The sequence below is a fragment of the Chitinimonas naiadis genome (assembly GCF_054780835.1).
Window position 1 is genome coordinate 56,648 of the sequence record NZ_BAAGVO010000007.1, and the last position, 56,467, is coordinate 113,114.

Below are 56,467 nucleotides of genomic sequence, written 5' to 3' on the forward strand. Positions count from 1 at the left end.
CAGGCCGTAGCAGACCATGGTACCCCCCTTGGTATTGGTACCGACTGCGGCGCGCATATAGCCGTGGAATTCCAGGTTGTTGTCGGCAAAGGCGGGGGCGGCAAGGCAAGCCAACCCTACTGCAGCTGCACACTGCTTGAGCGTCAATTTCATCGTGTTGTCTCCATTTGTTTTCTGGGAAAAACCGCTTGCGCGGGGAAATGCGCATGGCCTTTGTTGTTCCAGCCATGTTGAAATCGTTTTCATTCCGATCTTGAGATGAGCACGTCCAGGCGCTCGTGAGCGTCTCCTTGTTGTTGAAGGTGGTAGGGGGAGGAGGGGGCTACGTCCCCAGGGCCTGGCCGTGCTTGCCGAACAGCAGTGTTCTGCCGGGATCGGGCTGCAGGCCGATCAGATCGCCCGCCTTGAGGCCGTGGTGGCCTCCTTGCAGCTTGATGGCGACGGTCTGCCTGCTGCCGGCGAGCTCGGTGTAGACGATTTCCGAATCGCCAAGATGCTCGAGCAGATCGACCCGGGCCCTGAGACCCTGGTCAACGGCGACGATCTGCAGGTGTTCGGGCCGTATGCCCAGTGTGATATCGCCTTGTTCGGCGACATGGGAGGGCAGGGTGATACGGTTGTCGTTCGCCACGGCCAGCGTGACCTGTTGCGCTCCGGCAAGACTGAGTTGGCAGTTCACGAAGTTCATCTTTGGCGACCCCAGGAAACCTGCCACGAACTGGTTGTTGGGGCGTTCGTACAGCTCCAGCGGCGCGCCAAGTTGTTCCATGCGGCCCTGATTGAAGACGGCGATGCGATCTCCGAGCGTCATGGCTTCGACCTGGTCGTGGGTGACGTAGATCATGGTGGTACCGAGTTCCTGATGCAGCTTGGAGAGCTCGATCCGCATCTGCACCCGCAAGGAGGCATCCAGATTGGAGAGCGGCTCGTCGAACAGGAAGACCTTGGGCTTGCGGACGATGGCGCGACCGATCGCCACGCGCTGGCGCTGCCCACCCGACAGTGCTTTGGGCTTGCGATCCAGCAAGTGCGATATCTGCAGGATCTCCGCCGCCCGCCCCACTGCCGCGGCGACGTCCGACTTGCTTTTGCCGGAGAGCTTGAGGGCAAAGCCCATGTTCTCGCCCACGGTCATGTGCGGATACAGGGCATAGCTCTGGAAGACCATGGCGACGCCGCGTTCAGCGGGTGGAACATCGTTGGCCAGCTCGCCCGCGATATGCAATTCGCCACCGCTGATCTCTTCGAGTCCGGCGACCATGCGCATCAATGTGGACTTGCCGCAGCCTGAGGGTCCGACCAGGACCATGAACTCGCCGTCCTCGATCTCGAGATTGAGATTTTCGATGACCGGGGCATGCCCTTCGTAGTGCTTGCTGATGTTGCGTAGTGACAGATTGGCCATGATGTCGTCCCCGTTTCAGCGCGCGGTGCTGGTGATGAATTCGCGGTACCAGTGCGCACTGTCCTTCAGCGTGCGCTCCTGGCTGAGGTAGTCGACGTAGACGATGCCAAAACGCTTGGCGTAGCCGGAATTCCACTCGAAGTTGTCGAGCAGGCTCCACAGGAAGTAGCCGCGCAGATCCACGCCCTGCTCGATCGCCGCCTGCATTGCTTCGAAGTGCAGTCGCAGGTATTCGATCCGCTCCGGGTCGTGTACTTGGCCGCCTTGATCCTTGCGATCCGCATTGGCCATGCCGTTTTCCGTGATGTAGAGCGGCGGCAAGGGGTAGTCCCGCTTCAGCATGAGCAGCAGGTCGGTCAATCCCTCGGGGTAGATTTCCCAACCCATATCGTTCACCCCCAGCTTGCAGGGCGCAGGAATGGGCGGTTCGTCCGTGCTGGCCCAGCCGCGGGTGTAGTAGTTGATGCCCAGAAAATCCAGGGGTTGCCCTATGATCACGAAATCGTTTTCAAGAACGCGCGGCGCATGATGTCCGAGGTATTTAAGGGCGCGCTCCGGATAGTGGCCGTGGAACAGCGGATCCATATACCAGCTCACGTAGAGGTCGTAGTCCAGCGCCGCCTTTTCGATGTCGGCCGGCTTGTCGGTAGCAGGGTAGGAGGGCGCTTGGTTCAGGACGATGCCAAGCTGGGCGGGGCAGGAAACGGCGCGCATGGCCTGCATCGCCAGGCCGTGGGACAGCAAGAGGTGATGCGAAACCTGGGCGGCCATGGCCTGACTGGCATAGCCGGGTGCGAACTGGCCGTTGCCGTGCCCCAACTGGGCGGTACACCAGGGTTCGTTGTGCGTGGCGATCGACTTGACCCTGTGCCCGAAGCGGCGAGCGACCTCTGCGGCATAGGTGGCGAAATGACGGCAGGTATCCCGGTTCAGCCAACCGCCCTTGTCCTGAAGGGCCTGGGGCAGGTCCCAGTGGTATAGCGTCAGGTGGGCGTCGAGCCCTTTCTGGTCCAGCTCATCCAGCAGCCGGCGATAGAAGTCAAAGCCAGCTTCGTTCCAGTCGCCTTCGCCCAGCGGCTGAACCCGTGGCCACGCCATGGAGAAACGGTAGGCCTTGCAGCCGAGCGAGGCGATCAGGGCAACATCGTCTGCGTAGCGGTGATAGTGATCGCAGGCGACAAGACCATCGCTGGCATCGATGATCTTGCCGGGTGTGGCGCAGAAGGTGTCCCAGATGGATGCGCCGCGACCATCCTCCTGGCCGGCACCTTCGATCTGGAAGGCGCTGGTTGCAACGCCCCACAGGAAATTCTTGGGAAAACGAGTAACGCTCATGCTTGGGTCTCCGGGGCACTAGGCCCGTACTGATTTAAAGCGGGATGGCTGCGTGAGCCATCCGTCACGATGGGGGTCAGGCTTTGACGGCGCCGGCGGTCAGGCCCTCGATCAGGCGGCGAGAGGTAATGACGAACAGCACCAGCAGGGGCAGTACGGCCACGGCAGAACCCGCGGAAATGGCTCCCCATGGCACCTGGCCGGTGCCGGCCAGTGAGCGTAGCGCTAGCGGCACGGTGTACATCGCCATATCGTTCATGATCACCAGCGGGCCCATGAAGTTGTTCCAGGCGCCGATGAAGGTCACCAGACCCAGGGTGCCAAAGGCCGGCGTGATCAGTGGCACGATGATGCGCCAGTAAATGCCGAACTCGCCGCAGCCATCGATACGGGCTGCCTCGATCAGTTCCTTGGGAATGGCCGAGCCGATGAACTGACGCATCATGAAGACGCCCATGGCGCCGCAGGCGGCGGGAACGATCAAGGCGCGGGGTTCGTTCATCCAGCCCAGGCCGGTCATGATCAGTACCGAGGGGATCATGCTCAGGAAGGCTGGCAACAGCATGGTGCCCAGCACGCCGGCGAACAGGAACTCCTTGTACTTGAAGTCGAACATGGCAAAGGCGTAGCCCGCCAGGCTGCACAGGAACAGGTTCAGCATGGTGGTTGCGATCGCGACATAAAAGCTCATGCCCAGGTTGTGCCAGAAGTAGGGCAGGCGGGTCAGCAGCAGCTTCATGTTGTCGAGAAAGGCGTCGCCGAACCACAGCGGTGGCGGCACGCTCAGGATGTCGGCGTCGCTATGGGTCGCGAACACGAACATGAACCAGAACGGCATCAGCATGATCAGTGCGCCACCCAGCACGATGGTGTAGGCGCCCAGATAGGAGGGGGTGAGCTTGAGTTTCATGTTCAGTCCTTCATGCCGCTCTTGGCGAAGAGCTTGTTGTTCGTCCAGGTCAGCATCGCGATCAGGATGAACAGCAGCCAGGCCACGGCAGAGGCGGTGCCGAAATCCCCGTCGACGAAAGCGGTGCTGTACATATGCATGGCCGCCGTCTTGCCAGCCTGGTCAATGCCACCGGTGCCGCCCGTGATGATGAAGGGCTCCTCGAACAGCTGCAGGTTGCCGATGATGGTCAGCGTGATGGCAAAGAACATCATGGGGCGCAGCATGGGCACGGTGATATGCCAGAACTGCTGGCGCTTGTTGGCCCCGTCCATGGTGGCGGCTTCGTACAGGTCCTTGGGAATGGTCTGCATGGCGGCGAGGTAGAGCACGGTGTTCCAGCCCACGTAGCGCCAGAACACGACGAAGGAAATCATCCAGCGGGTGTATTGCGGTTGACCCCAGTCGATCTTCTGCTGCGGGAAGAACCACTCCAGGACCGGTAGTTGGCCGAGCTGGGTCAGAATCTGGTTGATCACCCCGTAGTCGCGCGAGAACAGCGTGCCGAACACGAGGGCAATGGCGACGGACGAGGTGATGAAGGGCAGGAAATAGAAGCCGACCACGGCGTTGCGCCAGCGTCCGAAGGCGGTATGCAGGAAGAAGGCCAGCGGAATGGCGATCAGGTGCTGGGGTGCACCGGAGACCACGGCGATCCAGCCGGTATTGAACAGCGACTTCTGGAACCAGTCGTCGCTCAGGGTATAGGTGTAGTTCTCTATCCCCACCCATTTCATCGCAGCGAGGCCGGCTGCCGGGTCCCAGCTATGAAACGAGAGATAGATGGAGAACAGCATCGGGAAGACGCCAAACACCGCAAACAGGATGAAGAAGGGGCTGATGAACACATACGGTGCCCAATCCCAGGGGCGCAGCTTGCGGCGGCGAGTTTTGGACGTTTCCACGGTGTTATCCAGCGTCAGCGAAGACATGGCGAGGTCTCTTTGCAACGTACGAATCAGGATCAGGTGCTGCGGCATGGCATCGCCTCTGCCGCAGCCCGGATACGGCCGCCAGGCCATATCCGGGGGCACAAGGGCAGGGCTTAGCGACGGACGCGGCGCTTGATCGCGGCCTTGGCATCGGCCAACGCGGTCTTGATGTCCTTGTTCTGCTCCAGCACTTTCTCCAGCTCGGCGTTGATGATTTCCTTGGCGACGTTGTCGAACTTGTCGACGCTGGCGGATGGAATCTTGCCGGCAGCGACCCGCCAGAGCTGGCGCGCCTTCTGGCCGCCGAGGTACTCGATGGGTTCGTCGACGAAGCTGTCGTTCTGGGCTTCGATCAGGGAGGGAAAGGCATCGACCTCGCGGAAGGCGGCGATCTGTTGTTCCTTGTTCAGGGTCAGGAACTTGATCAGCTCCCAGGCGGCTTCCTTATTGGCGGTCTTTTTGGGAATGGCGTAGAAGCTGCCACCCCAGGACGCGTACGCGCCGTTGGGCAGCTGGGCCGAGCGCCACAATCCCTTCTGGCTTGGTGCCAGCCAGTTCTTCAGGTGGCCGGCGAGCCAGGCTCCCATCATCTGCGAGACGATCTGGTTACGCTTGAAACCCTCCGACCATTCGTTGGACCAGGCGCCGATCTTGCCGTCGATGCCGGCTACTCGCGCTGCCTTGGCAACCTCGAAGGCCTTCACGAAACGGGCGTTGTCGACCAGCACATTGCCGGCGTTGTCAAAGTACATCCCTTCGCCATCCTTGAGGTTGGCGCGAATGATGATGTCCTTCAGGTCGACGGCGTTGGCCAGCATGTAGGCGCCTGTAGCGGCCTTCACCTTCTTGCCGGCGGCGATATAGCTTTCCCAGGACTTGGTCAGATCGGTTTCGGTCACGCCGGCTTTTTCGATCAGGTCCTTGCGATAGAACAGGGCACCTGGGCCGATGTCGCTCGGAACGGCCGCCAGCACGCCGCCGTCACTGATGCCCTGCGGCAGCGAAAAGCGGGAGATCAGGTTCTTGTTCTGCAGGCCGTTGTAGGGCGCCTTGGCCAGGTCTTCCAGGCCGCCGGACTCGGAAAACTTGCCGATGAAGTCGAAGTCGATCGCCATCACATCCGGCAGGTTGGAGCCGGTCGCCAGCGCGGTTGTCATGGCGTTGTGGTGGTCGGGGTAGGCAAGGCTCACGACCTTGACCTCGATCTCCGGGTGCAACTTCTTGAAGGCAGCCAGCCCGACCTTGGAGGTACGGTCATGGTCGGGGAAGGATGCCAGGGTGACGACGGTGTTGGCCTGCGCCGAATAGGCGAGTGCAATGGCAAGAAGGCCGGTCTTGAGGCTAATGTGCATGGGATTGTCTCCTCCAGGTTTACCTGGATGTGAATATGAAAACGATTTCAGATCGTGACGTGCTAGGTGCGGAAAGGGCTCAGTGCATGGTCAACTCCGGGTAGGTGGCGCGGTCAGGGCGCCTATTGCGGAATCAGCGCCCGCAGCAAGGGTTGCCGCCAGCTTTGAGTGGAGGGGTCGTACGCGCCGAAACCGGCACCGAATTCCCAGTAGGACCAGCTGAAGCCTCGTTGTTCAGCTGCGCGTGCCACGGCCGTGGTCCAGGCGACGCGCGTGGCCAGGCCAGCCTTCGAATAGACGCCGAACTCGCCGAGAAAGACCGGTCTGCGGTTTTGTTCCGCCCATTGCGTGACCTGGCTGAATGCGCCATTCAGTCGGGCCATTTCCGCCGGGCGGGCGGACCAGCTTGTGCCCAGCCAGGCATCTGCACCTGCTACCCAGTTGGCCCCCTGATGGCTCACCTCCATCGGTTCGTAATAGTGGAAGCTTGCGATCAGGTTGCGGTCCGTTTCCGGTAGTCGCAGGGTGGCGAGCTTGCGGTAGCCGTTCCAGTCCGTGCCGCCAACGATCAGGGTGCGGTCGGGATTGCTCTGCCGTATGAGCGGGATCAGTGCGGCGATGGCGGCGTTCCAGCGGGTGTCGTCCAGCTTGCCCATCGGTTCATTCAGCAACTCGAACAGTACCTGGGGCGGTGCGTGCCGGTAGTGGGTTGCCACTTGTTGCCATATGCCCAGAAAGCGCGGCAGTTCCGTCTCCGGCTCGCTCATCATGGCCGTGAAGTGATGGGTGTCGAGAATGATGGCGAGCCCGACACGCTGTGCCTGGGCGACGGCCCAGTCCACACGCGCCAGGAAGTCGGGCTCAATGGGGTAGGGCGCTTCGCGGCCAGCCCGGGCATCCCAGCGGATAGGCAGGCGGACGGCGCTGAAGCCGGCGGTTTTGATCTGGTCGAAGAATTCCGCCACCAGCACCGGGCCGTACATGCCTTCCCGCTCGAACTCGAGCATATTGCCCAGGTTGATGCTGCGGGCCAGCAGGCGATTACACGCTTCCGCCCGTTGCTGGGGCGGTGTTTCCACATCGCAGCCGGCACCGGCCGCCAGGCTGGCCAGCAGGGCGAAGAGCAAAACGAGTTGGCGTGTAGGGATACGCATCCTGCTTTCCTGAGGGCCGACATCGAACGGATGTTAACCCCATATGTTTTGACAACGATTTCAAGCCTAATCGCACCGTTACGTAAGTAAATGACCAAAGCGCTTTGGATTGGGCATTGACGAACTACTTGTTTGATTTTTTTGCCCTTTTTGCAGGGCTTGCACAGGGTGAGGCGAGTTTCTGCAGCTTGAAGTGGCGGGTAATGCCGGCTGCTGACCATGCGGGCTTTCTTGCCGATTAGGCAGAAAGCTGTCTCCGTATTGTTTTTTTGCTTGTTCATGAAAACGGTTTCATAGTAAACATGAACCCGGACAGGCTGCAAGCAAAACCTGCAATCCTGTTGTGGCAAAGCAGACACAACAAAGCTTGCCGGATATGACGCAAGCCTTGTGGCATCTTGTTTACATGAGGATTGAAAACGTTTCCCTGTTCTGGGAAAGTACGCGGGGCAGAGATGTCGCCGCGCTGTAAGCAACCTGAGCTGTCAGGAATCCAGGAAGATCATGCTGCAAAACCCAAATGCTCCCGCTACCTCGACCTTGCATGAAGTTGCCAGGATTGCGGGTGTCTCCCCCAGTACGGTCTCACGCATACTCAATGGCACCGCGCGGGTCTCCGACGACAAGCGCAAGGCGGTCGAAGCTGCGATCGCCAATCTGAACTACAAGCCCAACCTGCTGGCCCAGGGTCTCAAGAAGGGCAGGGCCATGACCATCGGCATCCTGACCCAGGATCTGGCCAGCCCGTATTTCACCGAAGCCTTGATGGGGGTGGAGGCGGCGCTGACCGGCACCGGTTACGCCCCCTTGATTGTCAGCGGCCACTGGCATGCCGACGAGGAGGCAGAGCGGGTTGAGCTGCTGATTGCACGCAGGGTGGATGGGATCGTCATCCTGTCTGGCAGCCTGAGTGACAAGCGCATCAACGAGTTCGCCATGCGCTTGCCCATCGTGGCGACCGGGCGTCGCATCGACGCCGGCAATGCGCGCGGCATTGCGCTGAACCAGCTGGATGGCGCCCGCATGGCGACCGAATACCTGCTGGAGCAGGGGCACCGGCAGATTGCCTTCATCGCGGGTCCGCCGGACCATGATGATGCGCGTGCCCGCCTGGCGGGTTATCGCGCTGCCCTGGATGTTGCCGGCATCCATTTCGATCCCAACCTGGTGGCGCAAGGTAACTTCCTGGAGTCCGGCGGTCTCCTGGCGCTGAATGACCTGCTGGAAACGCGGCAGCGCTTCACCGCCATCTTCTGTGCCAACGACCAGACGGCCTATGGTGCGCGACTAGCGCTCTATCGCCGCGGCATCCGGGTGCCGGATGACATCTCCATCGTCGGATTTGATGATCTACCGTATTCCAACTACACCACGCCGCCGCTGACCACGGTAAAGCAGCCCATCTATGAGGTGGGCAAGCGGGCGGTGCAGGCAGTACTGCAGATGGTCAACGATGAGCCCGCGCTGATCATGCCACCCACGCTGGAGCTGGTGGTGCGTGAATCCGTCAAGCGCATGCTGTAGGGCGGAAACAGATGTGTGGCGCCCGCTGGTCGGGCCGTTCCGGGTGGTGAAAACAGTTGTTCGAAAAAACCGTATGATCTGCTCAGATCATTCCGCTATCAGCCATGGTTTCGGCTCTATAGCATGGGAACCGTCTATTCAAATTAATTGAAAGGAGTTCTTCATGCTTACCCTGCGCTCTGGTCACGAACGTGGTTATGCCGATCACGGCTGGCTCAAGTCCTTCCACAGCTTTTCCTTCGCCGACTACTACGATCCTGCCCGCATGGGTTTTGGTCCCCTGCGTGTGATCAATGAGGACCGGGTTGCGGCGGGCGCGGGCTTTGGCACTCACGGCCATCGTGACATGGAAATCATCAGCTATGTGCTCGATGGCGGTCTGGCGCACAAGGACAGCATGGGCAACGGCTCGGTCATCCGTCCCGGTGATGTGCAAAGAATGAGCGCTGGTCGTGGTGTCATGCACTCCGAATACAATGGCTCGCAAGACGACAACGTGCATTTCCTGCAGATCTGGGTCATGCCCAATGTAACGGGTATTCCACCCAGCTATGAGGAGAAGCGCTTCGAGCCGGTGGAGAAACGTGGCCGGCTGCGGCTGATTGCCAGCCCGGATGCTGCGGAAGGTTCGGTACTGCTGCACCAGGATGCCCGTCTCTACGCCGGCCTGTTTGATGGTGCCGAGACCGCGAGCCTGAGCTTGGCCGCCGGACGCCGTGCCTACGTTCACCTTGCCCGTGGCAAGCTGCGCGTGAATGGCGAATTGCTGCAGGCTGGGGACGCGGTGACGGCGGAACAGGAAACGACGTTGACGTTCACCGATGGCGAGGACGCCGAAGTTCTGGTGTTCGATCTGGTCTGATTGTCTAGATTCAATAAGGAGGAAAGCATGACTGTAAGCGCACGGAAGTCCCTGCTGGGTCATTTCATGACCGAGCTGGCGGCGGGTGATGCCAACTGGCTGGCTGATGCCGATGTATCGGCCGGTGGTGCGGGGACCGCGCCGGATCCGCACCAGATGCTGGATGCAGCGCTTGCCGCCTGCACCGCCATCACGGTTCGCATGTATGCGGAACGTAAGGGTATGGCGTTGGAAGATGTGCAGGTCAGCATCGACCATGTCGAAGCCGGCGGGGTCTATCGTATTGATCGCAAGGTCACGCTGGTGGGTGAGCTTGCGGATGCGGACCGGGCGCGCTTGCTCGAGATTGCCGACAAGTGCCCGATCCACAAGGCCTTGTCGGGACGGTTCGAGATTTCGACCCGTACGGTCTAATGCTGTGAGTTTCAGTCGTGCTGCCGGGGCCGGGCCGTTTGGTGCCGCCCCGGATGGTAGGCACGGATTGCACCATCCATCACGATGAGGAAACAGTCATGCCCGCACGCATACTCGTATTTGCCGGCAGCAGTCGCCGCGCTTCGCTGAACAAGCGCCTGGCGGCGGTGATGGCGGCCGCCGTTGATGCGGCCGGTGGCCTGGCGACGATGATAGACCTGGCGGACTACGACATGCCGTTGTACCAGGGTGACTGGGAAACTGACTATGGCGCGCCGGAGCCTGCCAGACGCCTTAGCAGCCTGATTGCCGAGCATGATGGGCTGGCGTTGGCTTCGCCGGAAAACAATGCCTCGGTCTCTGCCTTGATGAAGAACACGCTGGACTGGGTGTCACGTGTCAACGGCGGTCAGGTGTTGCAGGGCAAGATCGCCTTGCTGGCGGCGGCCTCGCCGGGGGCGCTGGGTGGCCTGAGGGGCTTGAATCACCTGCGCGATATCCTGCACACTTTGGGGGTGGTGACCTTGCCGCAAACTCTTGCGGTCAGTCGTGCCAACGAGGCATTTTCCGAGGAGGGGCGGTTGAGCAATGCGCGCACGCAATCACAGCTCGATGGGTTGGTTGCGCGCCTGTTGGCGATGAGTAACTCGCTCAAGGCAGATTGAGGGCACTTTTCATCGCCTGTTGGGTCTATGTCCATAGCGACGTAAGGAGTCTTGCCATGTACCGTCACTATCTGCTGCCCGTTATTGCGGCCCTGCTGCTTGGGGCCTGTGCCACCTTGCCGCCCGCCGTGTCGGTGGATGAGGCGGTCAAGCTCAGCAAGGAGGGCGTCAAGCCCGATGCCCTGATCGCCATGATGCGCGAAAGCCGCTCCACCTATCGGCTCACTGCCAGCGATATTCTGCGCTTGCACAAGGATGGCTTGCCTGAGCCGGTGCTCGATTACATGCAGCAGACCCAGCTTGATGATGTCCGCAAGGAAGAACGGTTGAATGATTGGGACCGACGGCCGCGCTTCTGGTATGGCTGGTATCGATGGTAAGCCCATCATCAAAAAACCGCCTATCGGCGGTTTTTTCATTGGGGGGCATCGCGGCTGCCTCAGGAAAGGTCGATTGGAATCTTGAGATAGTGGCGGCCATTGTCCTCCGCCGGTGGGAGCTCCCCTGCCCGGATATTCACCTGAACGGCGGGCAGCATCAGCGTCGGCACGGCCAGGGTGCGGTCGCGCGCTTCGCGTAGCCGGATGAATTCGGCTTCCGTGGTGCCGGCATGAATATGGATATTGGCGGCACGCTGCTCCGCTACCGTGCTGACCCAGGCGGCCGCCCGATGTTCCGGTGGGTAGTCGTGGCACAGGTAGAGCCGCGTATCGTCCGGCAGCGATAGCAAGCGCTGAACTGAGCGATAGAGCGTTGCGGCATCCCCACCAGGAAAATCGCAGCGGGCCGTGCCCAGGTCGGGCATGAACAGGGTATCGCCGACAAACACGTCATCGCCGATCAGGTAGGCCATGTCCGCCGGGGTGTGGCCCGGCACCGACAACGCCTGCGCGGCGAGCCGGCCGATCCGGAATACCTCGTCCGCCTTGAACAGGTAGTCAAACTGCGCGCCGTTCACCTGAAAACCGGCTTCCAGATTGAACAGATCACGAAAGATCCGTTGTACGTCGCAGATCCGCTCGCCGATGCCGATGCGCCCGCCCAGTAGCCGCTTCAGGTAAGGGGCGGCCGAAAGGTGGTCTGCATGCGCATGGGTCTCGAGTATCCAGTCCACCGTCAATCGCTGGTCGCGCACATGCGCCACGATACGATCGGCGTTGAGGGTGCTGATGCGCCCTGCGCGCGGGTCGTAGTCGAGTACCGGGTCGATGATGGCTGCATGGCCACCCGGTTCATCCTCGACGACATAGCTGATCGTGCCGGTTTGCTCGTCGTAGAAAGGGGTAACGATGGCGGCTTGAGGCATGGATGGTGCGTCCTGAGTCAGTATGCTTGAAAACATAATATCTTTTTGTATAATGTGTCAATCGTTATCGAATATCGCTCGGGCATCATGACTGCAGAACAACTTGCGGCCTTGCGCAATGCGGCCGGCTCCGCGGCGGCGCTGCTGAAGGCATTGGCCAATGAAGATCGGCTGCTGCTGCTTTGCCAATTGGTGGAGGGCGAGAAGAGCGTCTCGCAATTGGAAGCTGCCTCCGGCATACGTCAGCCCACGCTGAGCCAGCAACTGGGTGTATTGCGCAGTGAAAACCTCGTTGCTACGCGGCGCGATGGCAAGTTCATCCATTACCACCTCGCCAGTGCAGAAACCCGGCGCGTGCTGGCACTAATGTATGAACTGTATTGTCCGCCTGGTCAGCAAGGAGCCGCCGATGCACATTGACTTCCAGCACTTCACCCCCTGGCAGTCGCTGGCCGGTGGCCTGCTGATCGGCCTTGCGGCAGCAGCCTGCGTACTGCTGCTGGGTCGCATCATGGGCGTGTCCGGGATTGTCGGTGGTCTGTTCGGTATCCGGGACGGCGCCGAATGGCGCTGGCGCGGTGCCTTTGTCGCAGGGCTGGTCGTGACGCCCTTGCTATGGCGGCTGTTCCTGCCGCTGCCCGAACTGACCATCACGGCAAGCCCGCTGACCTTGCTGCTCGCCGGCCTGCTGGTGGGGTTCGGCACGCGTTTGGCCGCCGGTTGTACCAGTGGCCACGGCGTATGTGGCCTGGCCCGCCTGTCGCCCCGCTCGCTATGGGCAACTGGCACCTTTATGACCGCCGGCTTTATCACGGCCTACCTTGTTCGACATGTCGCGGCGGTGCCCCTATGATGCTGCTGCCCGCATTGCTTGGCCTGTTGTTCGGATCGGGGCTGCTGCTCGCGGGCATGGCCAATCCCGCCAAGGTGCTGGCTTTCCTGGATATTGCCGGCACCTGGGATCCGAGCCTTGCCATGGTCATGCTGGGCGCCATCTCGGTGGCGATGCCCGCCTTCCAGGTCGCCCGAAGGCGGTCACGCAGCCTGCTGGACCTACCCATGCAATTGCCGGCACCGGCTCGGGTTGATCGTCGCCTGCTACTGGGCAGCCTGCTATTTGGCGCCGGCTGGGGGCTGGCGGGGATCTGCCCCGGCCCGGCGTTGTTGGGGCTGGGAACCGGTGAGGTGGAATTCTTGCTGTTTGTCGTAGCCATGTTGCTGGGCATGGGCTTGTTCGAGCTGCTGCAGCGGCGCCTATCTTGAGTATCGCAATCTATGCCTGAATGGCTGAAACGCTATCAACGTGCGGACTTGCCGCACGATCTTGTTGCCAGTGCCACCTTGCTGGTGCTGCTGATACCCCAAGGTCTGGCCTATGCACTGCTGGCGGGCCTGCCGCCGCAGGCCGGTCTCTATGCCAGTATCGTTCCGGTCCTGGTCTATGCCTTGCTCGGCTCGAGCGCGACCCTGTCGGTCGGCCCTGCCGCCTTGCCTTCCCTGATGACCGCCACCGCCCTGGCGGGCATGGCCCTGCCCGGAACGGCGGCCTACGCCGCCGTCGCCGCCATGGTGGCGCTGTTGTCCGGCTTGCTGCGGCTGGCGCTGGCGGGTTTGCGCTTCGGCTTTATCGCCAACTTCCTGTCGCAATCGGTGGTGGGTGGTTTTGTCAGCGGCTCCGCCGTATTGATCGTGCTCAGCCAGGTGCCGCAACTGTTCGGCGTGTCCGCGCACGGCAGCACCGCTTGGGAAATACTGCAGGCCTTGATCGCCGCCATGCCGGCAGCCAGCCTGCCGGCCACGGGGCTTTCGCTGGTGGCGCTGGGGCTGCTGTTTGCCGGCAAGCGCTGGACCAAGCCCTTGTTACGCGGCCTGGGGCTCGCCGAGCAACGGGCTGACCTGTTTTCCAAGGCCTTCCCTATCGTGGTGGTTGCGCTGGGTGGCGTCGCTGTCAGCATGCTGCAGCTGGATGTCCGGGTGGTGGGGCAACTGCCGGCCGGCTTGCCGCCGCTGGCGTGGCCATCGGTCGGTTTCGATGGCTTGCGGGCCATCGTCCCTGCGGTGCTGGCGATTGCGCTGGTTGGCTTTGTCGACAGTTTTTCGATTGCCCAATCGCTGGCGCTCAAGCGCCGGGAAACCGTCAATCCCGACCGGGAGCTGCTGGCGCTGGGGGCTGCCAACACGGCCGCAGGGCTGACTGGCGGGTTTCCGGTGTCGGCCAGTTTTGGCCGTTCTGCCGCCAACGAACTGGCAGGCGCCCGCAGCCAATTGGCGGGCGTGCTGGCCGCGGTCTGGATGATGCTGATACTGGTCGGTTTCACCGGTATTTTCGCCAGCCTGCCGCTGGCCGTGCTGGCCGCGACGATCGTCATGGCGGTGGCGCAGATGATCGACCTGTCCATTTTCCGCCTTGCCTGGCGATATGACCGGCGCGATGCCCTGGTCTATCTGGCGACCTTTGCCGGCGTGTTGCTGCTGGGCGTGGTCGACGCCATCCTGATCGGTGTTGCCCTGTCGCTGGGGCTGTTCATCTGGCGTACCAGCCAGCCCCATCTTGCGGTGCTGGGACGCGTACCGGGGACCGAGCATTACCGTAATATCCTGCGCTACGAGGTGGAGACAGACCTGCATGTGCTGGCTGTCCGGGTCGACGAGAGCCTCTACTTTGCCAATATCCGCTTTGTCCGCACCGGGCTGGTCGCACTGCTGAGCAAGCGGCCGGAAACCCGCGAGCTGCTGCTGGTCCTGTCTGCCGTGAATGCCATCGACGTCTCGGCCCTGCAAGGCTTGCGCGAACTCAACCGGGGCTTGCAGGAGCAGGGTGTGCGCCTGCATTTTGCCGTGGTCAAGGGACCGGTCATGGACCAGCTCAAGACCAGCGGTTTTCTGGAAGAACTCTCGGGTAAGGTGCACCTCTCCACGCATGCGGCGATGCAGGCTCTGAGCCTGGACGGCTCCCACGACTACGTGATCTGAGCCTGGACGGCTCCCACGACTACGTGATCTGAGCCGGGTAGCGAGGTAAAGGCCTTGCCCGGTTCAGGCCGGATAGATGGCGCCCAGCACGCGCGCACCTTTGGCGCCGGTGACGGCCGGCAGATTGCCTGGCTGGCCGCCCAGGCATCGTCTGGCCAGCCAGGCGAACGCCACGGCTTCGACCCAGTCCGGGTGCAGGCCCAGTTTCTCGGTACTCACGAGATGGCGAGGTGCCAGCAGCTGGCGTATCGCTTCCATCAGCGCACCATTGCGTGCACCGCCCCCGCAAACATAGATTTCGGCGGCGCCACTGGCCTGCCTGTCTATTTCGGTGGCGATGCTGCGGGCGGTGAATGCCAGTAGGGTGGCCTGCACATCAGCAGTATCCAGTGTCGGCAGATGGGCGAGCTGCTCATCCAGCCAAGCCAGGTGAAACAGGTCGCGACCCGTGCTCTTGGGCGGAGGTGCGGCAAAATAGGGGGCGGCCAGCAACACGGCAAGCAGGGTCTCCGAGACCTGTCCCGTTCTCGCCCAGCGACCATCCGCATCGTAGGCATGCCCCTGATGGCGTGCAATCCAGCCGTCCAGCAACACATTGCCCGGACCCGTGTCCCAGCCACGTACTGCGCCATCGAGTGGCAGATCGGTCACATTGGCGATGCCACCGATATTCAGGATCACGCGGTGTACGGGACCCCCAAAGATGCCTTGATGGAACGCCGGGACCAGCGGCGCACCCTGCCCGCCGGCGGCAATGTCACGATTGCGAAAGTCGCTGACGACGGTGATGCCGCTCAGTTCCGCCAGACGCGCCGCATTGCCGATCTGCAGCGTGTAGCCCCGTTCCGGGCGATGCCGTATGGTCTGGCCATGCATGCCGATGGCGGCGATCGCCGAGGCGGGTAGCTGGCTTTGCCGCAGCAACTGCGCTACGGCTTCGGCGTAGAGGTCGGCGAGGGCGTTCTCCGCCTGGGCCGTGCGATCCAGCTCGTTGTCGGTGGGGGCCTGCAAGGCCAGCAGTTCCGCCCTCAGTGCGGGCGGGAAGGGCAGCAGCAGGCTTGCCTGCAGCCGGGGTTGGCCGGTAGCAAAATCGACCAGCGCAGCGTCGATGCCATCCAGGCTGGTGCCGGACATCAGGCCGATATAGAGGTGGGATAGCTTGTGCATGGGGGGCGTCTTGGGCTGGCAGGCTGCAAGCCTACCAAAAAGCGCTGGGTCGCGTTACCGACTGCTAGCGGTTGGAGGCAGCCGACTGCACGTTGATCGTCGTGTGAACGAGCAATGCGAGCAAAGCGGGGGATTGCGTTAAAATGCGTGGTTTCGAATGTCGCGGCGGCACTCCTGCCTAGCCGACCAGTGGAGAGTAATCGGTATGTCCCAGTCCCCCCTTATCCAGGATCTGCAAGATCGTGGCCTTATCGCGCAGGCAACCGATGCTGCGGCGCTCGATGAGCTGCTGGCTAAGGAGTCGGTGACGCTGTATTGCGGTTTCGATCCGACGGCGGACAGCCTGCATATTGGCAGCCTGGTACCCATCCTGGTGCTCAAGCGCTTCCAGCAGGCCGGCCATAAGCCGATTGCCCTGGTGGGCGGCGCGACCGGCATGATCGGTGACCCGAGCTTCAAGGCGACTGAACGCAAGCTCAACACGCCCGACGTGATCGAAGGCTGGGTGGAAAAGATCCGCGCCCAGGTAGCACCTTTCCTGAGCTTTGAAGGCAGCAATGCCGCGCTGATGGCCAACAACCACGACTGGTTCGGTGCCATGAGCGTGCTCGATTTCCTGCGCGACATCGGCAAGCACTTCTCGGTCAATGCCATGATCAAGAAGGAGTCGGTACAGCAACGTATCAACCGCGATGACCAGGGTATTTCCTATACCGAGTTCTCGTACAGCCTGCTGCAGGGGTACGACTTCACCGAGCTCAACCGGCGTTTCGACTGCAAGCTGCAGATCGGTGGTTCGGATCAGTGGGGCAACATCACCGCCGGTACCGATCTGACCCGTCGCCTGAACCAGCAGCAGGTCTTCGGCCTGACGCTGCCCCTGGTCACCAAGTCCGATGGCACCAAGTTCGGCAAGACCGAGTCCGGCACTATCTGGCTCGATGCCAGGAAGACGTCGCCTTATGCCTTCTACCAGTTCTGGCTGGGTACGGCCGATGCGGATGTCTACAAGTTCCTGCGCTACTTCACCTTCCTGACGCCAGCCGAGATTGATGCCATCGAGGTCGCCGACAAGGCGCGTGAAGCCAAGCCAGAGGCCCAGCGCATCCTGGCCGAGCAAGTGACCGCCATCGTGCACGGTGACGGCGCGGTGGAAGCGGCCCAGCGGATCAGCCAGAGCCTGTTCAGCGACAGCCTCTCGGCCCTGACTGAATCGGACTTCGAACAACTGGCGCAGGATGGTATGCCCGGTGTGGTGATGGACAAGGCGGCAACTGGCCTGATCGACGCGTTGGTGACGGCCGGCCTCGCCAAATCCAAAACCGAGGCGCGTACCTTTATCCAGAGTGGCGCTGTCAGCATCAATGGCCAGAAGATCGACAGCCTGGAGCACCAGGTTGTGGATACCGAGCGCCTGTTCGGCCGCTTCACCTTGCTCAAGCGTGGCAAGAAGAACTACGGCCTGATTAGCTGGCAGTAAGCTAGCCTCGCTCCCGCCATGCTGCTGGTGCGCTGCCCAGCGGCATGGCCGGATTGGCCCAGTAGGCGGGGGTAGCCGACAGTTGTGCGGCATGCCGTACCGCACTCAGGCGGCCGAAGCCGGAGTCCGATTCTTCCAGCCAGGCGTTCGCCTCGGCTTCCTGCATGTCCGGCGTGGCAACGCCTGCCGCATCCTGTCCCAGGCTACGCAGCCAGTTCGCCGTCTGCACCAGCGATACACGTACATGCCAGCTGCCACCTTCGGTCGCGCGCCGATGCAGCGCGGCCATTGCACCCAGGGCCATCAAGTAGCCGGAAGCGTGATCCAGCACCTGCATGGGTAGTGGGCGCGGTGCGCGCTCATCCCTTGCGGTAGCTTCGGCATGGTTGAAGCCGCAGGCAGTCTGGACCAGGGAATCAAAGCCCCGCTTGGCTGCCCAGGGGCCGACATGGCTGTAAGCGGACAGCGAGACATAGACGATGCCGGGACGCCGCCGTGCAGCTTCCATCGGGCCAAAACCGCGTTGTGCCAAGCCATTCGGCCGATAGCCCTGGATGAATACGTCCGAGTCGCCCAGTAGCTCGCCGAGACGAGCCTGGTCCGCAGCGTGGTCAAGATCCAGATAGGCGTTGCGCTTGCCCCGGCCGGTGTCGATCACCAGTGCGGGGATGGAAGGCAGGTTCGGAGAGCTGATCGCCAGGACATCGGCCCCGTGGGCCGCCAGCGTACGTCCGCACACCGGACCGGCAATGACCCGGGTCAGGTCGAGTACGCGTATCCCGGCCAGGGGGCGTGTAGCGGGTGGCAATGCTTGCGGTGCGGTATCGTCCAGCCGCTCCAGTGTGAATACCGGTAGCGGTGCCACGGCCGCCGCTTGCGGATGGGCATCCCATTCATCGAAGGACCGCATGGCGGCGACCACCATGCCCCGGGCCGATGCTGCGGCCTCGAAGTCTTCAGCTTTCCAGCCCTGCAGGGCGGCCTGGACGCTGGCCTTGTCATGCTCGCAACCCAGCAGCGCCAGTACGCCATCGCGATGATGGGGGAAGTTGGTATGCAGCCTGATCCAGCGCCCATCACCGCACAGATAGGCGCCGGCGATCTTGTCCCAAGGGTCGGCTGGTGGTGCGCCATCGACGCGCAGATGACGTTCGCTGCGAAATTCCGCGACCGCATGCCGCATGTCGACCTCCACCTGCTGCCAGCTGCCTTGTCGCTGCTGCCAAAGGGCCGCCGCCGCCAGCCCTGTCGCCGCGATGCTGGCCTGGGCGGCGGTACCGGTGGCGAAGCTGGATGGCAGGGCCGGTTCCCGGCCGCTGAGTTGGAGGTAGGCCAAGGCGGCAGGATCCAGGCCGGCCGTTTGCCAGAGCGCGGCAGTCACGTCTTGCGGGTTCGGGTACATGGAGCAGAATACCTGTGCGATAGGGAAGGGCGCGCTGTGAGCTAGCGATCGCGGGCCGTTCTGGAGTTCAACATGGGCTGGGCGGGGGCGACGGCCGCTTGCGGTGTTTCGGGAGGTGCTTCCTCGGCTTCTTCCTCGGGCTCATCCGTCGGTACCGGTTCGCTGCCGGGTATGGGCACGCCTTCCATGCCGACGCCGGCAATGAAGCCGTTGCCGGGTGTAAATCCTGCCAGATAGAGCTCGCCTCCGAGATTGACGACGCCTTCGGGGAGCGGATTCTCATATTTAGGCACGCCCTTGAGGGCCTGGCCCATGAAACGCATCCACATCGGCAGGGCCAGCTGTGCGCCCGCGCCGCTATTGCCTAGAGAGCGAGGCTGATCGAAGCCAAACCAGCTCACCGTGACCAGGCTGTGTTGATAGCCGGCAAACCAGCCGTCGTGCGCGTCGTTGGTGGTACCGGTCTTGCCGGCCAGATCGGTACGACCCAGGCTGTTGCTCTGGTAGGCCGTGCCATGCTGGGCGACGCCAGTGAGCAGGCTGTCCATGATGTAGGCGTTGGCTGCCGAGATCACCCTTGGCGCGTTCTGCTCTGCCACGACGGGCCGCGCCTGCATCAACAGCTTGCCCTGGCCATCGCGGACTTCCTGGATCAGGTAGGGCCGGACCAGATAGCCACCATTGGCAAACACCGTGTAGCCGCGCGCCAGTTGCAGCGGGGTTACCTGACCTGCGCCAAGCGCCATCGGCAGATAGGGCGGGACCTGCTTGGGGTCAAAGCCAAAGCGGCTGACATAGTCTCGTGCGTAAGGCACGCCGATCTGCTGCAGCACCCGCAGGGCGACGAGGTTCTTGGATTTCTGCAGGCCGCGGCGCAGCGTGATCGGCCCCGCTACCGAGCCATCGTCGTTCTTGGGTTGCCACAGCTGATCCTGGTTGGGATCAAGCCGGATGGACATGGGGGCGTCGTTCACCACGGTGGCAGGGCCTATGCCCTTTTCCAGTGCTGCCGAGTAGACGAAGGGCTTGAAGCTGGAGCCCGGCTGCCGCCAGGCCTGCACGACCCGGTTGAAGGGATTGATACGAAAATCGAAGCCGCCGATCAGCGCCCGGATGGCACCATCCTGCGGCTGTACGCTGACCAGCGCGCCCTGTACCTCCGGCAACTGGCTCAGCTCCGGTTTGCCTTGCGCATTGTTGCCGAACCGAACAATGGCACCGGGCTTGATCCGCAGTTTCTCCGCGGCATCGGCGCGCAGGCCGGTTGCGGCAAAACGCTGGCTGGCCGGCAGCAGGGCGCGGGTCTCGCCGTCACGCGTCATCAGCGTGATCGCCTTGGTATTGAGCGCGATCACGACGGCGGCGGTCAGCTCATCGGCATCGGGATGGGTTTCCAGTGCTTCGGCCACGACGTCGGCCTGATCATCGGCCTTGACCGGCAGTTTGACGAAGCCCTCAGGGCCGCGGTAGCCGCGCTTGCGATCATAGTCGAGCAGGCTGTCACGCACGGCCTGCCAGGCGTTCAGCTGGGTGGTGTAGTCGACCGTGGTGATGACGGACAGGCCACGTGCATAGGCCGACTCGCCATATTGGGCGACCATCTGCTGGCGCACCATCTCGGCCAGGTATTCGGCGTGCGGACTGGCGCTGCTGCCTTTGCCGCTGGCCAGTTTCAGGGGCTCGGCCAGCGCACGCTGATAGTCGGCATTCTTGATGTGACCCAGCTCCAGCATGCGCTTGAGGATGTACACCTGGCGGATGCGGGCCCGATCGGGATTGACCACCGGGTTGTAGGCGGCTGGTGCCTTGGGCAGGCCCGCCAGCATCGCGGCCTCGGCCAGGCTGATTTCCTTGAGGTCCTTGCCGAAATAGGCCCGCGCGGCAGCGGCAAAGCCGTAGGCGCGCTGCCCCAGGTAGATCTGGTTGAGATAGAGCTCCAGCACCTCGTCCTTGCTGCGTACGGCCTCGATCTTGTAGGACAGCAGGATTTCCCGAAGCTTGCGAGTGAAGTTCTTGTCACGGGTCAGGAACAGGTCCCGCGACAGTTGCATGGTGATGGTGCTCGCCCCCTGGCTGGCGCCGCCGCTGCTGAGATTGGCGAGGCCGGCTCGCAGGGCGCCGGTAAGGTCGATGGCGCCGTGTTCGTAGAAGCGTGCGTCCTCGATATCCAGCACTGCCTGTTTCAGATGGGCCGGCATGTCCTTCAGCTTGACCAGTTGCCGACGTTCCCGGCCGAATTCGCCGATCAGCACGTTGTCGCTGCTGTAGATCCGCAGCGGCACCTTGGGTTGCAGGTTGTCGAGCTCGTCCAGTGAAGGCAGGTCGCGCATCAGCCAGGTGATCGATGCCACCGCGAGCATGAACAGACCCAACAGCAGGAACAGCGCGGGCAGGCGGAAACGTCGCCAGTATTTGCGCCAACCGGTCGGGCTGGCGGGGAGGGGAGCGTCAGGGGGTGTTGAGGTCACGGTGTGCGCTTGTAGACGGAAGGGCAATCGGGCAAGGCGCTATTGTGCCTTGCTCTCGACCATTGCGCCCTCCGCACCGCAACCATTGTTGCAGGCTGTCTTCGACTAGGCCTGCCAGTGCTGTACGCGCACCACGGCAGAGCGCCATTTGCTGCGGCGTACGGCGGCTTCGTCCCGGCTGATGGCGGGTTCGAACACCCGGTCCATCTGCCATTGGGCTTCCAGTGCGGCCATGCCGGGATAGACACCGGTCGCGAGGCCTGCCAGCAGGGCAGCGCCCAGCGCGGTGGTTTCCAGCACCTTGGGCCGAACGACGGGGACGCCCAACAGATCAGCCTGGCATTGCAGCAGCAGGTTGTTGGCGGCAGCACCGCCGTCCGCCCTCAGTTCCTTCAGCGGCTCGCTGGCGTCGGCCTGCATGGCCTCGAGCAGATCGGCAGACTGGAAGGCAATGCCTTCCAGGGCCGCCCGCGCGATATGTGCCTGTGTGGTGCCGCGCGACAGGCCCAGCAGGCCGCCGCAGGCGTGTGGGTCCCAATGGGGGGCACCCAGCCCGGTAAATGCCGGGACAAAGTAGACGCCACCGCTGTCGGGTACCGAGGCGGCCAGGGGCTCGACCGCCGAGGAATTGGCCACCATGCCCAGGCCGTCGCGTAGCCACTGTACGACGGCGCCGCCGACAAACACGCTGCCCTCGAGTGCATAGCGGGGCGTGCCATCACCGCTGGCGGCAACGGTCGTCAGCAGGCCGTTGGCGGAGCGCATGGCCCGCTCGCCGGTCTGCAGCAGCATAAAGCATCCCGTGCCGTAGGTATTCTTGGCCATGCCGGGTTTGTGGCATGCCTGGCCGAACAGGGCCGACTGCTGGTCGCCGGCAATGCCGGCGATGATGATGGGGGTACCGAACAGCTCGGCATCCGTCGCACCGTGCTTGCCGCTCGATGGGACGACTTCGGGCAGCAGGGATGCAGGAATGTCGAACAGGCCGAGCAGTTCTTCATCCCAGCGTTGCTGGTGGATGTTGAACAGCAGGGTGCGGCTGGCATTGCTGGGATCGGTGATATGCAGTTTGCCGCCGGTGAGGTTCCAGATCAGCCAGCTGTCCACCGTACCGAAGGCCAGCTCACCCACCTCTGCCCGGCGGCGTGCATCCGGCAAGTGATCGAGCAGCCAGGCCAGCTTGGGGCCGGAGAAATAGGAGTCCAGCAACAAGCCGGTCCGTTCGCGGACCATTGGGTCCTTGCCCTGGTCGGTCAGTTGCTTGCACAGGTCGGCGGTGCGGCGATCCTGCCAGACGATTGCGTTGTAGAGCGGCTGGCCGGTCTTGCGATCCCACAGGACGGTAGTTTCGCGCTGGTTGGTAATGCCGACGGCGGCGACCTCGCTGGCCGTGAGGCCGGCTTGCTGCAATGCGTGCCGCGCTGTCGCCAACTGGCTTTGCCACAGGTCCATGGGGTCGTGCTCGACCCAGCCCGGTTGTGGAAAGTGCTGCGGGAATTCCTGCTGGGCACTGGCTACGGGGCGACCGAGCTCATCGAAGACGATGGCGCGGGAACTGGTCGTACCCTGATCCAGGGCGAGTACATAGGACATGCGCTTACCTTTGCAGCGACGGCCTCGTTGGGCGCGCCTGTGTTGCTGTGGGAGTGTGAGCTGATTATCACCCGGCCATGATCGGCAGGGTAGTCATGGTGTGCGGCTAGCCACGGCCCAAAGGCAAACGGGCAGACCATGCTGCCCGTTTGCCTCGGCGTGCGATTTAGCGGACGCGACCTTCCTTCCAGGCCTTCAGCAGTTGCTCATAGGGTACGGTTTCACCCTTGGGCTTCTCGTTGGCCAGCTTGGGCCACGGAGCGGTGCCCTTGGCCTGCCATTGCTTGGGGTCGGTTTCGGGGTTGAGCTTCGGTGCGCAAACCTTCATGCCGGCACGTTGCAGGCGGGCCATGACAGCGTCCATCTCCTTGGCCAGGTTGTCCATCGCTTCCTGCGGCGACTTCTCGCCGGTCACCGCGGTTGCTACGTTCTTCCACCACAACTGGGCCAGCTTGGGGTAGTCGGGCACGTTGGTGCCGGTGGGTGTCCAGGCTACCCGCGCCGGGCTGCGATAGAACTCGACCAGCCCACCGAGCTTGGGGGCGAGATCGGTCATGGCTTGGCTCTGGATATCCGATTCGCGGATGAAGGTCAGACCGGTGATGCTCTTCTTCAGTGATACCGTCTTGGAGGTCACGAACTGGGCATACAACCAGGCGGCTTCGCGGCGTTCCAGCGGGGTGGACTTGAAGAAGGTCCAGGAGCCGACGTCCTGATAGCCGTTCTGCATGCCGTCCTTCCAGTAGGGGCCGTGCGGGCCAGGTGCCATGCGCCACTTGGGCGTGCCATCCTTGTTCACGACCGGCAGGCCCGGCTTGTTCATGGAGGCGGTAAAGGCGGTGTACCAGAACACCTGCTGCGCGATATTGCCCTGGGCCGGTACGGGGCCCGCTTCGGAGAAGGTCATGCCCAGTGCTTGCGGCGGTGCGTACTTCTTCATCCAGTCGATGTACTTGGTCAGGGCATAGACGGCCGCGGGGCTGTTGGTGGCCCCGCCACGGCTCATCGACGCACCGACCGGCGTGCACTTGTCGTCGGCAACGCGGATACCCCATTCATCGACCGGTAGGCCGTTGGGCGTACCCTTGTCTGCTTCACCGGCCATGGACAGCCAGGCGTCGGTAAAGCGCCAGCCGAGCGAAGGGTCCTTCTTGCCGTAGTCGAGGTGGCCGTAGACCTTGGCGCCGTCGATGGTCTTGACGTCATTGGTGAAGAAGTTGGCGATGTCCTCGTATGCGGACCAGTTGACGGGCACACCGAGCTCATAGCCGTACTTGGCCTTGAACTGCTTTTGCAGGTCCGGACGGGCAAACCAGTCGGCACGGAACCAGTACAGGTTGGCGAACTGCTGGTCGGGCAGCTGGTAGAGCTTGCCATCGGGCGCAGTGGTGAACTTGGTGCCGATGAAGTCCTTCAGATCCAGGGTAGGGCTGGTGAATTCCTTGCCTTCGCCCGCCATGAAGTCGGTCAAGGGTACGACCTGGCCATAGCGGTAGTGGGTGCCGATCAGGTCGGAGTCGGAGATCCAGCCGTCGTAGATGTTCTTGCCGGACTGCATCTGGGTCTGCAGTTTCTCAACCACGTCACCTTCCTGGATGATGTCGTGATTCACCTTGATCCCGGTGATTTCGGCGAAGGCCTTGGCCAGGGTCTTGGATTCATAGACATGGGTGTCGATGGTTTCCGACACCACATTGATCTCGGTAATCCCGGCCTTCTTGAGTTTCTCAGCGGCACCGATGAACCATTTCATTTCGTCCAGCTGTTGCTGCTTGGATAGCGTGCTGGGCTGGAACTCGCTGTCGATCCACTTTTGTGCCTCCGCGGGACCGGCGAATACGACGGGCGCCGCAAAAGCGCAGGCAATTGCCACTACCAATTTCTTGACCACGGCTGTCTCCTGTTATGTGTATCTTGCCTTCGATCCAATTCAGCGCCGGCCGGAAGGCGCGGTCAGCGTTGTCGTAAACGTCTGCAACTGCGCCGGGCTTAGCCCCAGCGCATGATGATGATCAACACCACGAAGGACGCGCCGGCGCCATACCATTGCGGCAGGTCCGTCAGCCCTGTCCAGGCAAGGTTCAGGTAGGCGGCGGTCAGCAGCCCCAGGAACAGGCGATCGCCGCGGGTGGTGTTGAGGCGGAGAAAGCCGCGACGGGCGACCGTCGGGCGCACCAGCTCCCATGCCGTCATGCCCAGCAGCATCAGGCCCACCGCGATAAAGAACACCGCCACCGGTGTCGTCCATGCCATCCATTCCATATGCTTGTCTCCTTGGCGCCCTGTCTACACGGCCCGCAGGGTCTAGACGCGACCCATCGCAAAACCCTTGGCGATGTAGTTGCGAACAAAATAGATCACCAACGCGCCCGGCACGATGGTCAATATGCCGGCCGCCGCAAGCACGCCCCAATCCATCCCGGCGGCACTGACGGTGCGGGTCATGATGGCGACGATGGGTTTGGCGTTGACCGAGGTCAGCGTGCGTGCCAGCAGCAGTTCCACCCAACTGAACATGAAGCAGAAGAAGGCCGTCACGCCGATACCGGCACTGATCAGCGGGATGAAGATGCGCACGAAGAAGCGGGGGAAGCTGTAGCCATCGATATAGGCTGTCTCGTCGATCTCGCGCGGAATACCGGACATGAAACCCTCGAGGATCCAGACCGCCAGCGGCACGTTGAACAGCATGTGCGCCATGGCGACGGCGATATGCGTGTCGAACAGGTTCACGCTCGAATAAAGCTGGAAGAAGGGCAGCAGGAACACCGCTGGCGGGCTCATGCGATTGGTCAGCAGCCAGAAGAACAGGTGCTTGTCACCGAGGAACTGGTAACGGGAGAACGCGTAGGCAGCCGGCAGGGCCACCAGCACCGAGCAGACCGTGTTGATGCAGACGTAGATCAGCGAGTTGATATAGCCGCTGTACCAGGATGAGTCGGTCAGGATGGTGTGGAAATTGGCGAATGTCAGGTTATGAGGCCAGAGGCTGAAGACGCCGGTGATTTCCTCGTTGGTCTTGAGCGACATGTTCAGCATCCAGTAGATCGGCAGGATGGCGAACACGAGGTAGACGAGCAGGCCCAGGTAGCGCTTTTTCATGATCAGGCCTCCTTCTTTTGCTCGATGGCGGTATTGCTTTGCAGCAGCGTGTAGAACACGAAGCAGGCCAGCAGGATGATCAGGAAGTACACCAGCGAGAAGGCGGCAGCGGGGCCGAGGTCGAACTGGCCGACGGCCTTCTGGGTGAGGTACTGGCTCAGGAAGGTCGTGGCATTACCAGGCCCGCCACCGGTCAGCACGAAGGGCTCGGTATAGATCATGAAACTGTCCATGAAGCGCAGCAGCAGGCCGATCAGCAGCACGCCGCGCAGCTTGGGCAGCTGGATGAAGCGGAATACCGACCAGCGCGAGGCGCCATCTATCCTGGCGGCCTGGTAGTAAGCCTCGGGAATGGCGCGCAGACCGGCAAAAGCCAGCAAGGCCACGAGAGGAGTCCAGTGCCAGATGTCCATGATCACCACGGTCAGCCAGGCGTCCATGGAGTTGGAGGCGTAGTTGTAATCGATACCCAGCGAGGTCACGACGACACCGGCGAGACCGATGTCGGAGCGGCCATAGATCTGCCAGATGGTGCCGACCACGTTCTGCGGGATCAGCAGCGGCATGGCCAGTAGCACCAGTGCCAGCGACGACCGCCAGCCCTGTGCGGGCAGGGACAGCGCCAGCAGGATGCCCAGCGGAATCTCGATGGCCAGCACGGTGGCGGAGAAGATGATCTGTCGCAGCAGGGCGCCATGCAGTTCAGGATCGCGCAGTACGTTCTTGAACCATTCGGTGCCGACGAAGACCTTCTGGTCCGGACCCAGGATGTCCTGTACCGAATAATTGACCACCGTCATGAGGGGGATGATGGCCGAGAAGGCCACGCACAGCACGACAGGCAGGACCAGCAGCCAGGCTTTGTTATTGATGGGTTTCATCGTGTTCTCCTAGGCCACCCGTTGTCCGTCGGCATAGAACATGGTGCGCTCCGGCACAAAGCCGAGACGTACCCGTGGTCCGCTTATCTGCTGGTGCTCCGAGAGCTTGACCCGGATCTGCTGGCCGGCCAGCGTGGCCGTCAGCAGCTTCGAGGTGCCCAGGTCTTCGACCCTGACCACCTCGGCGTCCAGCGCTGCGGTATCGGTGGCGGCCAACTGGATGAATTCCGGCCGGACACCCAGCATGAGCGCCTTGCCGACCTGGGCCAGGCGCTTGGCCAGCTCCCTGTCCACGGTCATGGTCTGGTCGCCCAGGCGGATGGAGTCGCCATTCAGTTCGCAGGGCAGGAGGTTCATGCCGGGGCTGCCGATAAAGTGGCCGACAAAGGTATGCGCCGGTTCTTCGAACAAGGCTTGCGGCGTGCCCATCTGCACTACCTGGCCTTCGTACATGACGACCACCTGGTTGGCGAAGGTCAGTGCCTCGATCTGGTCGTGGGTCACATAGATCAGCGAGAGCCGCAACTGCTGGTGGATGCGCTTGAGCTGGCGCCGCAGCAGCCACTTCACATGGGGATCGATCACCGTCAGCGGCTCATCAAACAGTACGGCCGCCACATCCTTGCGTACCAGGCCGCGACCCAGCGAGATGATCTGCTTTTCCTCGGCAGACAGGCCGCTGGCGCGGCGCTTGAGATCGCCGGTCAGGTCGAGGATCTCGGCGATCTCCTGCACCCGGCTGCGTACTTCCGTCTCCGGCAGCTTGCGGTTGCGCAGTGGAAAGGCCAGGTTGTCGAACACGGTCATCGTGTCGTAGATCACGGGGAACTGGAAAACCTGGGCGATGTTGCGTTTCTCGGGCGGCAGTTGCGTCACATCCTTGCCGTCGAATAGCACGCGCCCCTCGCTGGGTATCAGCAGGCCGGAAATGATGTTGAGCAAGGTCGTCTTGCCACAGCCAGACGGGCCAAGCAGGGCGTAGGCACCACCATCCTCCCAGAGCATGGTCTGGGGTTGCAGTGCGTATTGATCGCTGCCGGGGTAACGGTGGCCCAGTCCTATCAGTTCGATTTTTGCCATGAGTTCGCGTCCTAGGTTGCCGACGTATCGAGATAGGCGCGGCCACGATCGGGCGAGCCCGCCAGCCTGCCCTGCAGGTCGAAGGCAAACACCTCGTGGGGATTGATATGGAGCTGCAGTGCACTGCCGGGCGCCAGATCGCACACGCCCGGCAACTGGGCAACCCAGTCGGTGGCGCCTTGCCGGATATGCAGATAAGTGTCTGAGCCGCTGATTTCGGCCAGTTCGACTTCGCAGTCCAGGGCAACGTCATCGTTGCTGTCGGGCGCCAGCCGCAGGTGACCGGGCCGGATACCCAGCGTGTATTGACCCGCACTCAGTGAGGTCAGCTGCTGGCCAAGCGGAATGGTCAGCCCATTGGCGAGTTCTGCCACGCCGGGCGCCTTGCCGATCTGGGCCGGGAACAGGTTCATGGGCGGATCGCTGAACACCTGGGCCACGCGCTGTGTTGCGGGGTGATGGAAGACATCCAGCGTTGGGGCGAACTGCAGCAGACGGCCTTCATCCAGTACGGCCGTATGCCCGCCGAGCAGCAGGGCTTCCTGTGGCTCGGTGGTGGCGTAGACCACGGTGGTGTGACTGTCGGCGAACAGATCCTTGAGCTCAGCTCGCAGTTCTTCTCGCAGCTTGTAGTCGAGATTGACCAGCGGTTCATCGAGCAACAACAGGGGGGCTTGCTTCACCATGGCCCGTGCCATGGCGGTGCGTTGCTGCTGGCCGCCGGAAAGGGCGCTTGGCAAGCGATCCAGCAAATGGCTGATGTGCAGTTTCTCTGCCATCGCCTCGACCCGTGCCTTGATCTCCTGGCTGCTGAGCTTGCCTGCCAGCCGGAGCGGCGAGGCGATGTTCTCGAACACGCTGAAGGACGGGTAGTTGACGAACTGCTGGTAGACCATGGCCAGGTCACGCCGGCGCACCGACACGCCGGTCACGTCGACGCCGTCGACCAGAACCCGTCCGCCGCTGGGACGGTCAAGGCCTGCCATCAGCCGCATCAAAGTGGTCTTGCCAGCGCGGGTCTGGCCGAGCAGCACATTGATCTTGCCGGCTTGCAGCGTGAGGTCGAGCGGATAGATGTGCGTATCCGCGCCGGCCAGCTTGCTGACGCCGTCCAGTTGAAGCTGCATTGCTGTTGTCTCCGTTATCCGTTAACCACACCCTTGTCTGCGGGTTTTGTGGCTTGCTGCGGGATGGTCCTCGTTACCCTACACCGCTGCGCCCTAAAGGCTAGCTGTTTGTGAGCGGTGCCTGATCGTATTTTTTCGATTCTGTCATGTTTACAACATGGTACTTGAGCCAGGCATCCAGTATCTCGAGGCCATTGGCCGGGACATGCAGGCCCAGCTTGGAGCGGCGCCAGAGTATGTCGCTGGCTTCGGTCGCCCACTCCTGGTCTTGCAGGTAACGGATTTCGCTGGCGTACAGGCCGGGTAGCACTTCCTCGCCCAGATCCGCCAGGCTGCGCCTGCCTTCAAGCAGGCGCGCGGCGCGCGTGCCGTAGCTGCGGGCATAGCGTCGTGCCAGTGGGGCAGGGAGCCAGGGGTGCGTGTCCTGCATATTGTGCAGGAAGGCCCCGAAGTCTCCTGCCGGGATATCGCCCCCGGGTAGCTTGGCTGTGGCCGTCCAGGGGCCGCTCCCCTTGTGCAGCATCTCCTCGACGCGATCTGCGGCTTCCTCCGCCAGCTTGCGGAAGGTCGTGATCTTGCCGCCGAACACCGACAGCAGGGGGGCGGGGCCGGTATCGAGGACCAGGTCATAGTCTCGTGTCACGCCGGCGGCATCTGCGGATTCGTCATCCAGCAAGGGGCGAACACCGGCATAGCGCCAGGCGACCTGATCCGGCGTGATGGCTTGCTTGAAGTAGCGGCTCGCCATCTCGCAGAGGTAGCTGACCTCGCTGTCGTCAATGGCGACCTGTTCCGCCGGGGCGCGATATTCGATATCGGTGGTGCCGATCAGGGTGTAATCCTGCTCGTAAGGAATGGCGAAAATGATGCGCTTGTCGGGGTTCTGGAAGATATACGCATACGGGTGGTCGAACAGCTTTCTGACCACGATATGACTACCCTTGATCAGGCGAACGCGCTTGGCCGCCGGCGTTTTCGCGATCTGGCTGAGGAAGTCGCCGACCCAGGGGCCTGCCGCATTGACCATCATGCGTGCCTGAACCTGCCGCTGACTGCCGTCGCCTTGCTGCAGCGTCATCTGCCAGCCATCGTGCTGCCGTTCCGCGGCGATGCAGGCGGTGTGGGTCAAGATGGTCGCGCCCCGTTCACGCGCATCCAGTGCGCAGAGCGTGACCAGGCGTGCATCGTCCACCCAGCCGTCCGAATAGACAAAGCCCTTTTGAAAGCGAGCCTGTATGGGTGTGCCCGCCACGTGCTGGCGCAGATTCACGCCTTCGGAGGCAGGCAGGATATGGCGGTGGGCCAGGTGGTCATAGAGGAAAAGGCCGGCACGTATCATCCAGGCGGGCCGGAGATGCTGGTCATGCGGCATGACGAAGCGCAGCGGCCAGATGATGTGCGGCGCCGAGCGCAGCAGAACCTCGCGCTCCTGCAAGGCCTTACGGACCAGGCCGAATTCGTAGTACTCGAGATAGCGCAGGCCGCCATGTATCAGCTTGGTACTGGCGGAGGAGGTGTGGCGCGCCAGGTCATCCTTCTCGCACAGCAGGACCGACAGGCCTCTCCCGGCCAGATCGCGGGCGATGCCGGTGCCATTGATGCCCCCACCCACTACGACGATATCGAACACCCCGCTCTGCACGGCTGGCTCCTTGGCTATTTGCAACATACGCTGACTGATAATGTAGAAGATGATGTTCGTTTTTGCCAAATTTATGTTCGTTTATATTCCTTGTGTGGTTATTTTGTGGTTGTTGCATTTCGTTAAGGTGGCGTGATTTTCTGGATCGTTTGTATTTATTAATTTAAATTAATGATTTACTTTGATTCTCGCTCTGCAGGAGGTCGACCGGTCCGGTGTCCGCGTGTTTGAAAAAGAAAATGTGTTATGTTTTTTTGCGGCTAAGCTGACAAGGCTTGAGAGCAAGGAGTAGGTGTAATGAATCCAAGGCAGATGGAACTGCTGACGCTGGTACGTGGCCGCGGCTTTGTCTCGGTAGAGGAGCTGGCGACCCATTTCGGCGTCACCATGCAGACCATACGTCGCGACGTCAGCCAGCTGGAGGAGGAGGAGCTGCTGCGGCGCTATCACGGTGGCGTCGGCTTGCCATCCAGCGTGCAGAACATCGCTTACCCGGAGCGGCAGGTGCTCAATAGCGAGGCCAAGCGGCGGATCGCCGCCCTGGTGGCGCAGGAGCTCTCTGACGACAAGTCGTTGATCATCAATATCGGCACCACCACGGAGGCTGTCGCGCTGGCGCTGCAGCAACACCGTGGTTTGCATGTGGTCACCAATAACCTGAATGTGGCGATGACGCTTTCGGCCAATGCCGCTTGCGAGGTCATCGTGGCTGGTGGGGTGGTGCGGACCCGGGACCGGGGGGTGGTCGGGGAGGCGACGATTGATTTCATCCGCCAGTTCAAGGTGGATATCGGCATCATCGGTGTGTCGAGCATCGAGGCGGATGGCACGCTGCGCGATTTTGACTATCAGGAGGTCAAGGTGGCTCAGACCATCATCGAACAATCCCGGCAGGTCTGGCTGGTGGCGGACCACACCAAGTTTGGTCGCGAGGCGCTGGTGCGTCTCGGGCATCTTTCTCAGGTGGATTGTCTGTTTACCGACAGGCCGGTGCCGGCGCACCTGGCGCTTGCCCTGCGCGATGCGGGCACCCAGGTTTTCGTGGCGCAGGCCGAGGATATGGCGGCCAGCATCTAGCGCCTTTGGCGCAAGGTCGGTGCGGCGGATAGAAAAAGGGCGAACCGAAGTTCGCCCTTTTTTCTTGCTGCCTGCTGCTGGCGGTGAAATCAGCCGAGCAGGTGGGCCACACCAGCGCGCTCTTCTTCGAGCTCGGCCAGGGTGAAGTCCATGCGCTCACGGGAGAAGGCGTCCACTTCCAGGCCTTCCACGCGTGTGTACTCGCCGTTGGCGCAGGTGACGGGCACGCCGTACATCACGCCTTCGGGGATGCCGTAGGAACCATCGGACGGAATGCCCATGGTGACCCACTTGCCGTTGGTGCCCAGTACCCAGTCACGGATGTGGTCGATGGCGGCGTTGGCTGCCGACGCTGCCGAGGACAGGCCGCGTGCTTCGATGATGGCGGCGCCGCGCTTGCCCACTTTGGGAATGAAGGTGTCCTTGTTCCAGGCTTCGTCGTTGATCTTGCTCTTGAGAGAAGCACCGCTGACGGTGGCGAAGCGGTAGTCGGGGTACATGGTCGGGCTATGGTTGCCCCAGACGACCAGGTTTTCGATGTCGGCAACGGCAACGCCGGCCTTGGTGGCCAGTTGGCTCAGGGCGCGGTTATGGTCCAGGCGCAGCATGGCGGTGAAGTTCTTGGCCGGCAGATCCGGGGCCGACTTCATGGCGATGTAGGCGTTGGTGTTGGCCGGGTTGCCGACAACCAGCACCTTCACGTCACGGCTGGCGACCTTGTTCAGTGCTGCGCCTTGTGCGGTGAAGATCTTGGCGTTCTCGAGTAGCAGGTCCTTGCGTTCCATGCCGGGGCCGCGTGGGCGGGCGCCGACCAGCAGGGCGACATCGACATCCTTGAATGCCACTTCGGCATCATCGGTACCGACCACGCCGGCCAGCAGCGGGAAGGCGCAGTCTTCGAGCTCCATGATCACGCCCTTGAGCGCGGCCTGGGCCTTTTCCAGCGGCAGTTCCAGGAGTTGCAGAATGACGGGCTGGTCTTTGCCCAGCATTTCGCCAGAGGCAATGCGGAACAGCAGGCTGTAGCCGATCTGACCGGCTGCGCCGGTAACGGCAACGCGAACGGGTTTCTTCATCGTGGGGCTCCTGGAGCTTTTTGGTAGGGAGGGGCTAGTGACTGACTGCGGGGCATGTAAGTTCATGTCGCAGCACAGCAATCGAACTGAGTCTAGCATCACAAGCCACTGAAATCACCCGGATTCCTGCAATTTGCGCGCTTTGTCTGCTTGTTGTCTTCTGTCTTATATAAGACTGGAATGGACAGCTGCGGCGGGGTGGCGTATAAAGCGCGAAATCCCAAGAGTTTGTCTACCCATGTCTGCCGTCACTGGCCGTACCACCGCCGAGTTGCCTGGCCGCCAGCCGCTCTACACGCAGGTGCGTACGCGCATCGTCGCGGGTATAGAGCAGGGCGAGTGGGAGGCTGGCGAGCTGCTGCCGAGCGAGGTGGAGCTTGCCGACCGTTTTGGCGTGAGCCAGGGCACGGTGCGCAAGGGGCTGGACAGCCTGGTCGGTGAGGGTGTGCTGCTGCGCCGCCAGGGGCTCGGTACCTTTATTGCGCCGGCCGAGGACGATTGGGGTAAGGCCGGATTGCCGGCCGGTTCGCGGGCGCTGGATACTTCGCTTGAACTGCTGGCTTGTGCGCGCGGCAACGCGGGTGAGGAGGCCGCAGCGGCGCTGGGTCTGCGTCGTGGCGGGATCGTGATGACCGTCAAGCGCCTGGTCCGGGTTGCCGGCGAGCCGTTTGCGGTTATAGAGAGTTTTGTGGCGGCCGAGCGTTTTGAAGGCTTGGATGCCCGTCGTATCAAGCAGGCCAATTGCAATCTGCGCACGGTATGGTGGCGCGAGTTCGGCTTGCGGGTGGTGTCCAACCCCCCGCAGTTCCGCGCTGGTGTCGCAGGCCGTGAAGAGGCAAGGCTGTTGGGTATGGCAGTGGATGCACCCATCCTGGAAGTGGCGAGGGTTGCCAGCGGCCTGGATGGTGAGGCGGTGGAATGGTCGGTGCTGCGTTGTCGTACCGATCAATACGTCTATCGCGTGTAGTAGCGCGCACGGAGAGGCCGGGAGGCTGCCGTGCGGAGGTGGAGTCGGTCGGTATTAGCAAATCCCTTTGCTACAATCGAAAGGCTTTGCCTCTCCCGAGAGTAATAACTCCGGGTAGGCGGTGCGGTATGGCCCGCACTGTCGGATCAAACAAAAAAGGATTGCGTCATGGAGAAAGCACGGCCTAAACACTTGGATCTTCCCAAGATAAGGTTACCGATACCGGGCATCGTCTCGATTTTGCATCGCGTCAGCGGCGCGCTCATGTTCCTCGCCATCCCAGTCATGCTGTGGCTGCTGGCAGGTTCGCTCTCCAGTGAGGCGCGTTATGACGTCTTCCGGGGCTTCATCTCCCATCCCATCGTCAAGCTGGGCCTGATCGCCGTACTGTGGGCTTATCTGCACCACGCCTGTGCCGGTATCCGCTTCCTCCTGCTTGATGTCCACAAGGGTCTCGAACTCGAAACCGCACGCAATACCGCCAAGGCCGTCCTGGTGGTCAGTCTGGTACTCACTGCCATTATCGGAGGTCTGCTGTGGTAAATCGTCACGTCATCGGTGCCCATTACGGCCTGCGCGACTGGCTGTTGCAGCGCATCACCGCTGTGATCATGCTGGTCTATACCATCGGCCTGCTGGTCTTCCTGTTTGCCGCCGCCCACGCCTCCTATGAAGGCTGGCGCGCCCTGTTCGCCAACACGGGCGTACGCATCCTCTCCACCGTCACCGTCATGGCGCTGCTGCTGCACGCCTGGGTCGGCATCCGCGATATCTGGATGGACTACGTCCAGCGGCTGGCCATTCGGTTGACCTTGCATGTGCTGACCATCCTCTGGTTGCTGGTCAGCTTTGTCTACGCAGTTAAAGTGTTGTGGGGTGTGTAATGGCGAACGTCGCTAAACGTCAATTCGATGCGGTGATCGTCGGTGCTGGTGGTGCTGGCATGCGCGCCGCACTGCAGCTTTCCGAGGCTGGTCTGAAGACCGCCGTACTCTCCAAGGTTTTCCCGACCCGCTCGCATACCGTGGCGGCTCAGGGTGGCATTTCCGCATCGCTGGGCAACGTCCAGGAAGACAAGTGGGAATGGCATATGTACGACACCGTCAAGGGCTCCGACTGGCTCGGCGACCAGGACGCGATCGAATTCATGTGCAAGACCGCGCCGGAAGCCGTGATCGAGCTGGAACACTTCGGCATGCCGTTCGACCGCGTCGAATCCGGCCGTATCTATCAACGTCCCTTTGGCGGACATACTGCCAATTTCGGCGAAAAGCCGGTGCAACGTGCCTGCGCGGCCGCCGACCGTACCGGTCACGCCCTGCTGCACACGCTGTACCAGCGTAACGTACGTGCCAATACCCAGTTCTTCGTCGAATGGATGGCGCTGGACATCATCCGCGATGCCGATGGCGACGTGGTTGGCGTGACCGCGCTGGAAATGGAGACCGGTGAGGTCTACATCCTGCACGCCAAGGCCGTGTTGTTCGCCACCGGTGGCGCCGGCCGCATCTATGCCGCCTCGACCAATGCCTTCATCAATACCGGCGACGGCCTGGGCATGTGTGCCCGTGCCGGTATCCCGCTGGAAGACATGGAGTTCTGGCAGTTCCACCCGACCGGCGTGGCCGGTGCCGGCGTGCTGATCACTGAAGGCGTGCGCGGCGAAGGCGGTATCTTGCTCAATGCCAATGGCGAGCGGTTCATGGAGCGCTATGCCCCGACGCTGAAGGACCTTGCCCCGCGCGACTTCGTGTCCCGCTGCATGGCTCTGGAAGTGCTGGAAGGCCGTGGCGCCGGCAAGAACAAGGATCACGTTCTGCTGAAGCTGGATCACCTCGGTCCCGAGGTCATCAACCACCGCCTGCCGTCGATCCGGGAAATCGCGATCAAGTTCGCTGGTGTTGATCCGATCAAGGAACCGATCCCGGTCATCCCGACCACGCACTACCAGATGGGTGGTATCCCCACCAACTACCTGGGTGAAGTCATGGTGCCGAAGGGTGACAACCCGGAAGTGCGCATCAACGGCTTCTATGCCGCTGGCGAGTGTGCCTGCGCTTCGGTGCACGGTGCGAACCGCCTGGGTACCAACTCGCTGCTCGACCTGGTGGTCTTCGGCAAGTCGGCCGGCGACAGCATGATCGACTTCATCAAGCGCGAGCGTCCTACCCACAAGCCGCTGCCTGAGAACGCCGCCGACTTCAGCCTCGCCCGTATCGCCCGACTGGAAAACCAGACGGGTGGCGAAGATGTAAACGTGGTGCGCGAAGCCATGCAGAAGACCATCCAGCTGCGCGCCGGCGTGTTCCGCAACAGCGAGAACATGGCGTTGGGCGTGAAGGAAATCGCTGAAGTTGCCGAACGTGCCAAGCGTACCCAGATCAAGGACAAGTCCAAGGTCTGGAACACCGCACGCATGGAAGCGCTGGAGCTCGACAACCTGATCGAAGTCGCCGTAGCGACGATGATCGCGGCCGATGCCCGTAAGGAATCGCGTGGCGCGCACTCGCACGATGATTTCGAGAAGCGTGACGACGAGAACTGGATGAAGCACTCGCTGTTCTACAACAACGATCGCCATCTGTCCTACAAGCCGGTGCATACCAAGCCGTTGACCGTCGACTACATCCCGCCGAAGGAGCGTACGTTCTAATCGGACGTACTGGAGCCCAGACTATGAAGATGCAATTCAAGATCTATCGCTACAACCCGGATGTCGATGCCAAGCCGTACATGCAGGACATCGAGGTCGAGCTGGAACCCAGCGACAAGAAGCTGCTGGATGCCCTGGTCCGTCTGAAGACGGTCGACGACAGCCTGTCTTTCCGCCGCTCCTGCCGTGAAGGCGTGTGCGGTTCGGATGCCATGAACATCAATGGCAAGAATGGCCTGGCCTGCGTGACTGACATCAACAGTCTCAAGCAGCCGGTCGAGATTCGTCCGCTGCCGGGCCTGCCTGTGATCCGCGACCTGATCGTGGACATGACGCAGTTCTTCAAGCAGTACAACTCGATCAAGCCGTATGTGATCAATGATACCCCGCCTCCGTCGCATGAACGTCTGCAAAGCCCGAGCGACCGCGAAGAGCTGGACGGTTTGTACGAGTGCATTCTGTGCGCCTGCTGCTCGACCTCCTGCCCGTCGTTCTGGTGGAACCCGGACAAGTTCGTGGGTCCGGCAGGTCTTCTGGCCGCCTACCGCTTTATCGCCGATACGCGTGACACGGCGATCAACGAGCGCCTGGACAACCTGGAAGATCCGTACCGCTTGTTCCGTTGCCACTCCATCATGAACTGCGTGGATGTGTGCCCGAAGCATCTGAACCCGACCAAGGCAATTGGCAAGATCAAGGAACTGATGGTCAAGCGTATCGCCTGACCGGATGAAAACTGAGATGTATACCCAAGCGGACAAAAACCGACTCCGCTGGCGTTCCCGGCGGGGACTGCTGGAACTTGATCTCGTGTTCGAGCTCTTTCTTGAACACGACTTCGAGCAGCTGTCTTCTGCCGAGCTGGACGTCTACCAGGACTTGTTGATGCTGCCGGATATCGACTTGCTGGAGCTGGTGGACGGCAAAACCGTCACCGACGATCCACGCTTCGTTCCTATCCTGACGAAGCTACAGCACTGGCAGGTTCTGAAGAATCAACAATAATGCGCTTAGTTCGAGGCCCCCAGCGCGCCGTACATTGATGGGCTGGTGGTTCACCCGAAATCCAATCAGGAGCACTTTTTCATGGCTGATACTTCCAACACGGTTACGCTCTCCTACAACAACGGTCAGAACAGCATCGAACTGCCGGTTCTGAAGGGCACCTTGGGCCCGGACGTGGTTGATATTCGCGCTTTCGGCAAGACAGGCATGTTCACGCATGACCCAGGCTTCCTGTCGACTTCCAGCTGCGAATCCAAGATCACCTTCATTGACGGTGATCTGGGTCAGCTTTACTACCGTGGTTACCCGATCGAGCAACTGGCCGAGCACAGTGACTACCTGGAAGTCTGCTACCTGCTGTTGAATGGCGAGCTGCCGACGGCTGAGCAGAAGAAGAACTTCGACTACACCGTCATGCGCCACAACATGCTGCATGACCAGATCCACAATTTCTTCCGTGGCTTCCGCCGCGATGCACACCCGATGGCCGTGATGGTCGGTGTAGTCGGCGCGTTGTCCGCCTTCTACCATGACTCGCTGGATATCAACGATCCGCGTCATCGTGAAGTGGCTGCCTTCCGCCTGGTTGCCAAGCTGCCGACGATCGCCGCCCAGGCCTACCGTTACAATCGCGGCCTGCCGCTGTCCTACCCCAAGGCTGGCCTGACCTACGCCGAGAACTTCCTGTACATGATGTTCTCGACCCCGGTCGAAGAGTACAAGGTCAATCCGGTTACCGCCCGCGCGCTGGATCGCATCTTCACGCTGCATGCCGATCACGAGCAGAACGCCTCGACCTCGACGGTTCGCCTGTCGGGTTCCTCTGGCGCCAACCCGTTCGCCTGTATCGCTGCCGGTATCGCCTGTCTGTGGGGCCCGTCTCACGGTGGCGCCAACGAAGCCGTGCTGAAGATGCTGGACGAGATCGGTGATGTCTCCAACGTCGCCGAATTCATGCAGGGCGTGAAGGACAAGCGCTACAAGCTGATGGGCTTTGGCCACCGCGTCTACAAGAACATGGACCCGCGCGCTGCCATCATGAAGCAGACCTGCGACGAAGTGCTCAACGAGCTGGGCCTGCATAACGATCCCAAGCTCAAGCTGGCCATGGAACTGGAACGCATCGCCCTTGAAGACCCGTACTTCATCGAGCGCAAGCTGTACCCGAACGTGGACTTCTACTCCGGTATCGTGTTGTCGGCCATCGGCATCCCCGTCTCGATGTTCACCCCGATCTTCGCGCTGGCCCGTACCGTGGGCTGGATCTCGCACTGGAGCGAGATGATTGCCGATCCGGCAATGAAGATTGGTCGTCCGCGCCAGTTGTACACCGGTGCACCGCGTCGCGATTACGTAGAGATCGCGAAGCGCAAGTAAGCCTGCAGCGGTGTGCGCGGTTGATGCCGCGCACACCGCTGTTTGCAAGTAAGTAGTTTGTCGAAATCGTCTCGCCCAAGCGAAAAGCAAAAACGCCATAGGCCACATCACCATGATGCAAGCATTCCAAGCCCAGTCCCACTTGTTCGGCGGCAACGCGCCGTTCATTGAGGATCTGTATGAGCAATACCTCGCCGACCCGCTTACGGTATCTGAAGAATGGCGGGACTATTTCGACAAGCTGCAGCAATTGCCCGGTGCCACGGACCGCGATATTCCGCGTGCCGCCATCGAGGAATCCTTTATCCAGCAAGCCAAGCAGCCCCGTACCGGTGGCGTGAGCGCGGCTGCGCAGAGCGAGGCCATGAAGAAGCAGGTGGCCGTGCTGCGCCTGATTTCGGCCTACCGGATCATCGGTGCGCGCTATGCGACCCTGGACCCGCTGAAGCGCTTGGACCAGCCGCTCCTGTCCGAGCTTGACCCGACCACCTATGGCCTGGTCGATGCCGACATGGCGCTGACCTTCGATTGCGGCAACCTGATCGGACCAGAGCGCGACACGCTGGCCAATATCCTGTCGCGCCTGAAGCAGACCTACTGCGGCAATATCGGTCTGGAATACATGCACATCACGACCTCGGAGCAGCGCTACTGGATCCAGGAGCGTTTCGAGTCGGTGCGCTCCACGCCCAGCTTCAGCCGCGACAAGAAGTTGCGCGTACTCAAGCAGATCACGGCTGCAGAAACGCTGGAGCGCTACCTGCATACCAAGTATGTCGGCCAGAAGCGCTTCTCGCTGGAAGGCGGCGAAAGCATGATTGCTGCGCTGGACCATCTGGTACAGACCTCCGGCGAGCATGGCGTGCAGGAAATGGTGATCGGCATGGCCCACCGTGGCCGCCTGAACGTGCTGGTCAATACGCTGGGCAAGCAGCCCCGCGACCTGTTTTCCGAATTCGAAGGCAAGTACAGCTACGACCTGCCGTCCGGCGACGTGAAGTACCACATGGGCTTCAGCTCGGACATCCCGACCCCTGGCGGTGCAGTGCACGTTTCGCTGGCGTTCAACCCGTCGCACCTGGAAATCGTCAACCCGGTCGTGGTCGGCTCGGCTCGTGCCCGCCAGCAACGCCGTGGCGACCGCACTGGTGCACAGGTCATGCCGGTGCTGCTGCACGGTGACTCGGCCTTTATCGGCCTGGGCACCAACCAGGGTACGTTCAACCTGTCGCAAACCCGTGGCTACGGCGTGGGCGGCACGGTGCACATCGTGATCAACAACCAGATCGGCTTCACCACCAGCGATACGCGCGATACCCGCTCCTCGCTGTACTGCACCGATATCGCCAAGATGATCGAAGCACCGATCTTCCACGTGAACGGTGATGATCCGGAAGCCGTTTGTTTTGTGGTGCAGGCCGCGCTCGATTTCCGTCGTCAGTTCAACCGCGACGTTGTCATCGACCTGGTCTGTTTCCGCAAGCTGGGCCACAACGAGGGCGATGACCCGATGTTGACCCAGCCTATGATGTACAAGCGTATCGCCAAGCATCCTGGCGTGCGCAAGATGTACGCCGAACGCCTGGTGACCGAAGGTCTGTTGAGCGCTGACGAGGCCGATGGCCTGATCAAGGCCTACCGTGCCGCGCTGGACAAGGGTGAGCATGTCGAGCAGACCACGCTGACGGACTTCAAGCGCAGCTTTGCCATCGACTTTGGCGCATTCAAGGGCACCCACTGGGCGCACCCGACCGATACGACCCTGAGCGCTGCCGAGATTGGCCGTCTGGCCGAGAAGGCCACCAAGGTGCCGGATGACTTCAAACTGCACCCGACTGTCGAGAAGGTGCTGGCCGCCCGTCGCGAGATGGCCGCAGGCAAGCAGAACATCGACTGGGGCATGGCGGAAATCCTGGCCTACGGCTCGCTGCTGGAAAAGGGCTATGGCGTGCGTATCTCTGGTGAAGACTCGGGTCGCGGCACCTTCAGCCATCGTCATGCTGTGCTGCATGACCAGAACCGCGAGAAGTGGGATGCGGGTGCACATGTGCCGCTGCGCAACCTGAGCGACAACCAGGGCAACTTCCTGGTGATCGACTCCATCCTGAACGAAGAAGCGGTGCTGGCCTTCGAGTATGGCTACAGCTCCTCGGCGCCGGACGAACTGACCATCTGGGAAGCGCAGTTCGGTGACTTCGCCAACGGCGCACAGGTGGTGATCGACCAGTTCATCACCTCCGGCGAGACCAAATGGGGTCGTTACTGCGGCCTAACCATGATGCTGCCGCACGGCTACGACGGCCAGGGCCCTGAGCACAGCTCGGCTCGCCTCGAGCGCTATCTGCAGATGTGCGCCGAGCACAATGTGCAGATCGTGATGGCATCGGAAGCCAGCCAGATCTTCCACGTGCTGCGTCGCCAGCAGTTGCGCCCGTATCGCAAACCGCTAGTCATCTTCATGTCCAAGCGCCTGTTGCGCTACAAGGATTCGATGAGCCCGCTGGAAGCGTTCACCCAGGGCGGTTTCCGCCCGGTGATCGGTGATCCGGTTACACCGGATGCGAAGAAGGTGAAGCGCGTTGTGGTCTGTTCCGGTCAGGTCTACTACGACCTGCACAATGGCCGTGTCGAGCGCGACCAGAAGGATGTCGCCATCGTTCGCGTCGAGCAGCTCTACCCGTTCCCGACCGATGAACTCAAGGCTGAGCTGGGCAAGTACACCGCCGCCAAGGAGATCATGTGGGTGCAGGAAGAGCCGAAGAACCAGGGCGCCTGGCACCAGATCCGCCACCGCCTGGAGGCCTGTATGTCGGCCAAGCAGACCTTGCTGTACGCCGGTCGTCCGTCGTCCGCTTCGCCGGCCGTGGGCTACATGAGCAAGCATACTGCCCAGCTGAAGGCCTTCGTCGAAGAAGCGATGACGCTGAAGTAAAGCAATCGAAGCAGAGTGAACACCCGGCCGCCTATGTGCGGCCGGTTGGTACGTCAAAAACCCAAGTCAGGCCGATAATACGGAGCCGAAAACATGCTGATCGAAGTCAAAGTCCCCCAACTGCCCGAGTCTGTATCCGAAGCCACCCTGGTGAGCTGGAAGAAGAAGGTAGGCGAGTATGTCGAGCGTGATGAGAACCTCATCGACCTGGAAACCGACAAGGTCGTGCTGGAGCTGCCCGCTCCGCAAGCCGGCGTGATCGTCAGCCTGGTCAAGGGTGATGGCGCGACTGTCGTCAGCCAAGAACTGATCGCTACCATCGATACCGAAGCCAAGGCCGGTGCCGGTGCTGCCAGCGCGCCTGCCGCTGCGCCTATCGGCCAGGAACCTGCTCGCGTTGCCGCTGCGGCTGCCGCTGCCGGTGTGCCGGAAAATGCAATCGGCTTTGGCACGGCGGTCATGCCGGCTGCCAAGAAGGCTGCTGCCGACGCTGGCGTGGATACCAGCAAGATCCAGGGCAGTGGCCGTGATGGTCGTGTCCTGAAGGAAGACGTCGTTGCTGCTGCCGGCAAGCCTGCCGCTGCACCGGCAGCCAAGGCTGCGCCTGCACCCGCCGTCACCGTGTCGCTGGGCGATCGCGGCGAGCAGCGCGTGCCGATGTCCCGCCTGCGCCAGCGCGTTGCCGAGCGTCTGATCGAGTCGCAATCGACCGCTGCCATCCTCACCACCTTCAACGAAGTGAACATGAAGCCGGTGATGGAGCTGCGTAACAAGTACAAGGACAAGTTCGAAAAGGAACACGGCATCAAGCTGGGTTTCATGGGTTTCTTCGTCAAGGCCGCCGTCCATGCCCTGAAGAAGTACCCGATCGTCAATGCCTCGGTTGATGGCAACGACATCGTCTATCACGGTTACTACGATATCGGCGTGGCCGTGGGTAGCCCGCGTGGCCTGGTGGTGCCGGTGATCCGCAATGCGGACCAACTGAGCCTGGCGCAGATCGAGAAGCAGATTGCTGACTTCGGCAAGCGCGCGCAGGAAGGCAAGCTGACCATCGAGGAACTGAGCGGCGGTACCTACACCATCTCCAATGGCGGCACCTTCGGTTCGATGATGTCCACCCCGATCATCAACCCGCCGCAATCGGCCATCCTCGGCATGCACGCCACCAAGGAACGCGCCATGGTTGAGAACGGTCAAGTGGTGGTTCTGCCAATGATGTATCTGGCCCAGTCCTACGACCATCGCATCATTGACGGCCGTGAAGCGGTGCTGTCGCTGGTGGCGATCAAGGAAGCCATCGAAGACCCGGCCCGCCTGTTGCTGGATATCTAAACCATAACGCGCATCGCCGGCTGCGAGCGCGTCGTGCCTGCCCCGTCTTGGCGGGGTAGGGCATGAAGCACCTGCCGGCGGTTCCAACGCTCTCCCCAGAGGTTCTCATGTCTCAACAATTTGACGTTGTCGTGATCGGTGGCGGCCCCGGTGGCTATGTAGCAGCCATTCGCGCAGCACAGCTTGGTTTCAAGACCGCCTGTATCGATGCCACCAGCTCGGCTGACGGCAAGCCCAGCCTGGGCGGTACATGCCTGAACGTGGGTTGTATCCCGTCCAAGGCGCTGCTGCAGTCGTCGGAAAACTATCATCACGCCGTGCACAGCTTTGCCGATCATGGCATCAGCACCGGCACCGTGAAGATGGACGTGGCGCAGATGCTCAAGCGCAAGGAAGAGATCATCGCCAAGAACACCGGTGGCATCACCTTCCTGTTCCGCAAGAACAAGGTGACCTCGTTCCACGGCACCGGCAGCTTCAAGTCCAAGAATGGCGACAAGTACGTGCTGGAAGCCAAACTGGCTGACGGCAAGACCGAGAGCATCGAGGCGACCCACGTGATCGTGGCGACCGGCTCCAGCGTCCGCCAGTTGCCAGGCGTGACCATCGACAACAAGCTGGTGCTCGACAATGAAGGCGCGCTGGCGATCCCCGCCGTGCCCAAGCGCCTGGGTGTGATCGGTGCCGGTGTGATCGGCCTGGAAATGGGCTCGGTCTGGAAACGCCTGGGTTCCGATGTCACCGTTCTGGAAGCCATGCCGACCTTCCTGGGTGCCGCCGACGAACAAGTTGCGCGTGAAGCCCTGAAGTTCCTGACCAAGGAAACCGGCCTCGTGATCAACACCGGTGTGAAGATCGGCGAGATCAAGGTCAGCAAGAAGGACGTGACCGTCAGCTATGTCGATGCCGCCGGCGCCGAACAGAAGGCCGTCTACGACAAGCTGATCGTCTCGATCGGCCGCGTGCCGAACACTGCCGGCCTGAACGCCGACGCCGTTGGTCTGAAACTGACCGACCGCGGCCAGGTCGATGTGAACGACGACTGCCAGACCAACCTGCCCAATGTCTGGGCGATTGGCGACGTGGTGCGTGGCCCGATGCTGGCGCACAAGGCGTCGGAAGAAGGCGTGGCCGTGGCTGAGCGCATTGCCGGCCAGCACCCGCACGTGGACTTCAATTCCGTGCCTTGGGTCATCTACACCAGCCCGGAAATCGCCTGGGTCGGCAAGACCGAGCAGCAGCTCAAGGCCGAAGGCGTCGAGTACAAGAAGGGTCAGTTCCTGTTTTCGGCCAACGGCCGTGCGCTGGCGCTGGGCGAGGCCAAGGGCTTCGTCAAGATGCTGGCTGACAAGAAGACCGACCGCATCCTGGGCGTACATATCGTCGGCCCGTTTGCCTCGGAACTGATCTCCGAAGCCGTGGTGGCGATGGAGTTCAGCGCTTCGTCGGAAGACATCGCCCGCATCGTCCACGCCCATCCTTCGCTCAGCGAAGCGATGCACGAGGCCGCATTGGCCTGCGATGGTCGTACAATCCATAGCTAAACGAACTTGAGAGAAGGGGGAAGGGAGCAGGGTAGGGCGTCAGCCTCATCCTTCCCCCTTCGCCCTTCCCTGTTAAGCAACTTCTCTCAAAAGGGAAACACAATGAATCTGCACGAATATCAAGCGAAAGACCTGCTGGCTAAGTACGGCCTGCCGGTTCAAAAGGGCATCCTGGCTACCACGCCGGAAGAGACTGCCAACGCCTTCCGTTCCATGGGCGGCAAGTTCGCCGTGGTCAAAGCCCAGGTCCATGCCGGCGGTCGCGGCAAGGCCGGTGGCGTGAAGGTCGTCAAGAGCGCTGAAGAAGCCGCCGATGTCGCCAAGTCGCTGCTGGGCAAGCGTCTGGTGACCTACCAGACAGACGCCAAGGGTCAGCCTGTCGGTTCGCTGCTGGTTTGCGAAGACATGTACCCGGTGCAGCGCGAATTGTATCTGGGCGCCGTGGTGGATCGTTCGACCCGCAGCATCGTTTTCATGACTTCCACCGAAGGTGGCGTGGAAATCGAAGAAGTGGCGCACAACACCCCTGAGAAGATCATCAAGACCGTGGTTGATCCACTGGTTGGTCTGCAGCCGTACCAGGCTCGTGAAGCCGGCTTTGCGCTAGGTCTGGACGAGAAGCAGATCAAGCAGTTCACCGGCCTGATGATGGGCGCGTACAAGGCATTCGTGGAAAACGACTTCGCCCTGTTCGAAATCAACCCGCTGGCTATCCGTGGCGATGGCACGCTGGCTTGCGTGGATGCCAAGATCGGCATCGACAGCAACGCTGCTTTCCGCCTGCCGGCCATCGTGGCCCTGCGCGACAAGTCGCAAGAGAACGAGCGTGAACTGAAGGCTTCCGAGTTCGACCTGAACTACGTGGCCCTCGAAGGCAACATCGGTTGCATGGTGAACGGCGCCGGTCTGGCCATGGCCACCATGGACATCATCAAGCTCAAGGGCGGTCAGCCTGCCAACTTCCTGGACGTGGGCGGCGGCGCCACCAAGGAGCGCGTGATCGAAGCCTTCAAGCTGATCCTGGCCGACGAGTCGGTCAAGGGCGTGCTGATCAACATCTTCGGCGGCATCGTCCGTTGCGACATGATCGCCGAAGCGATCATCGCTGCCGTGAAGGAAGTGAACGTTACCGTGCCGGTCGTGGTTCGCCTCGAAGGTAACAATGCGGAACTGGGCGCCAAGATTCTGGATGAATCCGGCCTCAAGCTGACTTCGGCCCAAGGCCTGAACGACGCTGCCGAGAAGATCGTTGCCGCTGTCGCAGCGCTCGCCTAACCACCGCACTGAATCAGGAGTTAAACAATGAGCGTTCTAGTCAACAAGAACACCAAGGTGCTGGTGCAGGGTTTCACCGGCAAGAATGGTACCTTCCACGCCGAGCAGGCGCTGAAGGTCGGCACCAAGGTTGTCGGCGGCGTGACCCCCGGCAAGGGTGGCACCCAGCATCTGGGCCTGCCGGTATTCAACACCATGCGCGACGCCGTGCGTGAGACCCAGGCCGATGCGACCGTGATCTACGTGCCGGCTCCGTTCGCCAAGGATTCCATCCTGGAAGCGATCGACGCTGGCGTGAAGCTGGTGGTGTGTATCACCGAAGGCGTGCCCACCATCGACATGCTGTACGTGAAGCGTGCCGTTGACGAAGCCGGCATCCGTCTGATCGGCCCGAACTGCCCTGGCGTCATCACCCCGGGCGAGTGCAAGATCGGCATCATGCCGTGGCACATCCACAACCCGGGCCGTATCGGCATCGTGTCCCGTTCGGGCACCCTGACCTACGAAGCCGTGGCACAAACCACCGCTCTGGGCCTGGGCCAGTCCACCTGTATCGGCATCGGCGGCGACCCCATCCCCGGCACCAGCCACATCGATTCGCTGAAGCTGTTCCAGGACGATCCGGACACCGACGCGATCATCATGATTGGTGAAATCGGTGGTTCGGCCGAAGAAGAAGCTGCCGAGTTCGCCAAGTCCTACGTGACCAAGCCGGTTGTGGGTTACATCGCCGGTGTGACTGCCCCCAAGGGCAAGCGCATGGGCCACGCTGGCGCCATCATCTCCGGCGGCAAGGGTACGGCAGAAGAGAAGTTTGCCGCTTTCGAGCGTGCAGGCATCGCCTACACCCGTAGCCCGGCCGAGATCGGCAAGACCATGTACGACCTGCTGAAAAGCAAGGGCATGATCAAGTAATCGATCATTACCGATCTGCAACACAGCGCCACCCTAGGGTGGCGTTGTTGTTTTGGGAGCTGGGTGAACTACCATGAAGCCTCTGGGTGTTGGCTTGCCGAACGATTTCACGCCGCTTGGTCGGCCACCACGCCACAATTTGACCATGTTCAAGGTCGGTCGACTGGTACGATCAGCCTAGTTCAGATTATGCTAATGAACATGAGCATCCTGTCCTCTTTGATACCCCTTATCGCCCGGAGCGACTCGTGAGCGCGGAAAAGCGTACCGCACGGCGCGTCCCGGTTGAATGTCCCGCCCGTATCCGGACGCCGGATCTCGGTCCTAGCTACTATGGCACCTGTACGGATCTGTCTGTTTCCGGTCTGACCATCATCAGCAATTTCGTGCCCCGGCATGACGAGGAGCTGGAGGTGACGGTGGTGCCGCCACGCAATGGCAAGCTCAAGCCGCAGCCCATGACTGCCAGGGTCAGGGTGCGCCGCTGCCATCAGATCGAGTCCGGGTCCCAGTACGAGATTGGCCTGGAGATCGTCCAGATACTGGGCTGAGCCGCTCGCCCAGCCCTTATTCGGTGCGGAAGATCGCCAGCGTGTCATCCAGCCGCTGGGCTGTCTCTCCCAGTTGGCGCGCCGCAGAGCCCATTCCTTCTGCTTGCTGGCTATTGGCCTGCATGGTCTGGTGCAAGGTGGCCAGCGCCTGCCTGATCGCCGCAACTGAGGTACGGACGCTTTCCGCATCGCCAGCCGTTTCCCTGACGACGCCGCTGGTCTGGCCCATCAGTTCGGCCGTACTGGCGATGGCCTCATCCACCGTATGCGATGCGGTGACGAGGCCGGCGATCTGCCGGGCTTGCCCGGCAACCTGGGCATGGGTGGATTCGATCGTGGCCAGAATGCGGTTCACCAGGGTGTTGCTTTGAGCCAGGGTGTTCTGGGTCTGTCCTGCCAGTTTGCGTACTTCGTCAGCGACCACGGCAAAACCGCGGCCTTGTTCGCCAGCGCGTGCCGCCTCGATGGCGGCGTTGAGCGCAAGCAGGTTGGTCTGGTCTGAAATATCGGAAATGGTCTGCAGGATGCCGGTGATTTCCTTGACGTTGGCTGCCAGGGTCGTGAACGCCTCGGTGAACTCTCGGTTAGCCTGTGCGCCGGCCTCGATCTGGCTAGCCATGGCTTCGATCTGCCCGCGGGCGTGCCCCAGTTTTTCCTCAACCTGCGTGATCTCGCCGCGCAGGTCCCCCGCTCGCTGGGCTGATTGCGCGGTTACTTCTGCGATTTCGTCTGCGCCGCGTGTTACCTCACCAAAGCCGGCCGCGGCCTCTTGGGTCGCGGCAGATATGGCCCCGATCTGGGTAACGAACTGTCGCGACAAGGTGGCGTTGCTGCCCGCCGCCTGCTTGGCCTCGCTGAGGGCACTGCGAAAGCTGGCGACCAGCTCGTTGAGGTTCCGCGCGATCAGTCCCAGCTCGTCTTTATGGCTGGTATCCATCTGCATGCCCAGGTTCTTGTCGCGGGCTATCAGGTCGATGGTACGGCTGATGCCTTGCACACGACGCACGATGAGGTTGACCAGCAGGTAGGCGATCACCATGCCCAGGATGAACCCCAGTGCGCCAACGCCTAACGACTGCAGTAAGGTGCGTCGCAGTTCGCCGCTGATCTGGTCGATCCCGATTTCGGCCCCAATCAGGTATTGCTGGCCATTCTCGGTCTTCAGGGGGATCAATACGACACGATAGCGACCATCGGTGTCTGCGTACTCCGCATAGCTGTCGCTACCTTGTGCCAGGGCTTGGCTGGCAGCCGTCACGGCATTGCTGAAGGCGGTGTAGTGCTTGTGGTAGCGCTGCTTTTGTTTGTCTTCGTCAGTGAATGCTTCGGCGAGGTAGAAGAATTTGCCGCTATTGGGCGCCAGAAAATACAGGCGGGCCAGGCCGACCTTGCGTGTGAGCTGGTTGAGCCTGAGGCCCGTGCGGGTGTATTCGGTATCGGAGATGCTACCGGCGCTGTTGCCGCGCTGCAGGTAGCTGTCACCGATCAGGTCGGGCGCGGCATTGGCGGCTGCGACCAGGCGACCGTCTATGCCGGCGAAGATGGCCTGGGACTTCAGGTAGTAAGCGTAGACGGTGTAGAGCGCACCGGTAACCAGATTGGCTACCAGGAACATGGCCAGCAGCTTGGTCTTGAGCGACCAGTCCTTGAATTCAAGCATCGGGGGGCTCCACGGCAAGCGGTAATGGACAGCTCTCCGAACCACTATAAATGATGCCGGACGCGAGCGTATACTGCTGCGCTCCTGCTCTGAGGGTATCGCAACGTGGTGTTCACTCCTGCAGTCCAACCATCCGGTGTGCCGAGCCTTGAAGCCTGGCATTTCGTCTTTGTCGGCGGCAAGCTGCTGGTATCGGGCTCTCCTGGCGAGACACCGCTGCTCGTCCTGCAAGCGAATAGCCCGTGGGAACAGACTGCGCAAAGCCGCCACTACCTTGGGCAACTGGATGGCTACGATTGCTGGGTGCTGACGCTGGCGCTTGAGCCCGAGGGCTGGCAGGCCATACCGCTCCGGGCCGCCATGATGCAGCTGCCTGAATCCCTGATGCTGGTGGCCGCGCGTGCCGCGCAGGTCGTGGAGTGGGACAGGGCACATCGCTACTGCGGCGTCTGTGCGACGCCGACGGAGCTCAAGCCGACCGAGCGCGCCCGTGTTTGTCCCGCCTGCAGCCATGTGGTCTACCCTCGCCTGAGCCCGGCCATGATGGCCCTGATCTGGCGCGACAAGGAGTTGCTGCTGGCGCGGGCGCCCCAGTTTGCGCCGGGCATGTACAGCGCCTTGGCCGGCTTCGTCGAGGCTGGCGAGTCGCTGGAGGAGTGCGTGGTGCGAGAAATCCGCGAAGAGGTCGGCGTAGAGGTGCGTAATCTGCGCTACTACGGCAGCCAGAGCTGGCCGTTTCCCCACAGCCTGATGATTGCCTTCACTGCAGAGTGGGTCTCTGGCGATATCGTGCCTCAGCCTGAGGAGATCGAGCATGCCGCGTGGTTCCCGCTGGATGCCTTACCAGGCATCCCCCCTCGGTTCAGTATTTCCGGCCATCTGATCCGCGATACGGTCGCGACCTTGCAGCAGGGAACGCTCTGATCAATCCTGGATGGTGTAACCGCGCGCCAGCAAGGCCTCTCGTAGCCACTCGCATGCCTCTTGGGTGATCTCAGGCTCCCCGCTGACCGAGAACTCGATATGCGGCCCCGCATGCCTTGCGTTGCCATAGCTGGGCAGGCAAGAAAATCGCTCACCCGGGTAGTGGGTCACGAAGGCCTCCATCAGCTCGATCAGGTCGCCTTCCTTGGCGTCCGGTACCAGCAGGCTCAAGGTCAGCTGTGGCGTGCCCTGGTTCGCGTAGTGCGTATCAAGCACCCAGTGCGCCATCGGCCAGGCCATCTCCGGAAAGCCGGGCAGGAAGTGATGGTGTGCCAGCGAGAAACCGGCGATCTGGTTGACCGGGTTGGGTATCAGCTCACAATCCGCCGGTAGCTGCGCCATCTTGATACGGTTGGGGTAGGCGGCTTCGCCGAAGCGTTGCTCGATCAGTTGTGTGGCGGCGGGGTCCTGGACCAGCGCCTTGCCGGCTGCGGTCGCGGCTGCCTGGCGAGTGTGGTCATCGGGTGTGGCCCCAATGCCGCCGAAGCTGAAGACTACCTCGGCGGACGCCAGTGTTTCCGCATAGAGCGTGGCCTGGGCTGTCGGGTCGTCCCCGATATAACGCACCCATTTCAGTGCCAGGCCGCGTTCGGCCAGTAGCTTGCTGATAAAGCCCAAGTGTTTGTCGGCTCGGCGGCCGGAGAGGATTTCGTCGCCGACGATGACGGCGCCAAAGGTAAGGGACATGATTGGCAGACCGTCAGCTAGGGGAGGGGGCAGCGTGGCATCGGCCCATCCGTAGATGGGCCGATACCAGGCAGGTCTAGTCGCCCAGATAGGCGTGCTGCACTTTCTCGTTGGCCAACAGGGCTTCGGCGGTATCGGCATAGGTGATCACGCCGCTTTCCATCACATAGCCGCGATTGGCGGTTTTCAGCGCCAGCTTGGCGTTCTGTTCCACCAGCAGCATGGTGACACCCTCACTGGCGATCTGACGGATGATCTCGAAGATCTTCTGCACGATGATGGGTGCCAGGCCCATCGAGGGTTCGTCCAGCAGTAGCAGCTTGGGGCGGGACAGGATGGCGCGGCCCATGGCCACCATCTGCTGTTCACCGCCGGAAAGTGTCCCGGCAAGCTGCTTGTAGCGCTCTTTCAGGCGAGGGAACAGGTCGTAGACGCGGGCCAGATCGGACTGGATGTTGGCCTTGTCGTTACGGTAGTAAGCACCCATCAGCAGGTTTTCCTCGACCGTCAGGCGCGGGAAGATCCCACGCCCTTCCGGCACCATGGCGAGGCCACGCGAGACATAGTGATAGACGGGGATGCGTGAAGTGTCCTCACCATCGTAACGGATGGTACCGGCGACAGGTTTGACCATGCCGACCAGCGTCTTCAGCGTCGTGGTCTTGCCGGCACCGTTGGCGCCGATCAGGGCAACCAGCTCACCTTGCTTGATTTCCAGGTCGATGCCCTTGACGGCCTTGATGCCGCCATAGGCCACCTGCAGACCTTTGACTTCCAACAGCTTCTTATCATTGTCCATAGGTCGCTTGCTTCCCTTACTCTGGCGAGGCGCCGAGGTAGGCCTCGATCACGCGTGGGTCATTCTTGACCGCTTCCGGCACGCCTTCGGCAATCTTCTTGCCGTAGTCGAGCACGGCAATCCGGTCGCACAGGCCCATCATCAGCTTCACGTCATGTTCGATCAGCAGGATGGTGACGCCATCGTTGCGGACCTTCTCCATGAGGCGCTTCAGATCATCGGTTTCCTTGCCATTCATGCCGGCGGCCGGTTCATCCAGCGCGAGCAGTTGTGGATCGGTGGCGAGGGCGCGTGCAATCTCCAGGCGGCGCTGATCGCCGTAGGAAAGGTTCTTGGCGTGTTCTTCCGCGTGCTTGCGGATGCCGACATACTCCAGCAGCTCGGTGGCCCTGGCCTTGATCGCCGCTTCTTCGGCGCGCGTCTTGGGGTCCCGGAACACGGCACCGATCACGCTGGCGCGGGTCCGCACGTGGCGACCCACCATCACGTTTTCCAGGGCCGTCATATTGTGGAACAGGCGGATGTTCTGGAAGGTACGCGCAATGCCGCTTTCCACCACGACGTTGGGTTTCTTGCGGAACAGGTCGATGCCCTTGAAGGTGAAACGACCTTCATCAGGCTGGTACAGGCCTGTCAGCACGTTGAACAAGGTAGTCTTGCCTGCCCCGTTGGGACCGATCAGGCCGTAGATCTCGCCCTTGTTGATCGACAGGCCGACATCGTTGAGCGCATGCAGGCCACCGAAGCGCTTGTGGATGCCGGAAATCTCCAGCAATGGCTCAGCCATGGGCGGCCTCCTTGGCAGGGGTCTCATCGGTTGCCGGTTCATCGGCTTCATGGAATTCCGCCTTGCGACGCTTGGACGGCCACAGGCCTTCCGGGCGTACCAGCATGACGAAGATCAGTGCAATGCCGAACAGCAACATGCGCAGGTTCTCGGGATTGACCACGCGCTCACCGATCAGCTTGTCCTGCAGCGGGTTCACGACGTCACGCAATACTTCCGGGGTAATGAACAGCAGTACCGCGCCGAGTATCACGCCCGGGATATGGCCCATGCCGCCCAGTACCACCATGGCCAGGACGACGATGCTTTCCATCAGTACGAAACTCTCGGGCGAGACAAAGCCCTGGAAGCTCGCGAACATGGCGCCGGAGACACCGCCAAAGCTGGCGCCCATGGCAAAGGCCAGCAGCTTGACGTTGCGGGTATTGATACCCATTGCCTGTGCGGCGATCTCATCCTCGCGGATGGCAACCCAGGCCCGGCCGATACGCGAGCTTTGCAGGCGGATCGAAACCACGATGATCAGCAGTGCCAGTGCCAGGAACAGGTAGTAGTAGAGATGCACATTGCGGAACTCGACGCCGAACAAGGTGATCGACTGCGAGAACTTGTGGCCGAAGAGGCGTACCGGTTCGATCAGGTTCACACCCTGCGGGCCGTTGGTGATGTTCACCGGGCGGTCCAGGTTGTTCATGAACAGGCGGACGATTTCACCAAAGCCGAGCGTGACGATAGCGAGGTAGTCACCCCGAAGCTTCAGTGTAGGCGACCCCAGCAGCACGCCAAACAGGCCGGCCAGCAAGGCCGCGATCGGCAGTACGACCAGCAAGGGCATGTGCAGCAGCCACTCGAAGCCGGTACCGCTGAGCAAGGGCACCAGGTGGGGCGAGTTGAGCAGGGCGTAGGTATAGGCGCCAACAGCATAGAAGGCGATATAGCCGAGGTCGAGCAGACCGGCGTAGCCGACCACGATGTTCAGACCCAGTGCCAGCATGATGTAGAGCATGGCAAGGTCGAGGTTGCGCACCCAGGTATTACCCAGCGTGGCACCCATGACAAAGGGCAGGACTGCCAGCACGACGGCGAAGATCGCCATGCCGGCGTAGGCGACGGTTTTGGATTGCTTGATGGTTTGCATATCGAGAATCTCCCGGCTCAAGCACGTTCTGCGACACGTTCACCCAGCAAGCCGCTGGGCCGGAACACCAAGACCAGGATCAGTACCATGAAGGCGAAGATATCCTGATAGTGGCTGCCGAGTATGCCGCCCGTCAGCGGGCCGAGATAACCGGCGCCCACGCTTTCGATGATGCCAAGCAGAATGCCACCAGCCACTGCGCCGCCGAGGTTGCCGATCCCACCTAGCACGGCTGCCGTGAAGGCCTTCAGGCCGATCATGAAGCCCATCGTGGGGTAAGCCAGGCCATAGTTGGCCCCGACCATCACGCCGGCGACAGCGCCCAGGCCCGAGCCGATCACGAAGGTCATGGAGATGACGTAGTTGATATTGACGCCCATCAGGCCGGCGACAGCCTGGTTCATCGATACGGCGCGCATGGCGCGACCCAGCTTGGTCTTCTCGACCATGATCAGCAAGCCACCCATCACCACGATGGCGAGGACGATGATGACGATTTGCAGGTCGGTAATGATGGCGCCGAAGAAATTGTGCGGCTCATGCGGCAAGAGATCGGGGAAGGAGCGAGGATTGTTCTTCCAGATCAGGACGGCGACCTGTTGCAGCACGATGGAGATACCGATGGCGGTAATCAGGGGTGCCAACCGGGGCGCCTTGCGTAGTGGCCGATATGCAACACGTTCGATGGTAAAACCCAACAGCATGGTGACCGGTATGGCGATCAACAGGCCGGCAATCACCATCAGTGGCCCCGGCAGGTTGATGCCCGCTCCGCTAAGCAGACTGATGGCAGAGATGGTGATCATGGCACCCATCATCACAATCTCGCCGTGGGCGAAGTTGATCAGTTGCAGAATGCCGTACACCATGGTGTAGCCCAGTGCGATCAGCGCGTAGATGCTGCCGACAACGAGGCCGTTAATGATTTGCTGAATGAAAATATCCACGCGTGACTCCTTGAGAAGCGTGCGGGAAACAGATCGGACCCGACATGGGTGCCGACACCCTGAGCGCCTCCCGTTTTATATTATTCGGGAGCGTGGTCAGATTGTGACCGTGGTATGAATGCTGGTGTAGTTAGGGAAAACCGGAAGTGAAAAAGCGGCGTCTTTCGACGCCGCCTTTTTTGTTGCTGTTACTTCTTCTCTTCTTTCTTTTCCTCGGCCGCTGCTGCCGGGGCTTCCGGAGCGGCACCACCGATGGTCGCTGCGGTTTCCCACTTGCCACCCTTGATCTGGTACACGGTCACGGAACCACCAACGATGTCGCCCTTGTCGTCGAACTTGATCGGGCCGGTCACGCCGGTGTACTCGATCTTGGCCAGTTCAGGCAGGTACTTCGCCGGATCAGCCGAGCCAGCCTTCTTCATCGCAGCAACCATGATCTTGGTCGCGTCGTAGGTGAAGGGGGCGTAGATCTGGATGTCGGTGTTGAACTTGGCCTTGTACTTCTTTTCGAAGTCGGCGAAGCCAGGCATCTTGTCCTTGGGCATGCCAGGCTGCGAGGCAAACTGGCCTTCAGCGTTGTCACCCGCCAACTTGATGTACTCACCGGTCTGGAAGCCGTCCCCGCCCATGACCTTGGCAGTGATGCCCAGCTTTTTGAGCTGCTGGGTCAGCGGGCCTGCCTGTGCATCCATGCCGCCGTAGAAGATCACGTCAGGCTTCTTGCCCTTGATCGTGGTCAGGATGGCCATGAAATCGGTTGCCTGGTTGGTCGTGAACTCACGGCCTACCACGGTCACACCCTTGGCCTTGGCGGCCTTCTCGAATTCATCTGCCAGACCTTGGCCGTAGGCGGTGCGGTCATCAATGATCGCGACCTTCTTGGCCTTCAGGTTATCCGCTGCAAATACGCCCAGCGCGCCACCTTGCGAGGAATCGTTGGCGATCACGCGGAAGGCGGTCTTGAAGCCTTGGGCGGTGTAAGTCACGGCAGTTGCCGACGGGGAAATCTGCGGAATGCCAGCGTCGGAATACAGCTTGGAGGCCGGAATGGTGGTGCCAGAGTTAAGGTGACCGATCACGCCGGCAACCTTGGCATCAACAAAGCGCTGCGCCACGGTGGTGGCGGTCTTCGGATCGGCTTGGTCATCTTCCGAGATCATCTCGAACTTGACCTTCTTGCCGTCCAGCTCAACGCCTTCGGTATTCAGTTCTTCAATGGCAAGACGGACGCCGTTTTCATTGTCCTTGCCCAAGTGGGCGATGTTGCCGGTCAGTGGTGCGGCATGGCCGATCTTCACCACGGTTTCGGTTGCGGCGGCTGGTGCAGCTGCCGGAGCCGCTTCAGGTGCCGGTGTGTCTTTCTTTTCGCCGCAGGCGGCGAGCGCCAGCACAGCGGAGGCGATCAGGCTGTAACGAGCCAAGGTCATGAATGTTCCCCTTTTTGACAAACGCGGTATTCCGATGGAAAAGCTACACATTGGTGTAGCTCAACTACGAGCCAAAATGCGTGCGGAATATTGCGCCCGAGCTTTTAAGCTTGTCAACGAAGGAAAAAGCGTGTGGCAAAACCGCGAATGCCGCTTGCAATAAGGCTTGGGGAGAGGCTGATATGGTTGCCGGCGTGACGTCCGCCCGGGCGGCGAAAAGCGGCGAAATCGTGTGCTTAAAAACAGGTGGGAATGCATGACCTGCTGCGCGTCCTGGCGGTCAGGCGTGAAGCGGGTTGGCTATTGCTCAGACAGTCAGGTCCAGTTGCTGAACCGTCCCCGCTTTACCGTCTTCTTTCAAATAGATACCGGTGCGACGGATCAGGCCATGCTCACGATTCTGCTGGTCGGTCAGGGAGAATTCGGTATCGGTATTGCCCAGGTAGATGGCGCCGATGCCACGTGATTTCAGGTCGACCAACTGGAACTGGCCACCGGCATCCCGCGTCCAGAGCCGG

Annotated in this window: 54 protein-coding genes (2 of these 54 cut by a window edge); 26 read left to right on the plus strand and 28 right to left on the minus strand. The window is 61.6% G+C overall.

The window, feature by feature from the left end:
• From ACYVHK_RS20695 to ACYVHK_RS20725, 7 genes are all read right to left on the minus strand, one after another.
• A protein-coding gene (locus ACYVHK_RS20695; RefSeq protein ID WP_460536061.1) for a carbohydrate porin crosses the window boundary here: on the minus strand, positions 1-153 show its 5' portion. 1,119 nt of this gene lie to the left of the window's left edge; only the first 153 of its 1,272 coding nucleotides appear in the window; the start codon lies at positions 151-153; its stop codon lies beyond the left edge, outside the window.
• A gap of 169 nt (positions 154-322) precedes the next feature.
• The gene (locus ACYVHK_RS20700; protein WP_460536063.1) at positions 323-1,405 is read right to left on the minus strand and encodes an ABC transporter ATP-binding protein; all 1,083 of its coding nucleotides are present in this window, start codon (positions 1,403-1,405) and stop codon (positions 323-325) included.
• A 15-nt stretch (positions 1,406-1,420) separates the two neighbouring features.
• Positions 1,421-2,740, minus strand: a complete 1,320-nt coding sequence (locus tag ACYVHK_RS20705) for a beta-glucosidase (RefSeq protein ID WP_460536065.1) — start codon at positions 2,738-2,740, stop codon at positions 1,421-1,423.
• A 76-nt stretch (positions 2,741-2,816) separates the two neighbouring features.
• Entirely contained in the window at positions 2,817-3,650 is an 834-nt protein-coding gene (locus ACYVHK_RS20710; RefSeq protein ID WP_460536067.1) for a carbohydrate ABC transporter permease, read from the minus strand.
• Between the two features lie 2 nt (positions 3,651-3,652).
• Complete coding sequence (locus ACYVHK_RS20715; protein WP_460536069.1) at positions 3,653-4,669, minus strand: carbohydrate ABC transporter permease; 1,017 nt, start codon at positions 4,667-4,669, stop codon at positions 3,653-3,655.
• A 65-nt stretch (positions 4,670-4,734) separates the two neighbouring features.
• On the minus strand, positions 4,735-5,973 hold the full coding sequence (locus ACYVHK_RS20720) for an ABC transporter substrate-binding protein (RefSeq protein ID WP_460536071.1): 1,239 nt from the start codon (positions 5,971-5,973) through the stop codon (positions 4,735-4,737).
• A gap of 122 nt (positions 5,974-6,095) precedes the next feature.
• Complete coding sequence (locus ACYVHK_RS20725) at positions 6,096-7,127, minus strand: glycoside hydrolase family 5 protein (RefSeq protein WP_460536073.1); 1,032 nt, start codon at positions 7,125-7,127, stop codon at positions 6,096-6,098.
• 504 nt (positions 7,128-7,631) lie between these two features.
• On the opposite strand from ACYVHK_RS20725, the gene ACYVHK_RS20730 reads away from it, so the two are divergent.
• From ACYVHK_RS20730 to ACYVHK_RS20750, 5 genes are all read left to right on the plus strand, one after another.
• The gene (locus tag ACYVHK_RS20730) at positions 7,632-8,651 is read left to right on the plus strand and encodes a LacI family DNA-binding transcriptional regulator (protein ID WP_460536075.1); all 1,020 of its coding nucleotides are present in this window, start codon (positions 7,632-7,634) and stop codon (positions 8,649-8,651) included.
• Between the two features lie 163 nt (positions 8,652-8,814).
• Entirely contained in the window at positions 8,815-9,513 is a 699-nt protein-coding gene (locus ACYVHK_RS20735) for a pirin family protein (protein ID WP_460536077.1), read from the plus strand.
• 27 nt (positions 9,514-9,540) lie between these two features.
• A complete protein-coding gene (locus ACYVHK_RS20740) occupies positions 9,541-9,927 on the plus strand; it encodes an OsmC family protein (RefSeq protein ID WP_460536079.1) in 387 nt (128 codons plus the stop codon).
• 98 nt (positions 9,928-10,025) lie between these two features.
• Entirely contained in the window at positions 10,026-10,592 is a 567-nt protein-coding gene (locus tag ACYVHK_RS20745) for an NADPH-dependent FMN reductase (protein WP_460536081.1), read from the plus strand.
• A 56-nt stretch (positions 10,593-10,648) separates the two neighbouring features.
• Entirely contained in the window at positions 10,649-10,972 is a 324-nt protein-coding gene (locus tag ACYVHK_RS20750) for a hypothetical protein (RefSeq protein WP_460536083.1), read from the plus strand.
• 59 nt (positions 10,973-11,031) lie between these two features.
• On the opposite strand, the gene ACYVHK_RS20755 is transcribed toward ACYVHK_RS20750, so the two are convergent.
• Complete coding sequence (locus ACYVHK_RS20755; protein ID WP_460536085.1) at positions 11,032-11,898, minus strand: MBL fold metallo-hydrolase; 867 nt, start codon at positions 11,896-11,898, stop codon at positions 11,032-11,034.
• 87 nt (positions 11,899-11,985) lie between these two features.
• Between ACYVHK_RS20755 and ACYVHK_RS20760 the strand changes: the two genes are divergently transcribed.
• Genes ACYVHK_RS20760 through ACYVHK_RS20775 form a run of 4 tightly spaced genes read left to right on the plus strand, consistent with a single transcriptional unit; the run spans position 11,986 to position 14,871 of the window.
• The gene (locus tag ACYVHK_RS20760) at positions 11,986-12,318 is read left to right on the plus strand and encodes an ArsR/SmtB family transcription factor (protein WP_460536087.1); all 333 of its coding nucleotides are present in this window, start codon (positions 11,986-11,988) and stop codon (positions 12,316-12,318) included.
• Complete coding sequence (locus ACYVHK_RS20765; protein WP_460536090.1) at positions 12,308-12,751, plus strand: YeeE/YedE family protein; 444 nt, start codon at positions 12,308-12,310, stop codon at positions 12,749-12,751. Before ACYVHK_RS20760 ends, ACYVHK_RS20765 begins: the two co-directional genes overlap by 11 nt.
• A complete protein-coding gene (locus tag ACYVHK_RS20770) occupies positions 12,748-13,161 on the plus strand; it encodes a DUF6691 family protein (RefSeq protein ID WP_460536092.1) in 414 nt (137 codons plus the stop codon). The genes ACYVHK_RS20765 and ACYVHK_RS20770 overlap by 4 nt, the downstream gene beginning before the upstream one ends.
• Before the next feature lie 12 nt (positions 13,162-13,173).
• The gene (locus ACYVHK_RS20775; RefSeq protein WP_460536095.1) at positions 13,174-14,871 is read left to right on the plus strand and encodes a SulP family inorganic anion transporter; all 1,698 of its coding nucleotides are present in this window, start codon (positions 13,174-13,176) and stop codon (positions 14,869-14,871) included.
• Positions 14,872-14,934: 63 nt separating this feature from the next.
• Here the strand turns inward: ACYVHK_RS20775 and ACYVHK_RS20780 are convergent, their stop codons facing one another.
• Positions 14,935-16,038, minus strand: coding sequence for an anhydro-N-acetylmuramic acid kinase (locus ACYVHK_RS20780; protein ID WP_460536097.1), 1,104 nt, complete (start codon positions 16,036-16,038; stop codon positions 14,935-14,937).
• 205 nt (positions 16,039-16,243) lie between these two features.
• On the opposite strand from ACYVHK_RS20780, the gene tyrS reads away from it, so the two are divergent.
• A complete protein-coding gene (tyrS, locus tag ACYVHK_RS20785) occupies positions 16,244-17,518 on the plus strand; it encodes a tyrosine--tRNA ligase (protein WP_460536099.1) in 1,275 nt (424 codons plus the stop codon).
• 1 nt (position 17,519) lies between these two features.
• Here tyrS and ACYVHK_RS20790 read toward each other — a convergent pair whose 3' ends face one another.
• The 10 genes from ACYVHK_RS20790 to glpD all read right to left on the minus strand — a co-directional run bounded on the left by ACYVHK_RS20790 (position 17,520) and on the right by glpD (position 30,840).
• On the minus strand, positions 17,520-18,920 hold the full coding sequence (locus tag ACYVHK_RS20790; protein WP_460536102.1) for a CoA-transferase family III protein: 1,401 nt from the start codon (positions 18,918-18,920) through the stop codon (positions 17,520-17,522).
• Between the two features lie 41 nt (positions 18,921-18,961).
• Complete coding sequence (locus ACYVHK_RS20795; RefSeq protein WP_460536105.1) at positions 18,962-21,388, minus strand: penicillin-binding protein 1A; 2,427 nt, start codon at positions 21,386-21,388, stop codon at positions 18,962-18,964.
• A gap of 105 nt (positions 21,389-21,493) precedes the next feature.
• On the minus strand, positions 21,494-22,981 hold the full coding sequence (glpK, locus tag ACYVHK_RS20800) for an FGGY family carbohydrate kinase (RefSeq protein ID WP_460536107.1): 1,488 nt from the start codon (positions 22,979-22,981) through the stop codon (positions 21,494-21,496).
• Between the two features lie 166 nt (positions 22,982-23,147).
• Complete coding sequence (locus ACYVHK_RS20805; protein ID WP_460536110.1) at positions 23,148-24,872, minus strand: ABC transporter substrate-binding protein; 1,725 nt, start codon at positions 24,870-24,872, stop codon at positions 23,148-23,150.
• 98 nt (positions 24,873-24,970) lie between these two features.
• On the minus strand, positions 24,971-25,243 hold the full coding sequence (locus ACYVHK_RS20810) for a DUF2160 domain-containing protein (protein ID WP_460536112.1): 273 nt from the start codon (positions 25,241-25,243) through the stop codon (positions 24,971-24,973).
• 42 nt (positions 25,244-25,285) lie between these two features.
• Positions 25,286-26,083 carry a carbohydrate ABC transporter permease gene (locus ACYVHK_RS20815; protein ID WP_460536114.1) on the minus strand — a complete coding sequence of 266 codons (798 nt, stop codon included), beginning with the start codon at positions 26,081-26,083 and terminating at the stop codon, positions 25,286-25,288.
• A 2-nt stretch (positions 26,084-26,085) separates the two neighbouring features.
• Positions 26,086-26,964 carry a carbohydrate ABC transporter permease gene (locus ACYVHK_RS20820; RefSeq protein WP_460536116.1) on the minus strand — a complete coding sequence of 293 codons (879 nt, stop codon included), beginning with the start codon at positions 26,962-26,964 and terminating at the stop codon, positions 26,086-26,088.
• A gap of 9 nt (positions 26,965-26,973) precedes the next feature.
• Positions 26,974-28,044, minus strand: coding sequence for an ABC transporter ATP-binding protein (locus ACYVHK_RS20825; RefSeq protein WP_460536118.1), 1,071 nt, complete (start codon positions 28,042-28,044; stop codon positions 26,974-26,976).
• An 11-nt stretch (positions 28,045-28,055) separates the two neighbouring features.
• Positions 28,056-29,171, minus strand: a complete 1,116-nt coding sequence (locus ACYVHK_RS20830) for an ABC transporter ATP-binding protein (protein WP_460536120.1) — start codon at positions 29,169-29,171, stop codon at positions 28,056-28,058.
• 100 nt (positions 29,172-29,271) lie between these two features.
• A complete protein-coding gene (glpD, locus tag ACYVHK_RS20835; protein WP_460536123.1) occupies positions 29,272-30,840 on the minus strand; it encodes a glycerol-3-phosphate dehydrogenase in 1,569 nt (522 codons plus the stop codon).
• 270 nt (positions 30,841-31,110) lie between these two features.
• Between glpD and ACYVHK_RS20840 the strand changes: the two genes are divergently transcribed.
• Positions 31,111-31,890, plus strand: coding sequence for a DeoR/GlpR family DNA-binding transcription regulator (locus ACYVHK_RS20840; RefSeq protein WP_460536125.1), 780 nt, complete (start codon positions 31,111-31,113; stop codon positions 31,888-31,890).
• An 89-nt stretch (positions 31,891-31,979) separates the two neighbouring features.
• On the opposite strand, the gene ACYVHK_RS20845 is transcribed toward ACYVHK_RS20840, so the two are convergent.
• On the minus strand, positions 31,980-32,966 hold the full coding sequence (locus tag ACYVHK_RS20845) for a malate dehydrogenase (protein ID WP_460536128.1): 987 nt from the start codon (positions 32,964-32,966) through the stop codon (positions 31,980-31,982).
• A gap of 238 nt (positions 32,967-33,204) precedes the next feature.
• On the opposite strand from ACYVHK_RS20845, the gene ACYVHK_RS20850 reads away from it, so the two are divergent.
• The 13 genes from ACYVHK_RS20850 to ACYVHK_RS20910 all read left to right on the plus strand — a co-directional run bounded on the left by ACYVHK_RS20850 (position 33,205) and on the right by ACYVHK_RS20910 (position 47,520).
• The gene (locus tag ACYVHK_RS20850; protein ID WP_460536130.1) at positions 33,205-33,933 is read left to right on the plus strand and encodes a GntR family transcriptional regulator; all 729 of its coding nucleotides are present in this window, start codon (positions 33,205-33,207) and stop codon (positions 33,931-33,933) included.
• A 168-nt stretch (positions 33,934-34,101) separates the two neighbouring features.
• Positions 34,102-34,476, plus strand: a complete 375-nt coding sequence (sdhC, locus tag ACYVHK_RS20855) for a succinate dehydrogenase, cytochrome b556 subunit (protein WP_460536132.1) — start codon at positions 34,102-34,104, stop codon at positions 34,474-34,476.
• On the plus strand, positions 34,470-34,817 hold the full coding sequence (sdhD, locus tag ACYVHK_RS20860) for a succinate dehydrogenase, hydrophobic membrane anchor protein (protein ID WP_460536134.1): 348 nt from the start codon (positions 34,470-34,472) through the stop codon (positions 34,815-34,817). The genes sdhC and sdhD overlap by 7 nt, the downstream gene beginning before the upstream one ends.
• On the plus strand, positions 34,817-36,586 hold the full coding sequence (gene sdhA, locus ACYVHK_RS20865) for a succinate dehydrogenase flavoprotein subunit (protein WP_460536137.1): 1,770 nt from the start codon (positions 34,817-34,819) through the stop codon (positions 36,584-36,586). The genes sdhD and sdhA overlap by 1 nt, the downstream gene beginning before the upstream one ends.
• 23 nt (positions 36,587-36,609) lie before the next feature.
• The gene (locus tag ACYVHK_RS20870; protein ID WP_460536143.1) at positions 36,610-37,311 is read left to right on the plus strand and encodes a succinate dehydrogenase iron-sulfur subunit; all 702 of its coding nucleotides are present in this window, start codon (positions 36,610-36,612) and stop codon (positions 37,309-37,311) included.
• A gap of 16 nt (positions 37,312-37,327) precedes the next feature.
• On the plus strand, positions 37,328-37,591 hold the full coding sequence (locus ACYVHK_RS20875) for an FAD assembly factor SdhE (RefSeq protein ID WP_460536145.1): 264 nt from the start codon (positions 37,328-37,330) through the stop codon (positions 37,589-37,591).
• Between the two features lie 81 nt (positions 37,592-37,672).
• Complete coding sequence (gene gltA / locus ACYVHK_RS20880) at positions 37,673-38,968, plus strand: type II citrate synthase (RefSeq protein WP_460536147.1); 1,296 nt, start codon at positions 37,673-37,675, stop codon at positions 38,966-38,968.
• Between the two features lie 112 nt (positions 38,969-39,080).
• Positions 39,081-41,900, plus strand: a complete 2,820-nt coding sequence (locus ACYVHK_RS20885) for a 2-oxoglutarate dehydrogenase family protein (protein ID WP_460536149.1) — start codon at positions 39,081-39,083, stop codon at positions 41,898-41,900.
• A 93-nt stretch (positions 41,901-41,993) separates the two neighbouring features.
• Complete coding sequence (odhB, locus tag ACYVHK_RS20890) at positions 41,994-43,235, plus strand: 2-oxoglutarate dehydrogenase complex dihydrolipoyllysine-residue succinyltransferase (protein WP_460536152.1); 1,242 nt, start codon at positions 41,994-41,996, stop codon at positions 43,233-43,235.
• A 107-nt stretch (positions 43,236-43,342) separates the two neighbouring features.
• Entirely contained in the window at positions 43,343-44,779 is a 1,437-nt protein-coding gene (gene lpdA, locus ACYVHK_RS20895; RefSeq protein WP_460536155.1) for a dihydrolipoyl dehydrogenase, read from the plus strand.
• Positions 44,780-44,881: 102 nt separating this feature from the next.
• Entirely contained in the window at positions 44,882-46,054 is a 1,173-nt protein-coding gene (gene sucC, locus ACYVHK_RS20900) for a succinate--CoA ligase subunit beta (protein WP_460536157.1), read from the plus strand.
• 27 nt (positions 46,055-46,081) lie between these two features.
• Complete coding sequence (sucD, locus tag ACYVHK_RS20905) at positions 46,082-46,969, plus strand: succinate--CoA ligase subunit alpha (protein WP_460536159.1); 888 nt, start codon at positions 46,082-46,084, stop codon at positions 46,967-46,969.
• A gap of 248 nt (positions 46,970-47,217) precedes the next feature.
• Entirely contained in the window at positions 47,218-47,520 is a 303-nt protein-coding gene (locus ACYVHK_RS20910) for a PilZ domain-containing protein (RefSeq protein ID WP_460536161.1), read from the plus strand.
• 16 nt (positions 47,521-47,536) lie between these two features.
• On the opposite strand, the gene ACYVHK_RS20915 is transcribed toward ACYVHK_RS20910, so the two are convergent.
• Positions 47,537-49,180: a methyl-accepting chemotaxis protein gene (locus ACYVHK_RS20915; RefSeq protein WP_460536163.1), complete on the minus strand. Its 1,644-nt coding sequence runs from the start codon at positions 49,178-49,180 to the stop codon at positions 47,537-47,539.
• A gap of 105 nt (positions 49,181-49,285) precedes the next feature.
• Here ACYVHK_RS20915 and nudC point away from each other — a divergent pair, with 105 nt between their 5' ends.
• Positions 49,286-50,104 carry an NAD(+) diphosphatase gene (gene nudC, locus ACYVHK_RS20920; protein ID WP_460536166.1) on the plus strand — a complete coding sequence of 273 codons (819 nt, stop codon included), beginning with the start codon at positions 49,286-49,288 and terminating at the stop codon, positions 50,102-50,104.
• Here nudC and ACYVHK_RS20925 read toward each other — a convergent pair whose 3' ends face one another.
• From ACYVHK_RS20925 to ACYVHK_RS20950, 6 genes are all read right to left on the minus strand, one after another.
• Positions 50,105-50,851 (minus strand): competence/damage-inducible protein A, encoded by a 747-nt coding sequence (locus tag ACYVHK_RS20925; protein WP_460536169.1) that lies wholly within the window; start codon positions 50,849-50,851, stop codon positions 50,105-50,107.
• Positions 50,852-50,927: 76 nt separating this feature from the next.
• Positions 50,928-51,650 (minus strand): ABC transporter ATP-binding protein, encoded by a 723-nt coding sequence (locus ACYVHK_RS20930; RefSeq protein WP_460536171.1) that lies wholly within the window; start codon positions 51,648-51,650, stop codon positions 50,928-50,930.
• A 16-nt stretch (positions 51,651-51,666) separates the two neighbouring features.
• Entirely contained in the window at positions 51,667-52,437 is a 771-nt protein-coding gene (locus tag ACYVHK_RS20935) for an ABC transporter ATP-binding protein (RefSeq protein WP_460536173.1), read from the minus strand.
• Entirely contained in the window at positions 52,430-53,575 is a 1,146-nt protein-coding gene (locus tag ACYVHK_RS20940) for an ABC transporter permease subunit (protein ID WP_460536175.1), read from the minus strand. Before ACYVHK_RS20940 ends, ACYVHK_RS20935 begins: the two co-directional genes overlap by 8 nt.
• Positions 53,576-53,592: 17 nt before the next feature.
• Positions 53,593-54,522 (minus strand): branched-chain amino acid ABC transporter permease, encoded by a 930-nt coding sequence (locus ACYVHK_RS20945; protein ID WP_460536177.1) that lies wholly within the window; start codon positions 54,520-54,522, stop codon positions 53,593-53,595.
• A 188-nt stretch (positions 54,523-54,710) separates the two neighbouring features.
• Positions 54,711-55,949: a branched-chain amino acid ABC transporter substrate-binding protein gene (locus ACYVHK_RS20950; protein ID WP_460536179.1), complete on the minus strand. Its 1,239-nt coding sequence runs from the start codon at positions 55,947-55,949 to the stop codon at positions 54,711-54,713.
• On the opposite strand from ACYVHK_RS20950, the gene ACYVHK_RS20955 reads away from it, so the two are divergent.
• The gene (locus ACYVHK_RS20955; protein WP_460536181.1) at positions 55,948-56,112 is read left to right on the plus strand and encodes a hypothetical protein; all 165 of its coding nucleotides are present in this window, start codon (positions 55,948-55,950) and stop codon (positions 56,110-56,112) included. The two genes, ACYVHK_RS20950 and ACYVHK_RS20955, sit on opposite strands and share 2 nt — an antisense overlap.
• A gap of 144 nt (positions 56,113-56,256) precedes the next feature.
• Here the strand turns inward: ACYVHK_RS20955 and ACYVHK_RS20960 are convergent, their stop codons facing one another.
• Positions 56,257-56,467, minus strand: the 3' portion of a protein-coding gene (locus ACYVHK_RS20960; protein WP_460536183.1) for a hypothetical protein. 830 nt of this gene lie beyond the right edge of the window; 211 of the gene's 1,041 nt are visible here — the last part of the coding sequence; the start codon falls outside the window, past its right edge; it ends in the stop codon at positions 56,257-56,259.

Bases quoted from the DNA above. Each gene is read 5' to 3' on its own strand.
- ACYVHK_RS20700 (WP_460536063.1), bottom strand. From the start codon at position 1,405: ATGGCCAATCTGTCACTACGCAACATCAGCAAGCACTACGAAGGGCAT.
- ACYVHK_RS20705 (WP_460536065.1), bottom strand. From the start codon at position 2,740: ATGAGCGTTACTCGTTTTCCCAAGAATTTCCTGTGGGGCGTTGCAACC.
- ACYVHK_RS20710 (WP_460536067.1), bottom strand. From the start codon at position 3,650: ATGAAACTCAAGCTCACCCCCTCCTATCTGGGCGCCTACACCATCGTG.
- ACYVHK_RS20715 (WP_460536069.1), bottom strand. From the start codon at position 4,669: ATGCCGCAGCACCTGATCCTGATTCGTACGTTGCAAAGAGACCTCGCC.
- ACYVHK_RS20720 (WP_460536071.1), bottom strand. From the start codon at position 5,973: ATGCACATTAGCCTCAAGACCGGCCTTCTTGCCATTGCACTCGCCTAT.
- ACYVHK_RS20725 (WP_460536073.1), bottom strand. From the start codon at position 7,127: ATGCGTATCCCTACACGCCAACTCGTTTTGCTCTTCGCCCTGCTGGCC.
- ACYVHK_RS20730 (WP_460536075.1), top strand. From the start codon at position 7,632: ATGCTGCAAAACCCAAATGCTCCCGCTACCTCGACCTTGCATGAAGTT.
- ACYVHK_RS20735 (WP_460536077.1), top strand. From the start codon at position 8,815: ATGCTTACCCTGCGCTCTGGTCACGAACGTGGTTATGCCGATCACGGC.
- ACYVHK_RS20740 (WP_460536079.1), top strand. From the start codon at position 9,541: ATGACTGTAAGCGCACGGAAGTCCCTGCTGGGTCATTTCATGACCGAG.
- ACYVHK_RS20745 (WP_460536081.1), top strand. From the start codon at position 10,026: ATGCCCGCACGCATACTCGTATTTGCCGGCAGCAGTCGCCGCGCTTCG.
- ACYVHK_RS20750 (WP_460536083.1), top strand. From the start codon at position 10,649: ATGTACCGTCACTATCTGCTGCCCGTTATTGCGGCCCTGCTGCTTGGG.
- ACYVHK_RS20755 (WP_460536085.1), bottom strand. From the start codon at position 11,898: ATGCCTCAAGCCGCCATCGTTACCCCTTTCTACGACGAGCAAACCGGC.
- ACYVHK_RS20760 (WP_460536087.1), top strand. From the start codon at position 11,986: ATGACTGCAGAACAACTTGCGGCCTTGCGCAATGCGGCCGGCTCCGCG.
- ACYVHK_RS20765 (WP_460536090.1), top strand. From the start codon at position 12,308: ATGCACATTGACTTCCAGCACTTCACCCCCTGGCAGTCGCTGGCCGGT.
- ACYVHK_RS20770 (WP_460536092.1), top strand. From the start codon at position 12,748: ATGATGCTGCTGCCCGCATTGCTTGGCCTGTTGTTCGGATCGGGGCTG.
- ACYVHK_RS20775 (WP_460536095.1), top strand. From the start codon at position 13,174: ATGCCTGAATGGCTGAAACGCTATCAACGTGCGGACTTGCCGCACGAT.
- ACYVHK_RS20780 (WP_460536097.1), bottom strand. From the start codon at position 16,038: ATGCACAAGCTATCCCACCTCTATATCGGCCTGATGTCCGGCACCAGC.
- tyrS (WP_460536099.1), top strand. From the start codon at position 16,244: ATGTCCCAGTCCCCCCTTATCCAGGATCTGCAAGATCGTGGCCTTATC.
- ACYVHK_RS20790 (WP_460536102.1), bottom strand. From the start codon at position 18,920: ATGTACCCGAACCCGCAAGACGTGACTGCCGCGCTCTGGCAAACGGCC.
- glpK (WP_460536107.1), bottom strand. From the start codon at position 22,981: ATGTCCTATGTACTCGCCCTGGATCAGGGTACGACCAGTTCCCGCGCC.
- ACYVHK_RS20810 (WP_460536112.1), bottom strand. From the start codon at position 25,243: ATGGAATGGATGGCATGGACGACACCGGTGGCGGTGTTCTTTATCGCG.
- ACYVHK_RS20815 (WP_460536114.1), bottom strand. From the start codon at position 26,083: ATGAAAAAGCGCTACCTGGGCCTGCTCGTCTACCTCGTGTTCGCCATC.
- ACYVHK_RS20820 (WP_460536116.1), bottom strand. From the start codon at position 26,964: ATGAAACCCATCAATAACAAAGCCTGGCTGCTGGTCCTGCCTGTCGTG.
- ACYVHK_RS20825 (WP_460536118.1), bottom strand. From the start codon at position 28,044: ATGGCAAAAATCGAACTGATAGGACTGGGCCACCGTTACCCCGGCAGC.
- ACYVHK_RS20830 (WP_460536120.1), bottom strand. From the start codon at position 29,171: ATGCAGCTTCAACTGGACGGCGTCAGCAAGCTGGCCGGCGCGGATACG.
- glpD (WP_460536123.1), bottom strand. From the start codon at position 30,840: ATGTTGCAAATAGCCAAGGAGCCAGCCGTGCAGAGCGGGGTGTTCGAT.
- ACYVHK_RS20840 (WP_460536125.1), top strand. From the start codon at position 31,111: ATGAATCCAAGGCAGATGGAACTGCTGACGCTGGTACGTGGCCGCGGC.
- ACYVHK_RS20845 (WP_460536128.1), bottom strand. From the start codon at position 32,966: ATGAAGAAACCCGTTCGCGTTGCCGTTACCGGCGCAGCCGGTCAGATC.
- ACYVHK_RS20850 (WP_460536130.1), top strand. From the start codon at position 33,205: ATGTCTGCCGTCACTGGCCGTACCACCGCCGAGTTGCCTGGCCGCCAG.
- sdhC (WP_460536132.1), top strand. From the start codon at position 34,102: ATGGAGAAAGCACGGCCTAAACACTTGGATCTTCCCAAGATAAGGTTA.
- sdhA (WP_460536137.1), top strand. From the start codon at position 34,817: ATGGCGAACGTCGCTAAACGTCAATTCGATGCGGTGATCGTCGGTGCT.
- ACYVHK_RS20870 (WP_460536143.1), top strand. From the start codon at position 36,610: ATGAAGATGCAATTCAAGATCTATCGCTACAACCCGGATGTCGATGCC.
- ACYVHK_RS20875 (WP_460536145.1), top strand. From the start codon at position 37,328: ATGTATACCCAAGCGGACAAAAACCGACTCCGCTGGCGTTCCCGGCGG.
- gltA (WP_460536147.1), top strand. From the start codon at position 37,673: ATGGCTGATACTTCCAACACGGTTACGCTCTCCTACAACAACGGTCAG.
- ACYVHK_RS20885 (WP_460536149.1), top strand. From the start codon at position 39,081: ATGATGCAAGCATTCCAAGCCCAGTCCCACTTGTTCGGCGGCAACGCG.
- odhB (WP_460536152.1), top strand. From the start codon at position 41,994: ATGCTGATCGAAGTCAAAGTCCCCCAACTGCCCGAGTCTGTATCCGAA.
- lpdA (WP_460536155.1), top strand. From the start codon at position 43,343: ATGTCTCAACAATTTGACGTTGTCGTGATCGGTGGCGGCCCCGGTGGC.
- sucC (WP_460536157.1), top strand. From the start codon at position 44,882: ATGAATCTGCACGAATATCAAGCGAAAGACCTGCTGGCTAAGTACGGC.
- sucD (WP_460536159.1), top strand. From the start codon at position 46,082: ATGAGCGTTCTAGTCAACAAGAACACCAAGGTGCTGGTGCAGGGTTTC.
- ACYVHK_RS20915 (WP_460536163.1), bottom strand. From the start codon at position 49,180: ATGCTTGAATTCAAGGACTGGTCGCTCAAGACCAAGCTGCTGGCCATG.
- ACYVHK_RS20925 (WP_460536169.1), bottom strand. From the start codon at position 50,851: ATGTCCCTTACCTTTGGCGCCGTCATCGTCGGCGACGAAATCCTCTCC.
- ACYVHK_RS20930 (WP_460536171.1), bottom strand. From the start codon at position 51,650: ATGGACAATGATAAGAAGCTGTTGGAAGTCAAAGGTCTGCAGGTGGCC.
- ACYVHK_RS20935 (WP_460536173.1), bottom strand. From the start codon at position 52,437: ATGGCTGAGCCATTGCTGGAGATTTCCGGCATCCACAAGCGCTTCGGT.
- ACYVHK_RS20940 (WP_460536175.1), bottom strand. From the start codon at position 53,575: ATGCAAACCATCAAGCAATCCAAAACCGTCGCCTACGCCGGCATGGCG.
- ACYVHK_RS20955 (WP_460536181.1), top strand. From the start codon at position 55,948: ATGAATGTTCCCCTTTTTGACAAACGCGGTATTCCGATGGAAAAGCTA.
- ACYVHK_RS20950 (WP_460536179.1), bottom strand. From the start codon at position 55,949: ATGACCTTGGCTCGTTACAGCCTGATCGCCTCCGCTGTGCTGGCGCTC.